The organism is Roseibium sp. AWQ4_254 (assembly GCF_056161025.1).
Genome location: NZ_JBSWYH010000012.1, coordinates 1 through 57,671, shown reverse-complemented (window position 1 = coordinate 57,671; position 57,671 = coordinate 1). Strand labels below are relative to the sequence as shown.

Genomic DNA, 57,671 nt, shown 5'->3' with positions numbered 1-57,671 from the left:
CTTTTGACGCCCATAGCTTTACCTTCGGTATTGCCCAAGGCGGTGGAGCTGGCAAAATCCTGTCCGAGTGGATAATGCATGGTTATACCGAATGGGATATGTGGTCCGTCGATCCGCGCCGCTATACGGGTTTTGCCGATGCTGACTACAGCCGGGCAAAGGCGAGCGAAACGTATGGCCACGAATACGCTATGCATTTCCCGCATCATGAATGGTCAGCCGGACGCAACAAGAAGCTCTCCCCAAACCATGAACGTTTGATCCGTGACGGTGCGCAAATGGGCGCCTATGGCGGCTGGGAACGTGCAAACTGGTTTGCAAGAGAAGGAGACGATACTTCTGAACGTGCGACGCAGACCTGGGATCGCAAGGGTCCCTGGGAGCCTCGGATCCGGGAAGAGGTTGAGGCGGTTCGGGACGGTGTCGGCGTCATCGATATTTGCGGTTTTTCGCGCTTTTCCGTGAGCGGTGCGGGAGCTGCGGACTGGTTGGCCGGCAAGACCGCCGGCGCCTTGCCCAAGATCGGACGAATGGCCCTTCTATACTTCTCTGATGCGCGCGGCCGTGTGCTGAGCGAAATGTCATGCCTGCGCCATGGGGAAGACGCCTTTACCCTTGTCACTGCGGCTGCGGCACTTTGGCATGATCAGGAACTCCTGGCCAAAGATCTGCCGGACACGGTGACCTTGAAAGATGTTTCCGAGGAGACTGTTGCCCTCTTGGTCACAGGGCCAAAATCACGGGATCTCTTGGCGCAATTAAGCGATGCAGATTTGTCCCTCGGCTGGTTGACCCATCAAACTGCGACCCTTGCTGACAAACCCGTCATGCTGGCACGTGTGTCCTTTGCCGGTGAGCTCGGCTGGGAAGTTCACGTGGCGACCTCCGAGACCCGGGAAGTCTATGCGGCTATACGTGAGGCGGGAGCCAGACCCTTTGGCATGTACGCTCTCAATTCCATGCGGATCGAGAAAGGATACCTGACCTGGAAGGGAGACCTGTCATCTGGCTACAGCCTTTTGGAGACCGGTCTGGCGCGGTTTGTACGTTTGGACAAGCCAGAAGATTTCCCGGGCAAAGCAGAACTTGCAGCCGAAGCGGAAAACGGCCCGGCAAGACGTCTTGTGACCCTGATCGTGGAAACGGGGTCACAGGATGCACCCTATATGGCGGCTGTTTTCTCAAACGGCAGGAGAGCTGGCGAAATCACCTCGGCTGCCTATGGGTATAGGGTGAATGCCGCCATTGCCCTTGCCATGCTGGACGCGGAGGTGGCAGAAGCCGGCGGCTTTGTTGAGATCGACGTCTACGGGAAGCGCCTCAGCGCCAAAATTCAGGCAACATCTTCCCTCTGGGATCCAGAAAATGCGCGTATTCGCGCCTGAGGCTCAAGAAGGACATGGAAATGGCAATTCCACCAAAGAGTGCCCGCGTCGTCATTGTTGGCGGCGGCGTGATCGGATGTTCGGTCGCGTATCATCTGACGAAACTGGGCTGGAAAGATGTTGTTCTTTTGGAGCGCAAGCAGCTTTGCTGCGGCACCACCTGGCATGCGGCGGGCCTGATCGCTCAGCTGCGCGCAACCCAGAACATGACCCGTCTGGCCAGATACAGCCAGGAGCTCTACGGCAATCTTGAAGCGGAAACCGGTCTGTCCACCGGCTTTAAACGCGTAGGCTCCATCACGGCCGCCCTGACGAACGAGCGTCAGGAAGAACTGATGCGTCAGGCCTCAATGGCGCGTGCTTTCGGGGTTGACGTTGAGGCGGTTTCCCCAGGTGAAATCAAAGCCAAATATGAGCATCTCAACTGTGAGGATGTTGTCGGCGGCGTCTATCTTCCTCTCGATGGCCAAGGTGACCCGTCCAATATCGCGCTTGCATTGGCAAAAGGGGCAAAGCTGCGCGGCGCCAGAGTGCTGGAGCGCACAAAGGTCACGGGCTTTGTCAAAGACGGCCGCCGGATTGTCGGCGTTGAATGGGAAAACCAGGAGGGTGAAGGTACCCTTACGTGTGAGCACGTGGTGAATTGCGCTGGCATGTGGGCGCATGACGTCGGCAGGCAGATGGGCACCAATGTCCCGCTTCACGCCTGTGAACACTTCTATATCGTGTCCGAAAAAATTCCGGGTCTGACACAATTACCGGTGCTGCGCGTGCCGGATGAATGTGCCTATTACAAGGAAGATGCGGGCAGCATCATGCTCGGTGCATTCGAACCGGAAGCAAAGCCCTGGGCGATGAAGGGAATTCCGGAGGATTTCGAATTCGATCAGTTGCCTGAAGACTTTGACCATTTCGAGCCAATCCTGGAAAAGGCGGTGAACCGGCTTCCGCTATTGGCAGAAACGGGTATCCAGACGTTCTTCAACGGACCGGAAAGCTTTACGCCGGATGACGCTTACCATCTGGGACTTGCACCTGAGATGGACAATGTCTGGGTGGCCGCCGGTTTCAATTCCGTCGGCATCCAGTCTGCAGGTGGCGCCGGCATGGCCCTTGCGCATTGGATGGACAGCGGCGAGAAACCGTTCGACCTGGGTGATGTCGACATCATGCGCATGCAACCGTTTCAGGGCAACAAGACCTACCTTTTCGAAAGATCAAAGGAAACCCTGGGCCTGCTCTATGCAGATCACTTCCCTTATCGCCAGAAAGCGACGGCACGCGGCATCCGCCGGTCTCCCTTGCATGAGGCGCTCAAGGCTGAAGGCGCCGTCATGGGGGAAGTTGCAGGTTGGGAGCGTGCGAACTGGTTTGCAAATGCAGGTCAGTCGCCGGAATATGCATATTCCTGGAAGCGGCAGAACTGGTTTGAAAACTCCGCTTTGGAACACAGGGCGGTCCGGGAAAACATCGGGATCTACGATATGTCTTCCTTCGGCAAGATCCGTGTCGAAGGGCCCGATGCTGAAGCATTTTTGAACCGTGTTGCAGCCAGCAATTTGTCCGTACCGGTCGGTAAGATCGTTTACAGCCAGTTTTTGAACGCCGGTGGTGGTATTGAGGCGGATGTCACGGTCACTCGGCTGTCTGAAACCGCCTATATCGTGGTGACACCTGCGGCGACACGCCTTGCCGATCAGACCTGGATGCTGCGCCAGATCAAGGACGACCGGGTGTTCCTGACCGACATGACCGCAGCAGAAGCTGTGATATGCGTCATGGGCCCCAATTCCCGGCAATTGCTGCAAACAGTCTCGCCAAACAACTTCACCAATGATGTGAACCCCTTTGGAACCTGTCAGGAGATTGAAATCGGCATGGGGCTCGCCAGGACTCATCGTGTGACGTATGTCGGAGAACTTGGGTGGGAGATCTACGTATCGTCAGACATGGCCGCCCATGTTTTTGAAGTTCTGTGGAATGCCGGCCGGGATTTGGAGGCCAAGCTGTGCGGGCTGCACATGATGGACAGCTGCCGGATTGAGAAGGGCTTTCGTCATTTCGGCCACGATATTTCAAGCGAAGACCATATTTTGGAGGCTGGTCTCGGGTTTGCCGTCAAGAAATCAGATATCCACTATATCGGCCGGGACGCGGTCTTGCGCAAACGCGAGCAAGGTTTGCAAAAACGAATGGTGCAGTTCCTGTTGAGCGATCCAGAACCACTCTTGTATCACGCCGAACCCATCATCCGGGACGGCTCAATCGTGGGTTATTTGAGCTCAGGGAACTATGGCCATACGCTCGGCGCTGCTGTCGGAATGGGCTATGTGCCGTGTGTGGGCGAAACGGCAGACGATCTTCTGGCTTCGCGTTTTGACATCGAGATCGCCGGCCAGCGGGTATCGGCCAAGCCGTCTCTCGCTCCCCTGTATGACCCGAATTCGGCACGGGTGAAGATCTGAAGCGAAGTTTGCCATCCTGTTAAATGGACGCACACTTTCTGGCTGCTCTGTGGCGGTACTCAAAAGATCGGATTGAGACTGATTTTTCAGATGGCTTCGTGTGGAAGTGGCCGCGTTGGCTTTCAAGCTGCGGACAGGGTCGTTTGCACAGTTGAAGTCGTCGAGATTGGCTTCGGCCTCCCGGTTCAGCATTGACATCGTGCGTTTGACCGATGCCGTGACACTGCAAGCATTGGTGCTGCGAGGAATTGGGCAGATGGCGGATTTTGAATAGAGGGAGAAAGGTCATCGCCTGGAGGCGGGAGCGTGTGGCGGCGGAATGCAATGTCCATCGTCAGCGGATCGCTTCTTTCGTTCTGGCACTGCCTTGCCGCACCCTGTTCCATCCTGAAACCTTCCATTCGGGAAAAGAGATCGCTTCATCCGCAAAATGAACACTTTGCGAAAGTTGATTGCAGTCCTTAAACCGTTTTTGAACGCTGCCGGCACCGGCAGAGCGCGTCTATATACCAAGCGCGGTTGAACTTGGGCTAATTGATGCCCCAATTCCGTTCAACGGCTAGGGGCATCGCGCGACCCGGTCTGGTTGACCGGGTAAGTGGAGCATCTTGCCGCCGCCTGTCCCGGACACGGAAAAGTGGACAGGCACTGCCAGAGAAACCGCCTTCAACGGTCTATCTTTCAGAACAGATAACCTGTCTGATCATAAAATAAATGATCAGTCCGCCAACTGCAGACAGGCCAGAGACTGAAAAACCTAACAGGATGTCCACAAACTTAAAGGTCTGCCGCAGAATGGGCTTGAATCTGGGTCAGTAATTTTGACGTGGCCGTTTTCAACTTGTGTTGGTGTTTCAAGCCAACTCCAAAACACGCGATTTGACATGTTTCGTACCGAGTTTCAGTTTGTTAAATTTGCTCCCGTCCGTTTGGCTGTCCGCTCTGTGGCCTCCTGCATGTATGCTCTGTTACGCCCAGACCGTCTTGATTGGCAGGGCCCGTGGCAGATACGGGCCGACAATGACCGCCTTGCGCTGCGTATGGAGCGGCCTGACAGCCGCACCACTCCGGTTCACCTGACCACCTGCACCTTCAACGGGTATCAGGTTGTTGCCATGGGGCTGCCGGTGGACGGCGCAAGGGCGGGATTGGCCAGCTACGTCTATGGTTTTGTTCCCGATCCCATGGGCGCCGATCAGCTGAGTGAGGTCAGTGCAAGTGTCCAGCATACCAAATTCAATGGATAGAGACCCATCTGAGCGGTTTTGGAGGTTTTGCGGCTCGGCAAAGATCGCAGCGCGACAGGATCGCGGGCAAGATCTGCAACAAGACCGGCAGGTCCTCATCCGCGAGTGGCACAGCAGCGGAAACCGGATCGCTTTTTCAACAGGGGCGTTTTGGGGCGGTTTAAAACCGAACAATGCTCATGCTGAAAGGGCTCCAAAAGCGATCAGATCGGTTTCTTCTAAACGAGAATGGGGTGAGCTGCCCGCAAAGGCTGCGGTTCCGTCACAGGCTGGCCCCGCTGTGTGTTCTGGACTGCGCTCCGCCTAGATCTGCGCTTTGCTCTGGGCCGGCAGGCTGCCCTCTTGCATCCTTGGGACTGGCACGAGAAGGCAGGGAGACTGGTGGCGTCTGGCGTTTGGGGCGGAGGCTCCAGGCGATCCCGAGCACGCTGAACAGCAGCAGGGCGGGCAGAAGCGCAAGCGGGTTGCCCGCCGCAATCAGGGCGGTGCCGGCCGCGCAGGCCAGGGAGGCGGCGGCCTCCGCGAGGGTCGAGGCCTTGGAGGCGACCTGCCGTCGCCGGAAGGTGGTGCGTTTGGCCTGCGCCCGGAACCAGAGCTGAACCAGGATCGCGCTTGCGGCCGCCATCATGGCGCCGGTGAAGGTGACGCCTGCGCCCCAGAGCGAGAGGAATGCCAGAGCGAGGGTGATCGGCAGCAAGAGCGCGGCGACAAGCAACAAGACCGCTGCGACCTTCGCCCAGAGGCGGATAAAGGCCGTGACCGGTGCGGTTGCAATCAGATCGGGGGCATCCTCGCCGGAAATGGTCAACCAGGCCAGCCCGCCGGCAAGCTGGCCGACGGCCATGACGATCACCGGGGCGATGATCACGGAAACCTCCGTGTTTTTGCCAAAACTGACCCAGAGCATAAGGGCGGGCGGGATGAGATAAAGAACCTGCATCAAGGTCTGGGACACCAGCCAGGGATCGCGGGCGATGAGAGTCAGCTCTTTGTGAACCAGGGCGCCGAGCGGCGTATAGCCGCGAAAGGCCCGCCTGGAGCGGCGCCTGCGCGCGGCCTGTTCCGTGACCCCGAGGGCCTTCACGACAATGCAGCGGAACTGGACCGCACCGCGCCAGGCGGCCAGCGCGAAAAAGACCGCAGAGACCACAAAGACCAGAGCCACGGTAGGCAGCTGCCCGGCCACCGCGTGGGCGGGGAACCACCAGAGCGAGGCCGCATCTGGCGCATGGGCGGCCAGAAAGGCGGGATCAAAAAGCGTGAACCGGGACAGGGAGCCGAAGGACAGGACCGCAACCACCTGCATCCCGATCAGGAAGGCGGCCCCGACGATGGCGGCCAGAATTTGCGCGCACAGGCGCGTGCGCTGCGGGCCAACCGTGCGGAACAGCGCAAGCGTGATCAGCACCCCGGCACCGGTCGCTGTCAGCGCGGCGGCCAGCAGCACCACATATCCCGCAAGCCAGTGCGCCCCGTGAAGCCCCACCGCTATGTTGAGAAAGGGCGAAATGACCAGTGCCGACATGCCCCAGCTTGTCAGCGCCATCAGGACGATGCGTACCAGAAACAAATCGCGGGACGGGGCGGGGGAGGACAGGATCAGGTCAAGGTCATCGCGGGCATAAAAGGCGCGCGTGACCGACTCCATTGCCTGGGACAGCATCATGGTGAGGCTGAGCAGGACGGTGACGGAGAGCATGGCCAGCTCGGTCTGGGTCAGCGTGAAGGCGGCAGTCAGCCGGGGGGCAAGCACCGCATAGGCGATGAGATGCATCACCGCATAAAACACCCCCATGCCCAGAAGCGCGCGCCGAAGGCTCGTGTTGCGCCAGCCGGAAAACATCCAGGCCCAGTCGCGCCAGGCGAGCCGGACTTCATGGTTTGCAAACCGTCTGAGGGCGGACGGGGCCGTGCTTGCGCTCATGCGACTTTCCCGCAGGCGGAGGCGTCCACGTCTCGCCCGGGAGCTTTTGGATGGGGAATACCAGAATCGAGAATGCCAGAATCGGGAGCGCCTGAATCGGGAGAGCCTGGTTCGGCGCCGCCGACAATCTCCAGGAAAATGTCCTCAAGCGACTGGCCGCCGGCTTTTGCCTGGCCGCGCAGCTCCTCAAGCGTGCCTTCGGCGACCAGCTGTCCGCGCGCGATAATGCCGATCCGGTCCGCCATGCGCTCCGCGACCTCCAGAATATGGGTGGTCATGATGATGGACACCCCCTGGTCCACAAGGCCGGTCAGCACTGTCTTGACCTGCCGGGCGGACCCGGCATCCAGCCCGGTGAGCGGCTCATCCAAAATGATCAGGCGCGGCTCATGGATCAGGGCTCCGGCCAGCGCCACTTTCTGGCGCATGCCTTTGGAAAAGCCGCCGCAGCGCTCATGGGCATGGGGAGCAAGGCCGAAGGAGTCCAGCAGCGCGTCGGCCTTGAACCGTGCAAGGTCCGGCTCCATGCTCCAGAGACCGGCCACGAATTCCAGATATTCAAGCGGCGTCAGCTTGTCATAGACCATGGGGTCGTCCGGAACCCAGGCGAGCACCTGCTTGGCGGCAACAGGGTCCGCGAAGGCGTCGATGCCGCAGATCGCAACCGCTCCCGCATCGGCCTCAAGCAGTCCGGCCACCATCCGCAGCGTTGTCGTCTTGCCCGCCCCGTTCGGCCCCAGCAGGGCATAAAACTCACCGCCCCGCACGCTCAGGGACAGGCCATCCACCGCAGGCGCGCTGAAGCGCTTGTGAAGACCGGAAATGTCAAGGGCAGGGGCATTGGACGGGGATCTGGAGGACGGCATCGGTTTCTCGCCTGACAACATTTTCAGCCAGTTTACCGAGGGGACCTTTCACGAGGGTAAAGTCTTGGAGGGGGCAAAAAAGCGCGACAGGTCCACCTCCTGAGACAGCGCTACAAAACGATACAAATACAACGATGTGTGCATGAAGAAGCTGTGATAGGAAATTTCGATTGCGCGTTAAGTCAATAGGAGTGCCCCATGAGATTAGCTCTCTTCGCGATAACCTTCCTTTCATTTTCCTCAAACGCTGTGATGGCGGACAGTTTTTCAGCCGATGTCTGGGCGGACAACTGGTTTGAAATGCGGGTCAACGGTCAGAAAGTCGCAGAAGACAGTGTCCCGATAACAACCGAGCGCTCGTTCAATGCTGAAAGCTTTTCCTTCGAAGCAGAGCGTCCCTTTGTAATTGGTTTGATTGCCAAGGACTTCAAAGAAAATGATACCGGGCTTGAATACATTGGCACCTGGAGTCAGCAGATAGGCGACGGCGGTGTGATCGTCCAGATCAAGGATGCGGCAGGAAAGGACGTTTCTGTCAGCGATGCCGCATGGCAATGCCTTACCATCCACAAGGCTCCATTGGACAAATCTTGCGCGGGAGAAGACAATCCGATCGCGGGGAAAGGGGCCTGCTCCTTTGAGGCAATGGAAGAACCGGAGGGCTGGGACACAGCTGAATTTGATGCATCGCACTGGCCCCAGGCGAGCATCTACACAGAACGTGAGGTAAGTCCAAAGGGGGGCTATGATCGCATTCGCTGGTCGCCGGATGCGCGGTTGATTTGGGGAGCGGATCTGGAGCAGAGCAACACTGTTTTATGTCGTGTGACAGTCAACTGAGTGTGATGTCGCGGTTTGGATCAACGGTCCGCTTTATTTTTGCATAAACAACCCGCCCGATCGTCTCCGATGGGCGGGTTTTTGTGTTTCAGGGCGGTTTGAGCCATTTATTGGCCTAAATAGTCCATCCTATGCCGTCACGGACAACAACAGAATACCAGCTCTTAACTACACCCGCTTGTCGAGCCGCAAGTGTCGCATTTCAGGCAGGTGCCGTTCCGGACCATGGTGAAGTTGCCGCATTCAGAGCAGCTTTCGCCTTCATAGCCCTTCATGCGGGCCTGGGCGATCTGCTGGGCGGCGCTGGCCGTTTGGGGCGCAGAGGCCGGGGCGATCTCCACGGCGGCGGTTTCGGCCCCGCGGGCAAAGGCGGTTGCGACCGCCGTCACCTGGGCCGAGGGGCTGCTGGCAGTCTGGACGGAAATCGCCTCGGTGGTTTCCCCCGCCGGGTCGGAGCCGGAGACCAGGCGGAAGCGCTCGGTCTGGCCGCGCACCAGGCCGTGGGAGACCACCTGTCCGCTCTTGGCCGCGCCTTCGCTTGCGGCCGGGCTCGATCCGTTTGAGCCGAAGACTTCCGGTGGCACATGGGCCAGATCGTGGCGGCCAAGATAGGAGACGGCGAGCTCGCGGAACACATAGTCGAGGATCGAGGTCGCGTTCTTGATCGCGTCATTGCCCTGAACCATGCCGGCCGGCTCGAATTTGGTGAAGGTGAAGGCGTCGACATATTCCTCCAGCGGCACCCCGTATTGCAGGCCGAGGGAGACGGAAATGGCGAAGTTGTTGATGAAGGCGCGCAGGGCCGAACCTTCCTTGTTCATATCCAGGAAGATCTCGCCAAGGCGGCCGTCATCATATTCGCCGGTGCGCAGGAACACCGTATGGCCGCCGATCTTGGCCTTCTGGGTGTAGCCCTTGCGGCGGGCGGGCAGCTTTTCCTGCTCGCGCACCACCCGTTCCACGATCCGCTCCACAATCCGTTCCGCCACCACTTCGGCGTGGGCGGCCTGGGGCTTGGCGGCGATCTCTTCCACAGCGTCTTCCGCTTCGTCCTCATCCTCCGACAAAAGCTGGGAATTGAGCGGCTGGGACAGTTTGGAGCCGTCCCGGTAGAGCGCATTGGCCTTCAGGGCGAGTTTCCAGGACAGCATGTAGGCTTCCATGCAATCCTCGACCGTCGCGTCATTGGGCATGTTGATCGTCTTGGAAATCGCGCCGGAGATGAACGGCTGGGCCGCCGCCATCATGCGGATATGGCTTTCCACGGACAGGAAGCGTTTGCCGATGCGCCCGCACGGATTGGCGCAGTCAAACACCGGATAGTGCTCTTCCTTCAGGAAGGGCGCGCCTTCCAGGGTCATGGCGCCGCACACATGGGTGTTGGCGGCTTCCATGTCGGCTTTGGTGAAGCCAAGGAAAGTCAGGAGGTCGAATTCCGGATCGTCCAGCTGCTCGTCGGTGACCCCAAGCGCCTTCATCTGCTCATCCCCAAGGGTCCAGCGGTTGAACACGAACTTGATGTCAAAGGCCGATTTCAGGCCGTCCTTCAGCTTGGCCAGGGTCTCGGCAGTAAAGCCTTTGGCGGTGAGGCTCGCCGGATTGATGCCGGGGGCCTGATCAAGGGAGCCATGGCCAACCGCATAGGCCTCGATCTCGCCGATCTCGGCTTCCGAATAGCCGAGCTTGCGCAGGGCTTCGGGCACGGCCCGGTTGATGATCTTGAAATAGCCGCCCCCGGCCAGTTTCTTGAACTTCACCAGGGCAAAGTCGGGCTCAATGCCGGTCGTGTCGCAATCCATGACCAGGCCAATGGTGCCGGTCGGGGCAATCACCGTCGATTGGGCGTTGCGGAAGCCGTTCTGTTCGCCGAGTTCGAGCGCCCTGTCCCAGGCCTTTTTCGCCCGTTCCACCAGAAGGGGCTCGGGGCAGGAGGCATGGTCGAGGGCAACAGGATTGGTGTTCAGACCTTCATAGCCTTCCGTTTCGCCATGGGCGGCGCGGCGGTGGTTGCGGATGACGCGCAGCATGTGCCTGGCGTTTTTCTTGTATCCTGGAAAGGCCCCCAGTTCTCCGGCCATTTCCGCAGAGGTGGCATAGGCCACACCGGTCATAACGGCGGTCAGCGCGCCGCAGAGCGCGCGGCCTTCCTGCGAATCGTAGGGGATGCCGGAGGTCATCAGGAGGCCGCCAATATTGGCATAGCCGAGGCCGAGCGTGCGGAACTTGTAGGAGAGTTCGGCGATTTCCCTGGACGGGAACTGGGCCATCAGCACCGAGATTTCAAGAACCACGGTCCACAGGCGCACGCCATGTTCATAATTGTCGATGGCGAAGGAACCGTCTTCGTTGCGGAACTGCATCAGGTTCAGCGAGGCAAGGTTGCAGGCCGTGTCATCCAGGAACATGTATTCCGAGCACGGGTTGGACGCGCGGATTTCGCCATCGCCGATGCAGGTGTGCCAGTCATTGATGGTGGTATGGTATTGCAGGCCCGGATCGGCAGAGGCCCAGGCGGCATAGCCGATCTGTTCCCAAAGCTCCTTGGCCTTGACGGTTTTCAAGGTGTCGCCGGTGCGCCGGGCGGTCAGATCCCAGGTGCCGTCTTCGGTGACCGCCTTCAGGAAGCCATCGGTGACCCTGACAGAATTGTTGGAATTCTGGCCGGCGACCGTCAGATAGGCTTCCGAATCCCAGTCGGTGTTGTAGGTCGGGAATTCGATCTTGGTGAAGCCCTGGCGGGCGAACTGGATGACACGCTGGATGTAGTTTTCCGGCACCATCATCTTCTTGGCGGCGCGGATTTCCCGTTTCAAGGCCGGGTTCTTGGCCGGGTCGAAACAATCGCCATTGTCCGCCTCGCAATTGATGCAGGCGCGCATGATGGCGCTGAGGTGCTTCTGGCAGATCTTGGAGCCGGTGACGAGGGCGGCCACCTTCTGCTCTTCCTTGACCTTCCAGTTGATATATTCCTCGATATCCGGGTGATCGACATCGACCACCACCATCTTGGCCGCGCGGCGGGTGGTGCCGCCGGACTTAATGGCACCGGCCGCCCGGTCGCCGATTTTCAGGAAGCTCATCAGGCCGGAGGACTTGCCGCCGCCGGAGAGTTTTTCGCCTTCTGAGCGAACATGGGAGAAGTTGGAGCCGGTGCCGGAGCCGTATTTGAACAGGCGCGCTTCGCGCACCCACAGATCCATGATGCCGCCGTCATTGACCAGATCATCCTGAACCGACTGGATGAAGCAGGCATGGGGCTGGGGATGCTCGTAGGCGGTCTTGGACTTGGTCAGCTTGCCGGACTGGAAGTCGACATAGAAATGGCCCTGGCTCGGCCCGTCAATGCCATAGGCCCAGTGCAGGCCCGTGTTGAACCATTGCGGGGAGTTCGGGGCAACCTTCTGGGTGGCGAGCATGTAGCGCAGCTCGTCGTAAAAGGCCTGGGCATCCGATTCCTGATCGAAATAGCCGCCTTTCCAGCCCCAATAGGTCCAGGTGCCGGCCAGCCGGTCGAAGACCTGACGGCCATCGGTTTCCGAACCATAGCGGGTGTCTTCGTCAAGTGCTTCAAGAGCGGCCTCGTCGGCCTCGTGGCGCCACAGCCAGGAGGGAACCGAGTTTTCTTCCACCGCCTTCAGCCGGGCCGGAACTCCGGCCTTGCGGAAATATTTCTGGGCGAGAATGTCGGAGGCGACCTGAGAAAACTGGGCAGGGACCTGAATGTCCTCCAGCCGGAACACAATGGACCCGTCCGGGTTGCGGATCTCACTTGTGGCAGTCCGAAATTCGATGCCGGCGTAGGGCGATTGCCCTTCCTTGGTGTAGCGCCGCTCAATCCGCATTCTCTCAGTCCCCTTCGTATCCCCGCCGGCTCTTTCTGGAGCCGGTGCAATTCCGATATGTGCCCGGTGTGGCGAAATCGCCTGCCTCGTCACTGGACACGGCCGGCCAAGAGCCGGTGTTGATCCTGTATGTAGCGTTTCCTGCGGCTGGGTCTACTATATATAGTGCCTATCAACAGGTTTGTCACGATATGCACACCGACAAGAGCGCACAAAAAGCCGTCTTCCGGTATTGGAGGAAAACGCGGAAACGGATACGCTGATACTTACGTGGTCTGGATGACTGGGGCGCCGTCAGGAGCCCCTGTTACGCACATCGCAATAGTAGGGAAAATAAAGTAAACGAAATCTTAAGGTCAAGCGGCGAGTGACAACAGCTTGTGCCCATCCTGTGGGCAAACGCAAAATATTGTGGGTGCATGTGGATTGCGGGGAGCGCCGTGGAGAGCGGGGCCTGGCCCGGAAATCCGCGCTTGTTTTTCTTCGCCGGGGGTGGGCCAGTGCCGGTTCGAGCCGGTCACGTGTGAATATAGCCCAAGTTTTATGAAAATTTGACGAAAATGGCATCTGCCAGCTTCAACCCGGTTTAAGCGGCGGGTGCTTAAATGGCCCAAATCGGGTGACAGAGGGCCGCATTTTATGAAGCACCACGCAGCGTTTGGGCTGTCAATGGAAGACATAGACGCGGTTGTCGTGGAAGACAGTAAACCCATGCAGACTATCCTGCGGTCGATCCTGCTCAGTTTCAAGGTGGCCCGGGTGCGGGTGTTTGATTCGGCTGATGAGGCTCTGGAGGCGAGTCTCGCCGAGCCGCCCAACGTGATTCTGACCGACTGGCGGATGGAGCCGACCTCCGGCTATCAGTTTTTGCGCCTTGTGCGCCACCGCCACATGGAGCCGCTCTGCTACGTGCCGATTCTGTTCATCACAGCCCATGGCACGCGGCCGCTGGTGGACAAGGCGCTCAGGGCAGGGGCTCATCATGTGCTGGTCAAGCCGCTGTCCCCCTCCACCTTGTTCAAACGGCTGAAGTGGCTGTTGACCGATGACCGGCCGATCATTCTGGAACAATCGGGCTTTTACAACATCTATGGCATTCAGCGGTCCATGGATGAACAGGCGGAAAAGCTGCAGTCTCTTGCCGGAGCACGCCTTTATCACCGGGTTGCCGTCCAGAAACGGGCGAAGGTGGAAGAGGTGGTTGAAGAGGCCTTCGACAACAAGCCAAAGAAAGACCCTGTGTTTGCCGGCGTGAAAAAGGGCGGCGTGGAAAAAGCGCCATCGGCCGCCGCCAAACACATTCGCAATGCGGGCTATGTGAAATCGAAAGACCTCAAGATTCATTGAGGTTGGTGCCGGGTCTTAAGGCACCCGGCAGCACTGGACAGATGGGCCTCTTGGCGCCATAACTTAGCGGGAACCGCCGCGCGGCCTGTGCTGCGCCGGGGCTTTGTCTTTGGCAATCAGGGGACCTGTGACAGGCCATGAAAACGCTGCTGCTGGAAATTTTCACCTGGTGGAACAGCCAGACGATGGGCACCCGGTTCTTCACCTGGCGCAAGGGCGTATTTGTCGGTGAGGATGCGGCCGGTAACAAATATTATAAAGAGCGCAGCGGCAAGAGACGCTGGGTGATTTATAACGGTCTTGCGGAGGCCTCCACCATTCCACCAGGCTGGCACGGCTGGATGCATCACCGGGTCGACACGCCGCCGACGGAAGAAACCTATCACGCCAAGTTGTGGCAGAAGGGCCATGAGGCCAACAAGACCGGTACGCCGGAGGCGTACCGCCCCAGCGGTTCCATCCTGACCCCGGAAAAACGCCCCGATGTGACCGGCGATTATGAGGCCTGGACCCCGGGGAACTGAGCCGCGGGAGCCGCGTCTGAGGGAGTGGTTCAGTTCGCCTCAATGTCAGAGCGTGCAACCTTCAGGCCCCGGCGATCTGCCCGTCATCTTGCTGCGATCACATCCCGCGCGGTTGTGTGTGCGGCCAGTCTGACCTCCGTGGCTAGGGCTGAGTCTGGCAAGGTCCGCGCGAGGATCATTCCGCCAACGCAAAGCGCTGCAAGGGAAAGCGCCTTTGTGCGGGTGGCGGTGTTTTCTTCTGCCAGATTGTTCTCAAACAGCCAGACCATCGCCGTCAGCAGTTGCTGATAAGAGTTCTGAACCTGCGGGCTGCCACGGGCCACATCAGAAGGCAGGGCAATCATTGGGCATTGCCCATCCAAGTCGCCCAGATGATCCGCAGACAGGTAGCTGTCGACCATGTGTTCGACCATCTCCGGGCACAGCGTACTGGGATCGATCCCGGCATCCTCCCGCCATTTTGCGCCCCGTCCCATAAGAAAACAGGAAACGGCTTCCGCAAAGAGCTCCTCCTTGCTGGCAAAGTGATTGTAGAATCCGCCCCGTGTGAACCCTGCTTCTTTCATGATGGCGTCAATCGACACATCCTGAAACCCGTGACGATTGAAGAGAATCCGCGCCGCTTCAACGATTTTCGCGCGTGATTTTTGCTTGTGGCTTTCCGAATAGGGCATCGCATCTCTCCTTCAACGCAAAGGCATACCGCAAACACAAAATATGTTCTTGAACATAATAAGACATCTGGAACCATGGCGGACAGGTTCAAAAAGGAGACGGTCCATGCCCAGATTTATCTTCGCCTATCATGGCGCGCCCAACGTTCAGACCAGGGAAAACTGCCAGGCCCATATGCAGGACTGGTTGGCCTGGCGTGGCCGGCTTGGAGCAGCCGTTGTCGATCCGGGATACCCGGTCGGCCCGTCTAAATCCGTCAGCGCAACCGGTGTTCAAGACTATGACGGGCCGGCCGCTTTGCAGGGCGTGACCATTGTCGAGGCCAGCACGATGGAGGAGGCGCTCGCCATGGCCGCGTCCTGCCCGCATGTCACCAGCGGTGGCACGCTGGAAGTCGCCGAGGCGGTCGATATGCCCATGTAAGTGGCCGTTCCGGCAAATTTGGGGCTCACCTTCGAGGGGGGGCGCCAACCCAATCTGAAATATTAAAAAGGTTTTCCGATGCCCTCTCTCTTGGACGTTGTTCCCGGTCTTGCCGCCTATAAGCCATCGATGCTGGTTCTGGGCATTCTTGTTCTGACCCAGCTTGTGCAGTCGTTTCTGACGGCGCCGCTGGCCTATGCCAGCGGAGAACAGGTGCCGGGCATGCCGCTCCGGCATGATTTTTCCAAGTTCAGTTTCCGGAGCGTGCGGACCTATCAGAACACCACCGAGAACACACCGGCCTTTGCATTGGCTGTTCTGGTGGCCATCGTTCTGGGCGTTCCGGCGTCACTGACCAACGGGCTATCATGGCTTTATCTTTCTTTCCGGCTCGCGTTCTGGGCCGTCTATTATGCAGGCATTGGCAAGCAGGCCGGAGGACCGCGCACGCTGGCTTATGTGGGCGGGCTCCTCACCAACATTGTGCTGGGAGGGGCTGCGGTTCTCGCCGGGCTTTTTGCCTGATTTTCCTCGAAGACAGAAGCGGCCGCAGTCTCCGTGCGGCCCCTGGCAGGGAGACGGCGCTGAAAGGCTGGCGTTACGGCCCTTTGACTGGGGCTTTTGCCTTGGCGGCAGTCTCATCGGCGCCGAACAGGGTGCTGGCTGAGGAAATCATCCTGTTCAGAATCAATATGACCAGAGACGTGCTGTAGCCCAGCACAAAGGGCATGATCAGCAGCATCGACTGGTTGGTGAAGGCCAAATCCGATTGGGTTGGCACGGTGGTCCGGTTCAGGGCCGATGTGCTAAGGCTCTTGGCAAAGCTCAGGAATTCGTGAAAGCCAAAGGGCAGGGTGAAGAACAGGGCGAACAGAGCCCCAAGCACAATCCGCTGGATGATGAAGCGGCTGTCGGAAATGTCGAAGGTAATGTCGCTGCTGACCGAGATGGCATTGAAGCCGATAAAGGCGGCCGCTCCGATGGCCCCGAGGGACATCAGCCAGAGCAGAAAAAACAGCACCATCAGCGCCCCGTTGATCCCCGGGCTGAACAACGGCTGCTCGGCCATGACCACAGACAGGATCATGGACCCGATCGAGACAGCCACCAGCCAGACGGCGATCCGGGGCAGGAAATTCGGCATCTGGGAGGCGAGAAACCGTTTGCGGTCCGCGTCGGTCAGCTGGGCAAAGAGGATCTGGGTCTTCTTCTCAATTGCCTGCCATTCCTCGGCCGTGGGCGCCCGGCCGGTCTGGCCGGGGGAGGCGGCTTTTAGCGGGTTCAGCAGCCCAAGGGAAAACTCTTCCGGAAGGGTCTTGGCTTCCCGGATCAGGAAGGAATGCAGACTGCGCAGCGTCTCCAGATCCTTGTTGAATTTGGTGTCGACAATGGTCTTGTCCGGATCGCTTGGCCGCACCGGCTGGGTGATATAGTCCCGCACCGACCGTGTCGCCTTTTTCAATTCGGATGTCAGATTGTTTTGAGACATGTGTGCGGCGGCGGGGCCGCAGCCCACAGGCTCTCCCGGCTGCGCTGTGGCGGGCGGCCGTGCGGGTCCGTTGCTGTTTCCGGCGTCCTTGACCTCTCCAACCATGCGGTTCCCCAACGCCTATAGACGAGCCCGGGAAAGGACCCGTCAAGGGTCCTGCCTTTAGGGAATGCTAGCAGGGATCGCCTTTGGTAACAACTGCAACCCGGTCCGCACATTGTGATGGGTGTGAGGCTGTTGGTGTGTATAGCGCTCCAGAGCTGTTGCCTTTGCCTGCCTATAAAGCCAGGATTTCAGCGCACAGGACTCGGATTGAACTGGAAAAACGCAGCATTTCCTAGGCGCTTTTCCAGCTGTCCAGTACCGTCAGGATTTCCTGTCCGCTGGACTGGGGGGAGAGTGCATAGAAGTCGGTTTCCAGTTTCAGGGCCTCCGAGAGACGCTGATTGTAGTCGGCCTGGGAGATTTCGCAGGTGCCGAAGCGGCTCAGGTGATCGGTCACGAACTGGGTGTCGAGCAGGGAATAGCCGCCGACGATCAGCCGGGCGACCAGATGGGCCAGGCACACTTTGGATGCATCCGTGCGGAAGGTGAACATGCTTTCGCCGAAGAATGCGCCGTTGAGGCTGACCCCATAAAGGCCGCCGACAATCTGTCCGTCCTGCCAGGCTTCAATCGTGTGGCAATAACCCATGTCGAAGAGTTCACCGTAGAGGCGGCGGATCTCCCGGTTGATCCAGGTCTTTTGACGGCCGGGCATGGGTTCGGCGCAGCCGTCAATGATGCCGTTAAAATCCGTGCTGACCCGGATGTCAAACGTGTCGCTGCGGATGGTACGCCGCAGGCGGCGCGGAAGGTGGAACGCGTCAAGAGGAAGAATGCCCCGCTGCTCCGGTTCCAGCCAGAACAGGCCGGGATCATCAGCGGATTCGGCCATGGGAAACAGGCCGCAGGCATAGGCCTTGAGCAGAACCTGCGGCGTGATTTCCATGACGATGTCGTCTTTGTAGCCAGCCATAAGGCCTCACTTCCCAGGGGCGCGGGGCAGGCCCCGCGCGCATCAAACCCGGTCAGCTGGACTTGTCAGCCAGATATTTCTCCAGCCAGTGGATGTCATACTGACCGTTTGCGATGTCCTGATTGTCCACCAAATCGCGGAAAAGAGGAATAGTGGACTTGATCTCGTCAACCACAAATTCATCCAGGCACCGGCGCAGGCGCATCATGCACTCTACCCGGTTGCGCCCGTGAACGATGAGCTTGCCGATCAGGCTGTCGTAATAGGGCGGGATCTTGTAGCCCTGATAAACACCGGAGTCGACGCGCACGCCCAAACCACCGGGCGGATGGTAATAGGTGATCGTGCCGGGAGACGGGGTGAAGGTCACCGGGTCTTCCGCATTGATGCGGCATTCGATGGCATGGCCCTCGAAGCTGATATCGGCCTGAGTGGTCTCCAGATCGCCGCCAGCGGCGATGCGGATCTGTTCGTTGACCAGATCAATACCGGTGATCATTTCGGTCACCGGATGCTCCACCTGCAGGCGGGTGTTCATTTCGATGAAATAGAACTCGCCATTCTCATAGAGGAACTCGACCGTGCCGACGCCGCGGTATTTCAGCTTGCGCATCGCGGAGGCAACAATTTCGCCGATTTCATCACGCTGTTGTGCGTTGAGGCACGGCGAGGGGGCTTCTTCCAGAACTTTTTGGTGGCGTCGCTGCAGCGAACAGTCGCGTTCGCCCAGATGGATGGCATTGCCCTTGCCGTCGCCCAGAACCTGGATTTCGATATGGCGCGGCTTGCCGAGATATTTCTCCATATAGAGAGCGTCATCACCGAAGGCGGCTTTGGCCTCGGAGCGTGCCGTGGAGAGGGCCGTGTCCAGATCAGCCTCGGTCAGGGCCACTTTCATGCCGCGTCCGCCACCCCCTGCAGCGGCCTTGACGAGCACCGGAAAGCCGATGCCGCGGGCAATCGCGTGGGCATCGTCTCCGGTCTTGACCTCGCCATCAGAGCCGGGAACGACCGGAATACCAAGATCCCGGGCCGTTTGCTTGGCCTGGATCTTGTCGCCCATGATGCGGATATGCTCGGCCGTCGGACCGATGAATTCAATGTTGTGGGCTTCCAGAATTTCGGCAAAGCGGGCGTTTTCCGACAGAAAGCCGTAGCCGGGATGCACTGCATCTGCGCCGGTGATCTCACAGGCAGCCAGCAGTTGCGGGATGTTCAGATAGCTGTCCCGGGCGGCCGGAGGGCCGATACACACGCTTTCGTCGGCCAGACGCACATGCATGGCATTGGCATCTGCGGTGGAATGGACCGCCACCGTTGGAATTCCCAGCTCTTTACAGGCGCGCAGGATACGCAGCGCGATCTCGCCCCTGTTGGCGATGAGGATCTTGGAGAACATGGCCTGGCGGCTCCTTATTCGACGACAATAAGCGGTTCGCCGAATTCCACCGGCTGGGCGTCGTCCACGAGGATCTGCTTGACGGTGCCGGATTTGGTGGACGGAATGTTGTTCATGGTCTTCATGGCTTCCACGATGAGGATCGTCTGGCCTTCAGACACCTTGTCACCCACCTGGACAAAAGCGGCTGCGCCCGGTTCGGGGGCCAGATACGCGGTGCCCACCATCGGGGAGGTAACGGTTGTTCCGGAGGCCGGTGCTGGCGCTGCAGCCGGTTCGGCGGCAGCCGCAACGGGCTGTGGTGCAACAGGGGCTGCGGCCGGAGCCGGGGCCATATTGACCGGAGCGGTGATCGACACCTGCCGCGCGACGCGGATACGGGTGTCTCCCTTTTCCAGTTCGATTTCCGTCAGATTGGTTTCGTCCAGCAGGATCGCGAGATCGCGGATCAGGGCCGTTTCTGTGTTCTTTTTTTCTTCAGACATTCTACTCGGCTCTCGTCAACTGCCGCGGGTCCGTCCAGTCCAGTTGTTGTAAGGGCTGGCCGGTGATCCTTCTCGGGAAGGGCCGGCTCTGGTCGGTCCGTCGGCTGAAATCCCTTCGTCTGTCCCGCAAGAGGCCAGCTGTGAGGATTGAAGCATGATTACTGTTCGGCTCTGAGTACCAAGAGCCAATGCAGTGGTTCTTATAGGGATACATTCCGGCAAGGAAAAGCCCAGACTGCCGGAAATCGCCCCGGGTGGATCAGTTCGCACTGTTTCCGCCTGTCCGGGCCATCGGAACGGCCCGGCATTGCGTGTGGTGCGCTTTGAGGGTCTAAGGCCGTAACCGGGTGGGAAAAACCTCATGCGCAGCGATGTCTGGCAATCGTCTAGAGAACGGTCACCTTGACACGGAAGTTCCGGATCTGGGCATCGCCCGGATAGGTTCCGATCAGCTCATGCGGTCCGTCTTCCTGGATCTGGAACAGTTTGAGTGTGCAGCCGCCGATTTTTTTGGAGCCCGGCAGCCGGGTGGTTGTGAACTCCGCCAGATAGGAGGCATCCATGTTAAACTCCGTGTCCAGGACAAGGCCGCACGTGCCGTCAAATGCGGCACCGCCCTGCGAGATCGTGAAGCCGAGGGCAAGAGCTTTGCCTGCCGGGACCTGGAACGTCTTGTCCTTGATCGTGTTGGCGCTGCCAAAGAGTTCTCCCTTCCAGGAGCCGTCAAGGGATTTGAAGTTATAATACAGGTTCTGCACGTCCATGGACAAAAGAGAGGAGGACGAGTTGGGGCTGACTACGTGAAGGGAGGCGACCGGCCCGCTTTCGGGCGCCGTGATCGGCGTTGCGCATGCGGCCAAAAGGAGTGCCAGGAGAACGGCGCTGAATTTCTGCATCTTGTGACGGACCTACCTTCGTTGTTAAAAAGCAGATGCAAGTAGGTCAGGATTGTGAAAAATAGCAATATCTCCACATTGAGAAATGCGCGCAGGCAGGGTCTTGGGGCGTGGATGTGGCCCAAAAGACGCAAAATGCTTCTGGGAGGCTCGCTGGAGGGCTTCTCTGCCAGGCTCCGCCGTTTTCAAACGGCGGGTCCTTGACACTGTCCTGAATCCAGGGTTTCAGCACAGGAGAAAACGCTGGCTGAGCTGGATGAAACGGGGCCTGTTCGAAAACAAGGCAGTGTGGTGTGCTTGACTTCCGGGCCTGGATCAGCAGGACGTCTGACCGCAATTGTGCAGGGCCTTCAGCTTCTTGCTGAGCTGCTCATAGCCGACAGCGCCCATGACCACGTCATTGCCCACCACATAGGAGGGCGTGCCGGTCAGGCCAAGACGGTTTGCCAGAGAATAGACTTCCTCGATGGTCTGGCTGGCTTCGTCGGTTGCCATTGCCGCCTTTAGATCGTCGTCTGACAGGCCGGCCCCTCTTGCGGCAGCAAGCGCGCTGGCCATATTGGCCTGGCCCCGGCTGAGCAGCAGCGCCTCATGAAACGCGCCATATTTTTCCGGGGCAACCGAATTGACCGCGATGGCCACCTGGGCTGCTTCCACCGAGCCTTGGCCGAGAACCGGGAATTCCTTCAGCACGATGCGCAGGTCCGGATCTTCTTCCATCAGCTTGACCATGTCGCCATGGGCCCGTTTGCAATAGCCGCAGTTGTAGTCGAAGAACTCCACCAGGGTGACAGAGCCTTCCGGATTTCCGAGCACAACCTGGCGGGTGGAGTTGAACAGAATGTCGGCACTGTCTGTCAGAGCCTGGAGACGTGCGGCTTCTTCAGCTGCCTGTTCCCGCCGCTCCAGTTCTTTCAAAGCGTCGGCAATCACTTCCGGATTTTCCAGAAGATAGTCGCGGACGATCTTTTCCACGTCCCCTTTGGACAGGTCCTGGGCGGACACGGAGCCCGCCATCAGGGCCAGAAGGAGCGCGGCCGCAGACAGAAGGCGCAAAACGGCGCCCGGAACGAGGCGGACGGGGGAAGGGCTGAGATGGGGCATTCAAATCTCCTTGGGAGGCGGCCTTTGGCTCAAGGCGCCTCCATGCGCGTGGCGTGTCCTTAGAGGCCGTAGCCTAGCGGCGATTCATCAGTTTAGGAGGTTTGTACGCTACAATGTCGTCCGCTTGAACCCATGCAGGGGATCCGTGCTTCAAACTTTTTTGAGCGCGGGCCGCATAGCGGCGGGCCGCTTCGTAGTCGCCCCGCACCATCAGGCCCTTTGCGGTGGCCAGATCCGCCTCGGCCCGTTCGCCCTGGCGGCCATGGGCAATGGCAAGCTGGCTGTAGGCCACACCGGAATTCTTGTCCAGGTGAATGGCGCGTTTCAAAACCCGCTCGGCCTCCGGCAGATAGGACGGGGTGTTGGCCCCCACCAGCGCATAGCCCAGCCAGACCAGGAATTGCGGCTCTTCCGGCTTGAAGGACAGGGCCTTGCGGAAGGGGGCGATGGCGCCCTTCGGGTCCCCGCCTTCGATCAGGGCCTGGCCCTTCAACTCATAATAATATGGGTTGTTGGGCTGGGAGCGGATCAGGGCATCGATTTCCTTGACCGCCCCCTTGCCCCGGCTTTTCATGGCGGCAATGGCCCGGGCATATTGGGCTGGCGGGCTTTTGTCGCTGCGCGGATAGGCGCGCAAGGTCGCTGAGGGATGGCTGGTGAAGGCAAACAGCTTCGCGCGCGCCATGTCATGCCGGTATTGCAGCACGTAATCTTCCGGTGCGTTGAAATATTTCGATTTCTGTGCAGCGTTCAAAAGACTGGTGTAGCGGTCCTGGGCCATCGGGTGGCTCTGGGCATAAGGATCTGCGAACTTCTTCGAGAACATCTGCTGTTCCGACATGCGCTTGAAGGTCTTCAGCATGCCGCGCGCGCTCTGGCCGGTGGCGTCGAGATATTTCAGGGCGGCCCGGTCGGCGGAGGCTTCCTCGCCGCGCTGATAGGCCAGCAGAGACCTCTGGCCGAGAGACCCGGCCCCGACAGCCGCTGCCGCTCCGCCCGAGGCTGCCTGGCCGGAGCCGGACGCCGCCCCTGCAGCGGCAGCGCCCGCCCCCAGGATGGTGCCGAGCACGGCAATGATCTGGGCATTGGCAGCGGCCGAGCGCAGCCGCACCAGATGGCGGCCTGCAATATGCCCGGTTTCATGGGCAATCACGCCGATCACTTCGCTCGGCGCTTCGGCTTCCATGATCACGCCGATATTGATGAACATGCGCCGGGAATCCGGCACGAACGCGTTGAACCTCTTGTCATTGACCAGGATGATCTGCGGCTCGGAATGGGCAATGCCCGCCGCCTTGAAGATCGGCTTTGCGTAATCTCTCATGAGAGATTCGATTTCCGCATCCCGGATCAGGGGAAGTCTGCCGCGTTGCGCTGCGACCGGAGCCGTGAAGGCGGGCAGGGCGATGGCGGCTGCGCACAGTACGGAAAGCGCAGCGCGCGCGCGCATCAACTGCAATTTGGGAAAACGGATGACGGGCACGAGACGCGGCAAGCTTGAATTCCTGACCTTTTGGATACCGATCACGAAAATGAGTGTCTGCGAAATTATGAAGCTGTGACCAGGCGGTCAAGAATAGCTGCATGACAAATTTGAAAGATGACGCAGCGGCGATAGCTGTGTGACTGGGCCTGCCTCGTGTGTCCCTGTTGCACCGGGGCCGAAAATCCGCGATAGGGTCGCCTGACCTGTTATCCCTAACGTATGTGATAGTGGCCGGCCGGACGGGTCTTTCCCAACTGTGATCGGCATTTTGCTGCAAGCGCGGAAGTTTCATGACCGAAAATCTGTTCAAACCCTCAAGAAGAAGTGATGTGGCGCCGTTCATTGCCATGGATGTGCTTGCTGAGGCGGCCCGGCTGGAGGCTGAGGGCCGGTCCATCATTCACATGGAGGTGGGGCAACCCTGCGCGCCCGCGCCCAAAGCGGCGCTTGCGGCCGCGCAAACGGCTTTGACCCACGGGCGGCTTGGATACACGGAGGCCATGGGCATCCGGCCGTTGCGCACGGCCTTGGCCGATCTCTATCAGCGGGACTACGGGGTCAGCGTTTCCCCTGACCAGATCATGGTAACCACCGGGTCGTCGGCCGGGTTCAATCTGGCCTTTCTGGCCGCCTTTGACCCCGGCGACCGGATCGTTCTGACCGCGCCGGGCTATCCCGCTTACCGCAACATTCTCAAAGCCCTTGGTCTTGTCCCGGTGGAGGTCGAGGTTGGCGAAGACACACGCTGGTGCCTGACACCGGAGCATTTGCGGATGGCGCAGCAGGAGGGGCCGGTCAAAGGCGTTCTGGTTGCCAGTCCCGCCAATCCGACCGGCACGATGATGAGCGCGCAGGCGCTCAGTGATCTGATCCGGTTCTGTGAGGCTGAGACCATCCTGTTCCTCTCGGACGAGATCTATCACGGCCTGCACTATACCGGTGAGCAGAAGACTGCTCTGGAGACGAGCCGCAATGTGATCGTCATCAACAGCTTCTCAAAATATTACTGCATGACCGGCTGGCGGATCGGCTGGATGGTGCTGCCCGAACATCTGGTCCGTCCTGCGGAGCGGCTCGCCCAGAGCCTTTATATTTCCGCGCCTGAAGTCTCCCAGATTGCAGCAACCGCCGCGCTTGGCGCGCAGGAAGAGCTGGAAACGGTCAAAGCAGGCTATGCGGCCAGCAGGGCCCTGCTGCTTGAGGGGTTGCCCAAGGCCGGTCTGGACCGGCTGCTGCCGGTGGATGGCGCGTTTTACATCTATGCCGATATCAGCCGGCACAGCCGGGACAGTCTGGCCTTTGCCAGGCAGATGCTGGAGGGAGCCGGGATCGCTGCTACACCGGGGGTCGATTTTGATCCGGTGCACGGATCTGACTTCATCCGCTTTTCTTTTGCTGGCGCACAAGCGGACATGAAAACGGCACTCTCCCGGCTTGGAGAATTTCTTGCCTGACGGTTTGGAGCGCGGGCTTTGGGCAGAAAGGCTGGCGGGAAAATCCAGCGTGATTGAAGACTTAAAAAAAGGCGGCCTGTGGCCGCCTTTTGTGTGATTGATTGATCTGAGCAAGCGTCTCAGAAGAAGGACCGGCCGCGTTGCCACCAGCCGACGCGCTTTTCCTTGCCATCCTTGTCATCGCCCGAGGTTTCACTCGTCACGACAGGTTCGGCCGGAGCGCTCGGGGTGACCGCAGCCTCACCTTCTTCCGTAGCGGTTTCTGTCGGAACCGGCTGTTCAGATGTCGGGGTGTCAACCACGATGTCTTCCTGGGGCTCTTCAGTCGCCTCAACGGTGTCCGGTGCGTGTTCAGCGGAGGGCTCAACAGCGGTGCTGTCCGCAACGTCTTCTTGAACCACAGCGTCCTGAGTATCCGCATCGCCGCTGTCTGCCGCGGCCTCTGTGTCTGCTTCAGGCGCCGCGCTCACCAATTCTGCAGCGGTGTCCCCGGTGTCTTCAGCGTCCGCTTCCTGCGCAGAGCTTTCTTCGCTTGCGTCCTCGGAGGAAACAGCTCCTGCTTCTGCGCCCTCTGCTGCCTCATCGGCTTGCAGCTCGCTGCCATCCCCGTTCCGGCGTCCGCGGCGGCCGCCCCGGCGCCCGCGGCGGCGCTTGCGGCGCGGCTCATCACTACCATCGTCTTCAGAGGCCTGACGGTCTTCGGAAGACCCTTCGTCGCCATCTGCACTGTTGCCCTCGGAGGCAGCCTGTGCGCCATCCTCGGTCTCCGAACCGGTGTCCAGTGCCCCGTCAGCACCGCCCCTGCGGCGCTTGCGGCGGCGTCTGCGGCGGCGGTCACCGCCATCCTCGTCCCTGGCCTCGTCCTGGGCTTCGTCTTCGATCACCGGCTGTTCGGTGTCTTCATCGATGATCTCGATGGTGTCCGGCTGGACGATGGGTGAAGGCACCGGAATGCGGTCCCGGTCGACCGGGGCGCCCCGCTCCAGCACATAGAGCTGGCCGTTGACCATTTCATCCGCGCTGACTTCGATCTCAACGGCAAAGCGGGTCTCCAGATCAAACAGATTGGAGCGCTTGTGGTTGAGAATATAAAGCGCGACCTGGGTGGTCGTGCGGATGATCAGATTGTGGCTCGCGCCTTTCAGAAGATTGTCTTCGATGGAGCGCAGCACATGCAGGGCAACGGATTCCACGGAACGGATCATGCCGGTGCCCTGGCAATGCGGGCAGGGGGTCGTGGAGCTTTCCAGAACCCCTGTGCGGATGCGCTGGCGCGACATTTCCAGCAGGCCGAAATGGGAGATCCGGCCAACCTGAATACGGGCCCGGTCGTTCTTCAGACAGTCCTTCAGCTTGCGCTCGACGGCCCGGTTGTTCTTCGACTCTTCCATGTCGATAAAGTCGATGACGACCAGACCAGCCAGATCGCGCAGGCGCAGCTGGCGGGTGACCTCTTCGGCCGCCTCCAGGTTCGTCTGAAGCGCGGTGTCTTCGATATTGTGCTCGCGGGTTGATTTGCCCGAGTTCACATCAATGGAAACCAGCGCTTCCGTCTGGTTGATGACGATATACCCGCCTGATTTCAGCGTGACTTGCGGCGAGAACATCGCATCCAGCTGCGGTTCGACCCCGTAACGGATGAACAGCGGCGAGGGATCCCGGTAAGGCTGCACATTCTTGGCATGGCTCGGCATGAGCATGCGCATGAAGTCTTTGGCCTCGCGGTAGCCTTCATCGCCGGAGACAAGAACCTCGTTGATGTCCTTATTGTAGAGATCGCGAATGGATCTCTTTACCAGACTGCCTTCCTCATAAACGAGGCTGGGGGCGCTGGACTTCAGCGTGAGCTCGCGCACATTTTCCCAAAGCCGCATAAGATACTCGAAATCACGCTTGATTTCGGCTTTTGTGCGGCTGGCTCCTGCAGTGCGCAGGATCACGCCCATGCCCTCCGGCACATCCAGTTCGGAGGCGATCTTTTTCAGGCGCTTGCGGTCGGTCGGCTGGGTGATCTTGCGGGAAATGCCACCGCCCCGGGCGGTGTTCGGCATCAGCACGGAATAGCGCCCGGCCAGAGACAGATACGTGGTCAGAGCCGCGCCCTTGTTGCCGCGTTCTTCCTTGACGACCTGGACAAGAATGATCTGGCGGCGTTTGATGACTTCCTGGATTTTGTAATGCTTGCGCGGCGGAACAACGCGTTCCGGCACCTCTTCCATGGCGTCTTCGGCGCCAACGGATTCAACGCTGTCCTCGTCATTGTCCGCATCTTCCTCGTCATCAGAGGATCTGCTGCGGCGCCGACGGCGGCTGCGGGCCCGGGAAGGACGCTCGTCCTCTTCATCCGATACGTCGTTTTCAGCTTCGTCCGCTTCGCCGCCGGTCTCGTCGTCTTCTTCATCGTCAGAAGAGATGTCGTCATCTTCGGAGATTTCAGACGGCGCGTCGTCGTCCTGGTCCTCAGGCCGGGAACCATCAGCTTCAGTTTCGTCAACAGGGGCTTTGGCCGCCAGCTCGCCGGTTTCGGCAGCGCCGTCTTGTGCATCTGCGTCAGAGCCGGTTGCAGTCTCGGCGGCCTGATCCGAATCAGCCTCGTCCTCTTCAACCTTGTCACTGGCGACAGTCTCAGCCGAATCGTTGCGGGCGGCACGTGATCTGCGACGGCGCTTCGGCTTTTCCTCCGCTTCGTCGTCCTTCTGGCGTTCGGTGGCTTCGGCGGCCAGAAGCGCTTCCCGGTCGGCGACGGGGATCTGATAATAGTCCGGATGGATTTCGCTGAAGGCGAGGAAGCCGTGTCGGTTGCCGCCATATTCCACGAAGGCGGCCTGAAGAGAAGGTTCGACCCGGGTTACTTTCGCCAGATAGATGTTACCGCGCAGCTGCTTCCGGTTCGCAGCCTCAAAGTCAAATTCTTCAACCCGATTGCCACGTACGACGACGACCCGGGTCTCTTCCGGGTGGCCCGCGTCGATCAGCATTTTGTTTGCCATTCTTGAAAGTCTCCACGGCAGCGTTGCTTGGCGCGTGTCGTAAACGCGCACCGCCCGAAAGGAGAGGAGCTGCCGTATTTGTTTTGCTATGTTTGAAAAGGGCGTCTGCGCCCGGCGCGGTCGTGTGATCAACACAAGCGGCCGCTTGAGCGGAGCCTTGCTGGTTGTTGATCACTATTTGCATCGCGCGGGTCCTTCGGGGCAACGCAGGCCCTTGAGTTAAGTCGTTGTACAATTCCGGGGTCACAGGGAGGGGCTCGCCGCTGCATCTGCTTCCGGTCCGGACCGGTTCGCCTTTGCCTTCCGCCTGAGCGCCCCGTGGATAACTCTGTTTTTTAACAGACCGGCCGAAACGGGGCGGTGCGGTTCCAAAGAAGGTCCGATACAGTCTCCGGACGCATTCTGGCGCTCTTGATAAAGGAGGATAGAACGGCCTCTGTCCCATCGCTCAAGCGCCCGGGAATGCCATGACGCTGTGGATAGTCTCCTGACTTCGTCACCCGGGAAGGTATCGGTCTTGAACCGAAATCCGTAAGGTACTTTTACGATCCGCAGATCCGCTTTGCAAGCAATGTGAAACGTATAAGACATTTTCCTCAGGTCCAAGATGTCTTAGGACAGGCAGTCAGGGGCGTAAAACCTGCAAAATGCGGGTGCAGCAACCGGTGAGATTGTGAAGAAAGACGGGACAAAACCTCAGGCCGGATGCCTGATCGATTCAAAAGACCTCCTCAGGGCCGTCTTCGCTGCCCTGGTCCTTGGCCTTTGTTTTGCTTTTTCTGCTGTCTCTGCCGGAGCGGCCGGTAAAAGCGGTGACACACCGGAAGTGATCGGCGTCCGGGTCGCTGGGGACGAGGACAGGACGCGATTCGTTTTGGATATGGACCGGCAGATCACACCGGTTGTCTCAGGCCTCACCGATCCCGAGCGGTTGATCCTGGATCTTCCGGAAGTCACGTTTTCTCTGCCCGAAGGTGCGGTCAAGCCGGGGCGGGGACTGGTCCAGGACTGGCGCTACGGGCTGTTTGCGGCCGGAAAGTCGCGAATAGTCATGGACCTGACCGGACCGGTGCGGGTCGACAAGACGTTCTTTCTGCCGCCGGTGGACGACCAGCCCGCCCGGTTTGTGATGGATCTGGTGAAAGCGTCGCCTGATGAATTCAAAACCTTTGTGCAGAAATCGCGCAAATTGGCAACTGGCGGAAAGGCGGCCAAGGCCAAGAGTTCCAAATCTGACCGGTTGACCGCCTCGCGCCACAACACCAAGCCTGTGATCGTGCTGGATCCCGGCCATGGAGGCATCGACAATGGTGCAACCGGGGTCGGCGGCACATTGGAAAAAGCGGTGGTTCTTGAATTTTCCAAGCTGTTGCGGGCCAAGCTGGAGGAAACGGGCCTTTATGAAGTGCATCTGACGCGGGACGACGATACGTTCATTCCACTTGGGCGGCGGGTTGAGATCGGACACGAGCTTGCAGCGGATCTGTTCATCTCCATTCACGCCGATTCGGTGCGCCGGGGGCAGAAATTTGCGCGCGGCTCGACCGTCTACACCTTGTCGGACAAGGCATCGGACCAGTTGTCCGCCGAACTGGCCGAACGGGAAAACATGTCGGATGTTATCGCCGGTGTGGATCTGGCTGAGGAGCCGACCGATGTGACTGACATCCTGCTGGATCTGGCGCGCCGGGAAACGCGCACCTTTTCAAGCTATTTTGCCAAGACCCTGGTGGACGAGCTGAAAAGCGCGGTCCGATTGATCAACAACCCGCACCGGTCCGCAGGGTTCCGTGTCCTGAAAGCGCCGGATGTGCCCTCGGTTCTGGTGGAATTGGGCTATCTGTCCAACGAATATGATGAAAAGCTGCTGGTAACGGATGAATGGCAGGAGCGCATGGCCAAGGCCATGACAGAGGCGATTTACGGTTTTTTCCGGCCGAGACTGGCGCGTCAGGGGCTGGCGCCGTCCCAGTAGCAGGGACGGAAACAACACCAGAGTTGAAGATCCTGACTGGAAATTGCCTCAGCATCGCCATATTGGTGCACGAGGTAGCTGACAGGATATTGGGATAAACGGTGCCGGAGGGTGCCGTCTTAAGCTTTCCGTGTTAGAAACCGGAAACGGCAAGGACGGGAAAAGACGAGCCCGCAGCATGAAATTTTTGGTGAAGTTCTTCGGCTATCTCTTCGGGATTGGTGCGGCCCTTGGCCTGCTGGTGGCAGCAGGCCTGTGGATGTACCTGATGCATCTCGATCAGGACCTGCCTGACTATACGGCTCTCAAAAACTACGAGCCGCCCGTAATGACGCGCGTGCATGCGTCCGACGGCAGCCTGATGGCAGAATATGCCACGGAACGGCGCATGTTCCTGCCGATTCAGGCCATTCCGGACCGGGTGAAACAGGCCTTTGTTGCCGCCGAGGACAAGAACTTCTACACCCATATCGGCGTTGATCCGGAAGGTATCGCCCGTGCGGCGGTCCGCTTTATCCAGAATTACGGGTCCGGCCGCCGTCCGGAAGGGGCGTCCACGATCACGCAGCAGGTCGCCAAGAACTTCCTTCTGACCAATGACCTGTCGATTGTGCGCAAGATCAAGGAAGCGATTCTCGCGCTCCGGATTGAGCAGGCCTATACGAAAGACGAGATTCTCGAACTTTATGTCAACGAGATCTATCTTGGCCTTGGTGCGCATGGCATTGCTGCGGCCGCGCTGATCTATTTCGACAAATCCGTGAACGAGTTGACCCTTGAAGAGGCGGCCTATCTGGCAGCCTTGCCGAAGGCGCCGAACAACTATCATCCGTTCCGGCACAAGAAACGGGCAGTTGCCCGGCGCAACTACGTGATCGACCGCATGGTGGCCGATGGCTATGTCACGCCCGAAGAGGGCGCGGAAGCCAAAGCCAAGCCGCTTGTGGTCAAACCGCGCAAATCCGGCACACGCCTGTTCGCTGCCGAGTATTTTACTGAGGAAGTGCGCCGCGAAGTCGCGTCCATTTATGGGGACAAGCGTCTTTATGAAGGCGGTCTGTCCGTCCGTTCGACCCTTGATCCTAAAATGCAGAAGATCGCGCGCAAGGCGCTGATGGATGGTCTGATCAAATTCGACCATCAGCGCGGCAGCTGGAACGGGCCGATTGACCGGATTTCGCTTGGCGCCGACTGGGGCGTGGACCTTGCCAAGATCGAAGCGCTCAGCGATCTGCCCGAGTGGCAACTGGCGGTCGTGCTGGAAAGCGGCACCGACGAGGCAACGGTTGGCATTCAGCCGAAAAAACTCGTCAGCGGCAAACTGTCTGACGAGCGCACCACGGGCAAACTTTCTCTCGACACCATGAAATGGGCGCGGGTTGACAGGCGCACTCCGAAGGCGGTGTCGGATGTGCTGGCCCCTGGCGATGTGGTTTATGTGCAGGAAAGCCCGGTGGTGCCCGGCACCTATGAATTGCGTCAGATTCCGAAAGTGTCCGGTGCGCTGGTGGCCATGGACCCCTATACGGGCCGTGTTCTGGCCATGGTCGGTGGTTTCAGCTTTGCGCAGAGCGAATTCAACCGGGCGACGCAGGCCTACCGCCAGCCGGGATCTTCCTTCAAGCCGTTCCTCTATGCGGCCGCGCTTGACAATGGCTACACCCCGTCATCGGTGATCATGGATGCGCCCCTGGAAATCAGCCAGGGACCGGGTCTGGGCACGTGGCGGCCGCAAAACTATGGCGGCAAGTTCTATGGCCCGTCGACCCTGCGCACCGGTATCGAGCTGTCGCGGAACGTTATGACCGTGCGTCTGGCGCAGGATATGGGCATGCCGCTGGTCGCCGAATATGCCAAGCGCTTCGGCATTTATGACAATATGCTGCCGGTGCTCTCCATGTCGCTGGGGGCAGGGGAAACGACCGTTCTGCGCATGACAACGGCCTATGCGACCATCGCCAATGGGGGCAAGAAGGTCCGCCCGACCCTGATCGACCGTATTCAGGACCGCTATGGCCGCACCATTTACAAACATGACAGCCGGATCTGTGATGGCTGCACCCAGGATGTCTGGGAAGGCCAGGACGAGCCGACTCTGATCGACAACCGCGAACAGGTGCTTGATCCGATGACCGCCTATCAGATCACCTCCATGATGGAAGGGGTGGTTCAGCGGGGCACGGCAACCTCAGTGCGCGCGGTCGGCCGGCCAGTCGCTGGCAAGACCGGCACCACCAATGACGAGAAGGATGCCTGGTTCATGGGCTTCACGCCCGACCTCGCCGTTGGGGTTTTTGTCGGCTATGACACGCCCAAACCCATGGGGCGCGGGGCAACCGGCGGTCAGGTGGCTGCGCCGATCTTCACAGAATTCGTCAAGGAAGCCCTGGCTGGCAAGCCGCCGGTGGAATTCCGCGTGCCACGCGGGTTGCAGCTGATTGCCATCAACCGCAGAACGGGGCTCCGGGCCGCGCCGGGCTCCCCCGGGGCCATTCTGGAGGCCTTCAAACCCGGTATGGCGCCCAATGACAGCTATGCGGTGATCGACTTTCAGGACTCCATGGGGGTGTCCCATGTTGTGTCCCCGGAAGCCCAGGAAGCGGTGACAGACGGTACCGGCGGGCTTTACTGAGCCCCCTTATTAGCCCCTTGGACCCGGCCCCTCGGGCCGCCAAGGGCCTGAGGTTGCCGGGCAGGCTATTTACCTGGTTTACACCGCCAACCGGCCCGGCTAAATTCCCGCTCCAATTTACGGCCCGGTGCTTCTTGAGGAAGCCGGGCCGCTTCACTTGAAACAAGCGAGGTATCCGATGCGCGCCGAGATGGAAGCCATCGTCGATGAAATCAAGCAGGCCATAAGCCTGCTGAGGAGGCATCTTTGACTGGGATCAGGCTTTGGTCCGTTTGGACGAACTGAACGCGCTTTCCGAAGATCCCGAACTTTGGAACGATCCCTCCAAGGCCCAGAAGCTGATGCGCGAGCGCCAGCAGCTCGATGACGGCATTTCCGGCGTCAAGGAATTGGAACAGGATCTTGCGGATAATATAGAGCTGATCGAACTGGGCGAGATGGAAGATGATGCCTCGGTGATCGGCGAGGCGGAAGAGGCGCTGCGCGGCCTGAAGGACAAGGTCAACACGCTGCAGCTCAATTCGCTTCTGTCCGGGGAAGCAGATGGCAACGACACCTATCTGGAAATCAATTCCGGGGCTGGTGGTACGGAAAGCCAGGACTGGGCGTCCATGTTGCTGCGCATGTACCGCCGTTGGGCCGAACAGCATGGCTTTAAGGTCGAGTTGCTGGAATATAATGACGGCGAAGAAGCAGGCATCAAGTCGGCGACCCTCCTGATCAAGGGCGAAAATGCCTATGGCTGGCTGAAAACCGAATCCGGCGTGCACCGCCTTGTGCGCATTTCGCCTTATGACAGCAACGCCCGGCGGCATACGAGTTTCTCAAGCGCCTGGGTCTATCCGGTGATCGATGATTCCATCGAGATCGATGTCAATGAAAGCGACTGCCGGATCGATACCTACCGGGCCTCCGGCGCCGGTGGGCAGCACGTCAACACGACCGATTCTGCCGTCCGCATCACGCACCAGCCGACGGGTATTGTTGTTCAGTGCCAGTCCGAACGTTCTCAGCACAAGAACCGTGCAACCGCCTGGGGCATGCTGAAGGCACGGCTCTATGAGGCCGAGCTGAAAAAGCGGGAAGAGGCAGCCAACGCTGAAGCCGCGTCCAAGACCGATATTGGCTGGGGCCACCAGATCCGCTCCTACGTGTTGCAGCCCTATCAGCTTGTGAAGGATCTGCGCACGGGGGTGGAAAGCACGTCTCCGGGCGATGTTCTGGATGGGGATCTCGACAAGTTCATGGAAGCAGCCTTGGCTCAGCGGGTCTTTGGCGGCGATGAGGTTGAGGTAAGTGATATCGATTGATAATGATTTTATTTCATGGGCTTCTATGGACTTCTGAAATCAATTTATCAAAAAAGAGAGCGGGGCCGGACGGCCCCGTTTTCACAAAGACATCTCGGACAGTTTCTCGCCTGCTTTCAGGAAATTCGCCGGATCAACCGGCTTTTCGCCGCGGCGGATTTCATAGTGAAGATGCGGGCCGGTGGAACGGCCGGTTGAGCCGACATTGCCAATCAGGTCCCCGGCCAGAACATGGTCGCCTTCCTTCACCTGAAATTTGCTCAGGTGGGCATAGCGGGTGATGAAGCCGTTGGCATGACGGATCTCGATCAAACGGCCATAGCCTCCGTGCCAGCGGGCACTTTTGACGGTGCCGGGTGCCGTCGCATAGATGCGGGCACCATAAGGAGCCTTGAAATCGATCCCCGTGTGCATGGCCAGACGTTTAAGGAACGGATCTACCCTTGGGCCGAACGTGCTGGAAACGGAACTGTTGCGTACAGGGCGTTTGACCGGCAGCCGGAGGGCCGTGAATTTTACCCTGCGAAATGTCTTCAGGGCTTTGTCGGCGCGCTCCAGGCGATTGGGAAAGGTATTCGGGGTTATTGGGGCAAAGGGCCCGCCAATGGCGCTGTCTTTGCGCAACGCCGCGTTCACAGCTGGGCTTATGCTGGCTGTGACGGCCAGAATGTCTTCAATACGGGTTTCCGTGGCAAGGGCAATGGCGTCGACAGCGGCGGTGCTTTCCGCGTCCATCTCGGAAATATTGACCTTCAGGGCGTCAAGCGCAGCCTGTTTTTCAGAGTTTTTTTTTGAGCCCTTTCCAGTTGCCGTCGTCTTGGCTGAGGAACTGCCTGATGTCTGCTGTAAAATGGCAAGTGGATCAGGAGTGCCCGAAGAGCTTTCCCTGAGACCCAGAGCCTTTACCGGCTCAGCTATCAGCTCGCTTTCCCCGCCAATGGCCGAACTGTCGTCCCGGGCGGCGGTCGTGAGACCGCGCGCATCCAGGGACGGCTTGGGAGGCGGCAAGGGGTTGCCGGAACTCAGGTAAATGCCCGCATGCTCGGCGCGGGCCACCAGATCTGCCACGATTGCGTGGCGCTGGTTCAGATCCTGTTGCCGCCGCAGCACATCCATGACCTGGATCTCGACCGTTTCCCGGTCGACCATCTGGCGGCTGGTCAATTTTTCGATCTCGGTTCTTAGCCGGTCGATATGATCCTGATACTCATGAACCAGCTCCGTGCGCTGTGCCGAGGCATCGGCCATCACGTCAGACCGGACGAGGGAATACCCGATCGACCCTGTCACGGCCAGAGTGGCGCTCACACAGGCCAGGGCCCCGCAAATCAGATGCACCGGACGCAGATGATAGGTGGTCCGGGCCGGAGACGGTTTTTCTGCCGCTGGTCTGCCCGCTTGATAAGGTCGCGTCTGTTTCTGCCGCTGGATCATCTTCACTCAGTCACTGGCTGCATTCTGCAAAAAGAACTGAGGATGATTAGAGTTTGGTAAGGTTAATAAATCGTCTGCAACCGCATTAAAATTATCCCGCGAGTGGTGCAAGAGGCTTGTAAAATCCGGAGGTTAGCCCTGCCTCGGAACGGGCGCGGTCATTAAATGGTGGTTTCAGGGCGCCTCTGAAGTGCTTGCGCACGAAACCGTGGAAGGCCGGTTCCGGTCTGATTCCCTGCCGGTCACACAAAAAGCGGAACCATTTGGCGCCAAAGGCAACGTGGTTTTTCTCATCCCTGTAAATGATATCCAGGCACTTGGCGGTGTCTTCATCCCCGATCGCCCGGGCCTTTTCAATCATGGGCGGGGTGATGTCGAGCCCCCGGGCTTCGAGGACCAGCGGGATGATGGCAAGGCGGGCGGCAAGATCATGGCCGGTGTCCTGCGCGGCCTGCCAGAGCCCGTCATGGGCCGGCATGTCCCCATAGGCGGCCTCAAGCTTTGCGAGCCGGTCTTCCAGCATGGAAAAATGTTTGGCTTCTTCCAGCCCGACCCGCACCCAGTCGTCATAATAGGACCGGGGCAGGCGGATATGGGGAAAGCGGCCGATCAGATCCCAGGTCAGGTCGACCGCGTTCAGCTCGATATGTGCCAAAGAATGGATCAGGGCAAGGCGGCCGGCCTTGCCCGTCAGGCTGCGTTTGGGCATGTCACGGGGCGCAAGCAGCTCCGGTTTTGCGGGCCGTCCCGGACGGTCCGGCATGGCGCCGTCTGTTGCCTGTGTTCCCAAAGCGATCTCCCGCTGAAACCAGGCTTTGGAGACTGTATAGGCCAAACGGACCTTTTCGGACGTGTCGGCGGCAGCAACAATGGCGCGGGCGCCCGCCACCAGGGTTGTGGGCGCGGGATCAGGTGAAGACTGGCTCATGGAGGATATTCAGGGCGAGAGGGAGGTGGGATCAGAGGGCGCGGGCGGCGTCAAGAACGGCCTCGGCATGGCCGGGCACCTTCACCTTCCGCCAGATCTTGGCAATGGTGCCATCCTTGTTGACCAGAAAGGTCGAACGCTCCACACCCATATATTTTTTGCCATACATGGATTTTTCGACCCAGACGCCATAGGCCTCAGCCGTTTTGGTGTCCGTATCGGCGCCAAGGCGGATGGTCAGATTGTGCTTGGCAACAAAATTGTCGTGTTTTTTGGCCGAATCCGGGGAAATTCCGATGATAGTGACGCCGAGTTGGCGGAACTCTTCCATCAGTTCGGAGAACGCAATCGCTTCCTTGGTGCAGCCGGGGGTGTTGTCCTTTGGATAGAAATAGACAACAGCCGGTCTGCCTTTCAGGGCGCTCAGGCTCACATTTCCGCCACCTTCGCTCTCCAGATCGAAATCCGGGGCAGGGCTGCCCTCTGCCAATTCGCTCATCTTGCCATCCTTCTGTCAAAGTTTGTGCGTTTTTGCCGGGACCGGCCTCAACTGGGGAGGAGCGGTCGCTTTTGTGACCGCTTTTGACGTATCATAGGACACGCGGCGACTCGTTCAATGCGTGAACACCAAGTACTTGAAAAAGTGCACATCCGAAGCGCCTGACAGACACCGTGTCAGACGGAACTATGGAGCCGATTTGTTTCGACGGTCTGGCAGCAGCAAAAAGTTGAAGAAGCCGCGCAAGGCTTTGCTTCGGCGCAAGAGCGTCTGGCTGGTTACAGCCACGCTGCTGCTCTGCTGCTTTGCCGGTCTTTATAGTCTGTTTTCCTCCGGACCTGTGCGGATTCCGTTTCTGGGAAGTCTGATCGCATCTCAGGGAACCCGAGGACCTGTCACGCTGGCAGTAGATGAGGCACGGGTCGATTTTACTGAACCCGGCGGCATTCAAATCAGTCTTGAGAATGCGGATCTTGAGATTGGCGGGCCGGCCCCTGTCACCATCTCGCTGCCGCAGCTGCTGGTGCAACTGGACCGGGATGCGCTTTTTTCCGGAAAGATCAGGTTTACGACTCTGGTTCTTGATCAGCCGCAAGTCCAGGTAACCTTAAAGGGCGGGCCAGCGAAAGTCCCCAAAATCGGACCGCTTCTGGAAGCGGTGGACCGGACCAGCGATGTGGTGGATGATCAGTTTGCCCGGCGGGGACTGAAATATGTCAGCATCCGCAACGGGTCTTTCGAGCTGAAAGGCGCCATGCCGCGCAGGTTCCCCGGCATCAATGCCAACATCCTAAGAAGCGACAACCGGGTGATCCGCGCCAGCGCCCGTGTGGCCGGGGCCGTTTCGACTTGGCGCTTGCAACTGGTCCGAAGCGCACCGCAAGGCAGCGCGCAAAAGAATATCGGTGTGGTGGTCAATGGCATTACCCTGGCCGAGCTTCTGGGGCCGGACGCGTTGAAGAAACAGGGCAAGGGGCTTGGCCTGCCTGCATCTGCGAAATTGGAAGCGAAACTGGATGGCGAGGGCCATTTCATTTCGGCCAATGCGGTGGCGCGCGTGCGCGACGGCTGGTTTCAATTGGGCCGAACCATTGTTGCTTTTGATGACGCTGCGCTTTCTGTGTTGTTCAGGGCCGGACGGGACGCCATTGAGATCACCCGGTCACATGTCATACGCGGCAAAAGCCGGATTTTCTTCACCGGCCGGGTTGCTCCGGACACGGAGGAGGTCGGCCATTGGAAGATCTCACTGGATTCTGAATTTCCGCAATTCGGGTCGGCCGATATTCCAGAGCCCCCGCAAATGCTGGATGGTGTCAAGGTTGAGGCGCGGTTCGATCCCGTTGAACGGCTTCTGTCTGTCGACCGGTTCGTCATGAAAGCGGGCAAGGCGGTTGCCCAGGGCGTTGCAAGCCTGCAAATTTCGTCTGACGGTCCCTATCTTGCGCTGGCTGCGGAAGGGGAGAATATTCCCGTCGCGCTAGCCAAGCAGGTCTGGCCGATCACGCTGGTGCCGCCTGCGCGCCGATGGATCATCGACAACATCAAGGCGGGTTTCATCAACAAGGTGTCTTATACCGGAGCGATCCGGCCACCAGCCTTCAATCACCGGGACCCGGATGCGGGCTGGTCGGGAAACGACATGCGCATGGACATGACGTTTGAAGGCGGGGCGGTGACACCCTTTGGCAATTTGCCGGAAGTCAGGGGTCTTGCAGGCACCTTGACCGTGAAGGATGAGATCCTGACCGTGGCCGCCAGGGATGGCGTTGCGACCGCCTCAACGGGGGGCGAGGTCACGGTTCCAAAAGGCGTGTTTGAGATTTTTCACCTGCCGCTTCGAGATGGGAAGACCGCGAAGGTCTCCGCCCTGATCAGCGGGACGGCCAATGAACTGGCTGCCGTTGCCGATAGCGATCCGCTGGATGTCCTGGAGCGGGCGGGCTTGAAGCGCGGTGGGGCCACCGGAACCGGCAGCATGGATGTCACGGCAGAATTCCCGCTGGCTCCCGGCATTGCGGTTGAGGATATCGACTGGTCTGTTGCAGGCGAACTCAACGGTTTCACCGATTCCAACCCGATCATGGGCCACACGATTGAAAAGGCTGATGTGAAGATTTCTGCGAATCCCGACCAGGTGGCGATCACCGGAAAAGGCATTCTGGACGGGCTTCAGGCGGATATCGACCTGATCGAACCTTTGGGGAATTCCGGAGTTGCGGGCAAACAGGATGTGGTCGTGTCCGTCACAGCCGATCAGCTGAAAGAAAAGGGTATTGACCTGACGGCCTTCGTCAAGGGGCCTCTGGTGCTGAGCGTCAGCGGCGGCGGGGACGGTCAGCAATTCTCCGTGGACATGAAGCAGAGCGAACTGCGTCTGGAGGCGCTCGGCTGGCTGAAGGCCAAAGGTGTTCCGGCGAAGGCTGTTTTCAAGCTGATTGAGACGAATAAAGGTCAGATGGTGCGCGACTTCCGGCTGACGTCGGAAGGCACGGATGTTGCCGGAAGCTTGCGGTTGTCTGAAAGCGGCGAGCTGGTGGACGCTTCTTTCAGCACATTCCGTTTGCGGGCGGGCGACGACGCTGAAGTGGAACTGCAGCGCACCGGCAGCGGGCGGTACGATATCGTTTTTACCGGCACCTCTTTTGACGGGCGAGGCCTGATCCAGAGCCTGCGCAGTCCGGGGGGCAGCAAGGGCGAGGGCGATTTTTCCGATGGTGCGCGCATCGCGGCGGATATCGACCGGGTCACCGGCTTCAACAATCAGACCATTCAAGGGTTCTCCGGGCGGGTGGAAACCGGACGCAAGGGCTTGCGCACAGCTGATGTCAGCGGGCAGGTCAACGGCCGGTCCAGCTTTGAGTTCAAGGTGACGGAAGAGGGCGACAGCCAGCTGGCCAGCGGCCGGTTTGCCGATACCGGGGCGACGCTAAAATTCCTTGACCTCTATGAGCGCATGGAGGGCGGGAGCGGCGTCTTGAGTGTCGCCATGGCTGATGAGGACAGCTGGGCCGGGGATTTCAAGGTGCGTTCGCTGCGCATCACCGAAGATCCGGCCATCCAGCGCATCCGGCAGCGGGAAAAAGACAACCTGAATCCGGATAGCAGCATCCAGTCCGCGCGCAGCCCGGACGGGTCCGCCAGTTTTGACACAATGGATATCAATTTTTCCCGGGAAGGCGATGTGCTGACGATCATTCGCGGCGCCCTTCAGGGCAATGTGCTGGGCGGCACGGTCAGCGGAACGGTGGATCTCAACAGCCAGACCCTGGCCTTGAGTGGCACCTTTGTACCGATTTATGCGCTCAATAACTTCTTCACCAAGATCCCGCTTCTGGGCTTTGCGCTTGGCGGCAATACGGGTGAAGGGCTGATCGGGGTGACTTACCGCCTGTCCGGCGCGGTCTCCGATCCGGTGCTGACGGTCAATCCGATCTCGGCCATTGCACCGGGGATTTTCCGGCGCATGTTTGAATTTCAGCCGAACGCCAAAAACCGGGGCTGACCCCCAGCCCCTAACCTAAATGTGGCCGCATAGCAAAAGATTGAGCCGACCCCCTTGGTCCAGTGGGGCTTTCGGGGTTCGGACATGTTTCAGAAATCTGAAACAGTTAAGAAACTGCCGCTAGCTGCACGGGAACCGGGCATTCGCCGCGACGTGAACAAACGGCAGCAAAGCGGACGTTGTTGCCGTTCTGCTCAGAGCGTCGGATTACTGCTCTCAGCCCTAAGCGGTCATTTGGTTTCAGCGCAGCCAATCACCGCTCCGAGCCCACTTTGACAGGTGCTGCACCAGGCCTCTGTGACAGCAATGTGCAGAAAGCGGAATTTGCAAAGTTGGATGGCGAACTGCTTGAGTGTGGGACATGCTTGCCTTTCACAGCGGCTGCGCCAAAGTCGGCTTTGACTGAAGGGGCTCTGTTACCAACGGTCGTTTCCCCGCGCTTCGCGGAAAGGCTCTTTTGAGAAGTCATGCTTCCGCTCTTTAGCGATAGGTGTATTTCTGTTATACTGCAACCTTGATCAATAAAAATATTAACGTTCTAATTTTTAGTTTTTGGAGGAAAAAAGTTGAATAGGATTAGCCGACGTAACGTGTTGATCGGTGGTGCTGCAATGGCTTCAGCGCCTTATCTGATGAATGTCGGAGCAAAACAAGCTTCCGCTCAAGGAGTTTCTCGTATTCGGCGCGAGATACATGGTCTTGTTGCGGCAGATGGTACGCCTGCCCCTGATCTCGTTGTCTACATGGATGCAATCACCGAAACTAAGAAAACGTCGCCGCTGCTTTGGGACAAAGTCACCAACTTTCATGATGCTTTTTGCGCTACGGGAGCCGGAAGCAAAGAGGTACATTGGAACTGGCGCTTCATAATGTGGCACCGAGCTTATCTAGCAACCTACGAGCGGATTTTACAGGAGCATTCAGACAAGATCGTGTCACTGCCTTATTGGAATTGGTTCAACTCAGACGGTTTGCCCTCGGCATTTACTATGGGTCCGCTCAATCACCCGGGCAGAAAATTTGGTGAAGGGTCGGAAGGCCCCGGTAGCCCACAAAGACCGATAGTAAATGGCGACCGGGGACGCAATGGAGAGATTAGTAACTACGACACACGAAACGCGTATCATCCAGGTCAGAGCTTTTTTGGTGGAGATTACGATCCATTGAACCGAAGAGCTGGTATGCCTGAGGGTCAGGGACATGCCGGGATTCATAATTGGGTTGGGGGAGATATGGCGAGCCTGAATACCTCCTCGCTCGATCCATGTTTTTATTCGCATCACTCAAATGTTGATCGTATGTTGGAGCTTTGGAAGATAAATAGAGCGCCCGAGGATTGGTTCGTTAGTGCCCCAACGGCATGGAAGGATCAGATTTTTGAGTTTGCATTCGACAATGACCGCATCTATCGATATCGCGCCGCTGACATGGTGGATACTTCAAGAATTGTGGATGTTGATGGTGAAGAGCTTGGTTTCATTTATGACGAAGTTCCGGAGATTGAAACTGATGATCCGTTTTCCGGTCTAGTTGCACTTTCTCAATCAAGCATTGCTGATTCCGCGCTCACACGCATCGAGATGCAAGTATCACCACCATCACAGTCCTTCTCACTCGGTGGACTAGAAGTGTCCAGCGGTCAAGGCGCCACCTCTGCGTTTGAGCTGAGTGAAACAGCGCGCAATATTACTGACAGCTTTATTGCAGATAGCTCGGGTGACAAGCTGAGTGATTTTCAAAGCTTCTCATTCAGCAGAACCGCGCCTCCGACCGCGAGATTAGTGCTGCGTGACATAGTGCTGCCTGGCAAAAATTCACAGGTGAACTTTTTCATAAACGTAGAAGAGCCAGACTTCGATACTTTGAGAGAAGGAAGCCGCTACCTTGGCACCATCAACACAATTCCTACGGACGCGGAAACCGTCACTTATGAGGAATATTCGTTTGAAGCCTCGAATGAGATATTAGATGTCCTTCGGTCGGAAGATAGGATTTTTGTTTCGAGCTTTACCCGGTACCTAGATGACGGGGACGTGGTTCAGATTGGGGAAGTGGAACTTGTTATCGAGTAACCCTTAAGAAGACCAGCGGTTGTTTAAAAACTCTAATGGTGGATTTTGAGCAAAAGAGCTGGTCCAGCCGGGTTGGTTGGTTCTAGCGGCGTGGTTTTTAAGCACGGAGAGGAATTTTACTTTAAAATCCAGCCGCGGAACTTCCCTCTCCACTGCTTGAACTTGAGAATCTGAAAGCTCTTCAGGTCTCGGGCCAACTACATCTTGTCGAGCCCCATGCATTACGAATTCTATGTCTGGACCGCGATCACGTGCTCTGCCCGCATGTAACAATATAGCTTGGTAGACATTTTCTGCACGACGATCCGAAAGGCCTGCTGCTCGGGCAAAAGCAGCGGCAAACTCAGCAGAATTTTCTTCGAAAGTCCTGTCAGGATTTCCGGGATAGGTTGGTGTTAGACAAAGATCGTGGAGTATCGATGCATGAAAAACGACATCAACATCGACATCCAACCCTCTTCTTTGTGCGTCCATCATCCCCAAAACAAAGGTTCTAAGACAGTGATTAAACACTGTTCGGGGAGCGGCTTCGAACATGATATGCGCTGCGTCTCGTGCAAGATGAGTGCTTGGCAGATTAATCTCTAAAATGCTGTCAGGTAGAGTAAAATCACGACTGCGAGTTGACTCAGAAAAGGATAGCGAACCAGATGCCAAAAAAGCAGGAGCCGCCATCATAAATGAGCGTCGGGTTAGACTGCATCTGTGAAGTAAGCACAAAGATTTTAACCTCTCTCTTGACCTGTTTGGCTTCCCGGAAAGTTATCGTCCATTCCTTGTTTTGCGTCGATCAGACTATAGCAAATTTTCCATCAGATGTTTGATCTCATCTTCTCTAAGCACACTGTCCCAAATTTGGACGTCGTCGATTTGCCCCTTCCAAAACGACATAGTCTCGTAGGCCCCAATGCGGTCCGGATTTACATGGTTTCCAACGTCACCTGCCGGGAACGCCTCCGATATCAAGTTCGCGTTTTCATAAATCTTTAAGCTTTTCGTATCGCTGTCTAAAGTGACTGCCCAGTGAGTCCATGTGTCTGTCTCTATCGGTTCGCCGGTGTCAGTCCAACGGCCATCCGCCCCCGATTTTCCATGTATAACTCGGACTGTGCCAACCCACACAAGAAGGCCATGTCCTCCTCCCGTATCGCCAGCAGTCATGATGTTGGCCCCACCAACATTGTCTTCGTCAAACCGAGCCCAGGCCAACTTCGAATATGAACCGTTTTCTGGCATTGGGTTTCCGACCGTGACGTAGTCGCCAGATCCATCGAGCTAGAGGTAACCACCACCATTCTCTCTTTTGATGTCAGCGGAATGTCCAATTTTCGCCTCACCCATTGGCGTTCCATTGAAGTAGTCGGCTTCATCCGTAAAATCTTCGTCAAAAGTCCAGCGAGCAATTTGCTCGGCATGGACAGGTATGGGCATCACAATCGATACAAGAATGCCGTAAAAAGGGTACCGGTGCGTGTAATACCTCCAATTCCTTAGATTTTAAATCAGATGCCTATGCGCAACTAGGGCCTTAAGATGGAAAGAATGGCACTATAAAAGTATCGCCATCATATGTGATCGTGATGCCGTAAGGGCATTCATCAAAATCACTATCCTCATAGACCACCGGCGTAAGCATGAGGACTTGATTGACGTTCCCAGCCGGCGGAGTTGCTTCCATGTTCATGGAAAATGAAGTTGGTGCATTAGGTTGATCTGAAGCCTCGACCAAAGTTATTTGGTAACCTGGCGTTGGTGCTAAGAAGTGACCAGTTATGAGAAGCCCACTGCATCCGGTTCCATCAGAAACATAGGTCGCTTTGAAGCTTTCATGTACTGGACCAATCTCTTGAGAAATTGCTGGGCTTGCAACCACTGCTGCAAAAATACCTATTGCGAGTCTAAATCTCATCATTTTTATACTCCTGAAAAATGTGATACTAGACTAACACTTATCTAGCGTTGTGTCACTCTTTCGCACGTCAATAGTACTCGGCTCAAGCCGATGTGGGTATAAACGGTCGTTTTCGTCACTGGCGGAAAGGCCAAGGCAAGTATTGAAGAGTTTTGCGCCACAAGCCCTTGGTGAAACTCGGTTTGATTTTGGCACTTTTTTGGCCACAGCACGAGAAACCGACATTGCTCCACGGTGCAGCATCCAGTAATTTGGGCTCAAAGCTGACCTTAACCGCAGACTGATCGCACGTCCCGTTGGGCCGGAAGCGGCTGCGGGCCTAGCTGGCGTGAATGTCTGCCTCGCTAAACGCCGGAGCCGATTTACTTGCAACCACACTTAGGTTAGGGGCCGACCCCGGCTATGTCTTTTCTACATTAAGGTTTTTTGCGGTTGCCCGTTTGCGTCAGGCTTATTCGGGTTTCAGCAAGACATGCTTTTTCTTGCCAAGGGACAGCTTGACCACGCCGTCGCTGCCGATATCGGCAAGGGTAAGCAGGCGTTTGTCATTCTGTTCGCCCTTGTCGTTGATCCGCACAGCACCGCCCTTGATATTGCGGCGGACATCCCCGTTGGAGGCACACAGGCCAGCGGTCACAAAGGCGGACAAGACACCCAGACCGGCTTCCAGATCCGCCCGGGCAACCGTGACGGTCGGCAGGCCTTCTGCGGACTGACCTTCCTCAAAGGCCTTGCGGGCGGTTTCAGCCGCCTCGTCTGCCTTGGCGCGGCCATGGATCATGGCGGTGGCTTCGGTTGCCAGGATCTTCTTGGCGTCGTTGATTTCAGAGCCTTCAAGGGCGGCAAGGCGGGCGATCTCGTCCATGGGCAGAACGGTGAAGAGTTTCAGGAAACGCTCGATATCGGCGTCTTCCGTGTTGCGCCAGAACTGCCAGTAGTCATAGGCGGAGAGCTGATCCTCGTTCAGCCAGACGGCCCCGGCTGCGGTCTTGCCCATCTTGGCCCCGGACGCGGTGGTCAGAAGGGGTGAGGTCAGGGCATAGGCGTCCTTTTCCTCCAGGCGGCGCACCAGATCGGTACCGGACAGGATGTTGCCCCACTGGTCGGAGCCGCCCATCTGCAGCCGGCAGCCCGTGCGCCGGTAGAGTTCCAGATAATCATAGCCCTGCAGCAGCATGTAGTTGAATTCCAGGAAGGACAGGTGCTGCTCCCGCTCCAGGCGCAGACGGACCGCATCGCGCTGGATCATCTGGTTGACGGAAAAGTGGCGGCCGATGTCCCTCAGGAAGTCCACATAGTTGAGCTGCATGAGCCAGTCCGCATTGTCGACCATAAGGGCATCGCCCGGACCGTCGCCGAAGGTCAGCAGTTTTTCGAACACCTTGAAGATGCCTGCCTTGTTCTCCTCAATGGCCTCTTCGCTGAGGATCTTGCGGCTTTCATCCTTGCCGGTCGGGTCGCCGACCCTTGTGGTGCCACCGCCCATGAGCGCAATCGGCCGGTGTCCGGTCTTCTGGAACCAGTGCAGCATCATGATCTGGACAAGTGAGCCTGCATGAAGGCTCGGGGCGGTGCAGTCAAAACCGATATAGGCGGTCACGGTTTCCTTCGCGCAAAGCGCATCCAGTCCTTTGAGGTCGGAAATCTGATGAATGAACCCGCGCTCCGAGAGAATGTTCAGGAAATCCGATTTGAACTCACGCATAGTGTCTGCCCGTGCCTGTTGTCTTGTATCTTGCCTGCCCGGCCTGTCTGCGGACGTGCTCTCCAGCCTCTTTTTCAAGGCGATCTTCCCATGGAAGGCTGCCCGCAACCCGGGAGCATCGGCTGATCTAGCCTGTGTCCGGGGCGTTGTAAATTGCGGAAGCTGCGAAAAGTGGCAGGAGAGCCGCCGCCAGAGCAGGTTGCTTGAGGGTGGTCGCGTTCCGGGCAGGGGGGCGCCCGGGCTTTTCCCCGCAATCTGACCAAGCGTGATTGCAATCACAGCCCGCGTTGCCGCTGCGGCTTAGGGTTCTCTCATCAGCAAGGAACTGCTGACACCCACTTTGAGAGGACCAGTCATGTTTCGTAAATTTGCTATCGCCGCCGTGACCGTGGCCACCGTTGCAACCGCCGCCGTCAGCCTCGCACCGGCCGAGGCCCATGCCAAGAACCGCGCTGGTGCAGTTGCCGCCGGTGCCATTATCGGCCTTGCCGCCGGTGCCATCATTGCCTCCCAGGCCCGTCAGCCGCGCTATTACCAGCCGGTCCGCTGCCACAACAAACCGGTGCGCCGCTGGGATCCCTACTACCGTCAGTATGTGGTCGTTGGCTACCGTCGGGTCTGTTACTAAGATCAAGCGGAAGTCCAAGTCTCCCGAACGAAGGCCCTCCCAAGCGAGGGCCTTTCGTTTTGATTAGGAAAATTGACGAGGAATTGGGCCTCAAAGACCCCTCTTTTGCAAGTTTTTCGGCTGCGATGTCGGGTTTCGTCATTCTGACACATATCCTTCATCTCTCCAGATCCCGAATTTGTTACCAAGCTGCCCAGTTGGAGGCAGCCATGAACGCAATTTCCGTCAGCAAGCTTTCAAAGACCTTTGGCGCTGGAAACCGTGCGCTGGACGATGTCTGTCTGGAGGTTGCCGAAGGCGAATTCGTCGCCCTTATCGGAGCGTCCGGCTCCGGCAAATCCACGCTTATCCGCCACGTCTCCGGCCTGATCGCAGGCGACCGGGAGCCCGGCTGCTGCACGGTCACCGTGTCTGGTGCCAAGGTTCAGGATGCGGGCAAAGTCTCCGGCAATATTGCATCGACGCGCACCTCTGTCGGCGTCGTGTTCCAGCAGTTCAATCTTGTTCCGCGTCTCAGTGTTCTCACGAATGTCCTTGCCGGGTTTTTGGGCAAGGTGCCCACCTGGCGGGGAATGCTCGGCTTGTTTACCGCGGCTGAAAAGCAGCAGGCCATGCGCGCCCTGCACCGGGTAGGGATTGCCCACGCGGCGCGCCAGCGCGCCGTGACACTGTCCGGCGGTCAGCAGCAGCGCGCCGCGATTGCACGCACGCTGGTCCAGGGCGCAAAGATCATCCTGGCCGACGAGCCGATTGCCTCTCTGGATCCGGCGTCCGCAAAGCGGGTCATGGGTATTCTGGCGCGCATCAACGAAGAAGACGGGACAACTATTCTCGTTTCCCTGCATCAGGTCGAATATGCTCGCAGATACTGCAAGCGCACCATCGCGATGCGGGCGGGCAAGATCGTCTATGACGGCCCCAGCCATGCGCTGACGACACAATTTCTCCGTGAGATTTACGGCGAGGCGAGCGAGGAACTTGTTCTGCCCGATGCCGACGACTTCGGGACCACGCCACTGTCGGCAACGGCCTGATACACCCCGTGGGAGACACGACATGAAACTGATTGCGCGTATCGCTGCGTCTGCAGCCCTTCTGGCGAGCCTTGCCGCTCCGGCTCTGGCCGACCGTGAAAACCCGAAAGAACTCCACTTTGGCATTCTGTCGACTGAATCCAGCTCGGCCCAGCGGGAAAAGTGGGGTCCCTTCCTGAAGGCGATGGAAGATTCCATCGGCATGCCGGTGAAGCCGTTTTTTGCCGCCGACTATGCCGGTGTCATCGAAGGCATGCGCTTCGACAAGGTCGACGTTGTCTGGTACGGCAACAAATCCGCTATGGTCGCAGTCGACCGCGCGGGCGCTGAAATCTTCGCGCAGACCACCGAAGCGACCGGTGACCGGGGCTACTGGTCCGTCATGGTGACGCACAAGGATTCCGGTCTGACCTATGAAGATGTCATGAAATGCGGCAAGGATCTGAATTTCGGCATCGGGGATCCGAATTCCACCTCCGGCTTTCTGGTTCCGTCCACCTTCATCTTCGCCAAGGAAGGCGTAAACCCGAAGGATTGTTTCAAGACCGTACGCAATGCCAATCACGAAACCAATTTGATTTCGGTGGCCACGAAACAGGTGGATGCGGCCGTTGCTTCTTCCACCGGCATGTATTCGCGCCTGAAGAACGCCAAGCCGGAACTGTTTGCCGAGCTGAAGGAAATCTGGCGGTCGCCGCTGATCGCCTCCGACCCGATGGCCTGGCGTCCGGAGCTGGACGAAAAGATCAAGGCGCAGATCATGTATTTCTTCATGACCTATGGCCGTCAGGGAACGGATGAAGAAGTGGCGAAAGCCCGCGAAAATCTGGCCATGATCGACATGGGCCCGTTCATTCCCTCTTCCAATGCGCAGCTGTGGCCTTTCTACGAGATGGACCAGATCCGTCAGCGCATGTCCATCGAAGGTGATGACACCTATTCCGACGACGAGCGCACCAAAAAGGTCATGGAAATCAACACCAGGATCGAAGAAATCCGCGCCGCTGCCACCGCCCGTCCGCGCAAGTAAGACTGTTTGACACCCGGCCGGCGCGAGGGGGTTCCCTCGCGCCGGTGGGGTCCTCCAACGGAAGCCAAGCCCATGTCCTCTACTGCCGATCTGGTTCCCAAAGCCGAGCCTGAGTTGCGTGTGCCGGGCCGCGACACCCAGGAAAAGATCTTCGATCTTCTGATCTGGGGCGGCCTGATCGTTATGCTTGTCTGGAGCTTCAAGCCAGCGGACATGCACCGGCTGGGCGAGATTCTGACCGGCGGTGGCAACATGGCCTTGCTGCTGGAAGATTTTCTGGAGCCCAATTTCCGCTACTGGCACAGTTATTTTGATCTGATGCTCGAGACAGTCCAGATGGCTGTCTGGGGCTCGTTCCTGTCCGTGCTTCTTGCCATTCCATTCGGCCTGTTGTCGTCGTCCAACATCGCTCCGGTCTGGATCGTGTTTCCGGTCAGGCGGCTTATGGATGCCTTCCGTGCAATCAATGAGCTGGTGTTTGCGCTGATTTTTGTTGCCGCTGTCGGTCTGGGGCCGCTTGCCGGTGTGCTGGCGCTCACGATCCACACGACAGGAACCTTGGCAAAACTTTTTTCCGAGGCGGTCGAGGCGATTGATCCCCGGCCCGTGGAAGGCATCAAGGCGACCGGCGCTCCGGTCATTCAGGAGGTTGTCTATGGGGTCGTTCCGCAGGTTCTGCCACTCTGGATTTCCTATTCGCTCTACCGGTTTGAAGCCAATGTCCGCTCCGCAACGGTTCTCGGCATTGTCGGGGCCGGCGGGATCGGAATGTCCCTGTCCGAGGCGCTGCGGGGGTTCGACTATTCGGCTGGGGCGGCGATCCTGCTGATCATTCTCGTCACGGTTTCAATCCTCGACATTTTCGGATCCTTGTTGCGCAAGGTGGTGATTGACGGCACGGATCACGGGCGCTTTGCGGGCTACTTTCTGTTTCTGGTGCTGGCCGTCATCGCGTTGGAGCTGCTCTTGGCCCGCACATGAGGCCTGGCGGGCTTGCTCTTGGTGCCTCGCTTTCCGGTCCGGCTTTCAAGCTTGTGTGCATCTGAGCAATAGACTTTCATGAGGCCCGTTCGAATCTCTTTCAACGGGTTATCTCATGCCGACAGCACCACAGTCTCCCGCCCGCGCCCATGACCTTTTATGTGGTGATCTTCAACCGGGCCCGCGCAACGCGCTGAGCGATGTTGCCGGGGTTACTGTTGGGCACAGGACGGTGGTGGAGGGGGCTCTCAGAACCGGGGTTACGGCCATTCTGCCCCATTCCGGCAATCTCTTTTTGGAAAAAGTGCCCGCCGCCGTGGATGTCATCAACGGCTTTGGCAAAAGTGCCGGACTGGTTCAGGTGGAGGAGCTCGGCACGCTGGAAACGCCGATCCTGCTGACAAATACGTTTGGGGTCGGAACCGGCATCAATGCGCTTGTGCGCCGGGAGCTGGCCATAAACCCGGAAATCGACCGCTCGGGGGGCACCGTCAATCCGGTGGTGATGGAATGCAATGACGGCTATTTGAGCGATATTTGCGCGCTCGCCCTGACAGAAGACGATGCCAATGCCGCGCTTGAGGCTGCGGGCCCCGATTTTGAGCAGGGCAGTGTCGGGGCCGGAACCGGCATGAGCGCCTTCGGCTTCAAGGGCGGCATTGGCTCGGCCTCGCGGGTGTTAAAGCTGGACGGGCGCGCTTTCACGCTTGGCACGTTGGTGCAGGCCAATTTTGGCCGGCCCGGAGACCTGATCCTTCCCGATGGACGCAACCCCCATCCCAAATCGCCAGGCCAGACGGAGGAGCGTGGCTCCGTGATTGTCGTGATGGCAACGGATGTGCCTTTGGAAAGCCGGCAGCTGAAACGTGTCGCCCGGCGGGCGGCTGCGGGGCTGGGGCGCCTCGGCGCGTTTTATGGCCATGGCAGCGGCGATATCTCGCTTGCCTTTTCGACGGCGGACCGGCTGCCACATCATTGCGAAAGCGCTTTTATGGCGCGTGAGATCCTGCAGGAAGACCGGATCGACACGCTTTTCAAGGCTGCAGCAGAAACGACCCAGGAAGCGGTGCTCAACGCCATGATTGCCTCCCCGCCCATGCGCGGCCACAAACGCCGCAAACGGCCGTCTCTGGCGGACTGGCTGACGCAATGAGGCGCTCAAACTGCGGCGGAAGGGCTGGAAGGAAACCTTTCAGGCCCAGCCGCCTCTCAACAGTCTTTGCAATCTATGATATAATAGTTGTTATTTTTAACTTTTGGTCGTGGGTTGTCTTTTTAGACGCTTTTGCTGTTTCGGCCGTTTATTCTTGAGGAATGCGCGATGGCGAAAAAAGGGTCCATAGTTTTTGAAACTGTTTTTTCAGATGAGCTCAAAGACGTGGTTGAACGTCGGAAGAATCAAAGTTTGCCTTTTGACGCTGTCTGGAGACCAGGAAAGAACTCTGATGCCGGCAGCGAGGAGGTGCTTCCCTCGGTTGCGCGTGGACTGATCGGCCTGTCTCTTTCTGGCGGTGGGATTCGGTCTGCGGCCTTTTGCCTTGGCGTTCTGCAGGCGCTTGAGGCAAAATGGCAGATCATCAAGCGTTTGGATTACCTTTCAACGGTTTCGGGTGGGGGCTATTTGGGCAGCTCTGTTGCTGTGGGAATGAGTGAGGGCGAAGGAAAGTTTCCGTTTCCAAGTGATTTGGGAGGTGAGGAGGATCCACGCGTTGGGCATTTGAGAGACTATTCAAACTATTTGGTTGCGGGAAAATTTCGCAATATTCTGGAAGCGATTGGTGCGGTTTTTATTGGTTTGATTGCAAATGCTATGCTGGTGCTTCCCTGCTTGCTGATGTTTGCAGCTCTTACTATAGCGCTCAATCCAACTCAGAGGTCTCTTTCTGAACCGTCAGTTGATCTGGGCAGCTGGAACATTTTTGGTCTCTCCGGAAATTTCGTCCTGACGGTCTATGTCGCACTTGCCGCAGCAGTTGCGGCAATCCTGCTGATTGTACTTTGGGCTCTGAATGACAAGGAAAGTGCGGTTTCCAGAGGACAGCGGCGGAAATGGTCTGGAGCGCTCCTGCTGCTGCCGGTCTTTGTCTTTTCCTTTCAGGCGCAGCCGGTGGTGCTCGACTGGTACTGGCAACAGACATCCGATGGCACCCTTGGACTGGCTTGGATGAAGTCAAATCTGACGGCTGCGCTTGGGGCGCTCAGTGCTGTGTTTGCAGCCGGCGGGAGCTGGATCAGCAAACTTGTAAAAGCGGGAGAAGACGGCAGCGGTCGAGGTGCTTTGATTGCCAAGGTGCTTGGAAAGACACTTTATGTTGCAGCCGGGCTTATCGTTCCCGTGTTCTTGTGGCTGGTCTATTTGAACTTGTCAAACTGGGGCATTTTGGATGATCAAGGGCACTACTCTGCGGCGCCTGCATGGCTACAGAGCCTATATTCTCAAATCGCAGAGACGGCCGTTGCACCTGCCTGTTGTGTATCTTTAGCCAATCTTGGCGTCTGGATAAGCTACGGTCTTCTGGCGATTGTCCTGATCCCTGTTGCCTTCCTGATCCCACCCAATGCGTATACCCTCTACTTTCTGTATCGGGACCGGTTGGCGAAAGGCTTTATCGGGGCCCATGACGGTGCGGGGGCAGGCGGTGCAAGTCGGCGGAAATTCGCGCTGAGTGCGCTCAGGCACGAGTATTGTCCTGCGCTTCTGATCAACACAGCCCTCAACATTCAGGGCGACAGAAAGCTCAATCAGAGGAGGCGGCATGCGGATTTTTTTACATTCAGCCGAGGGTATTGCGGCAGCACTTCCACTGGATATTGCGAGACCAGCCAGTTGGAACGTTTGGATCGGGAGTTAGATGTTGCCACAGCGATGGCGATATCTGGTGCTGCGGCGTCTGCCAACATGGGCAACAAGACAAAGTGGTATCTGGTTTTCAGCCTTGCAATTCTCAACATCCGTCTTGGGTATTGGCTGCCGAACCCCATGTGGGTGCAAGACATTTTTGAGGCCTCCTTCTGGCAGCGGTTGCTTCTGAAAATACCGGGAAGCTTTGTTTGGTTTTATATTGAGGTGCTGGGTTTGCTGAAAGCAAATTATGCCCGCGTCTATCTGAGTGACGGCGGCCATATTGAGAATCTTGGTGTCTACGAGCTGATCAAGCGCAAGTGCAAGATCATCATTGTAGTTGACGGTGAGGCCGATGGCGCGATGAACATGTCGTCCTTCGTGAAACTCCAGCAATATATTCGGATCGATATGGGCGTTCGCATCGAGATGGATTGGGATCAAATTCGCACGGCTACACTGTCCTACGACGATCGAAAGCCACAGGATGTGGTCCCGCATTGTGCCATTGGCATCATTCATTACTCCGGCGGCGATGAAGACGGTTGTGAGCCCGAGCAAGGCATTCTGATTTATGTAAAATCATCGGTAACCGGCGACGAAAACGATTATATTCGCGACTACAGACGGCGCCATCCCGATTTTCCGCATCAGTCCACTGGCGATCAGTTCTTTTCAGAAGAGCAGTTTGAGGTTTACCGGGCCTTGGGATTTCATGCCGCAGGTGGATTGTTTAACGGCGAGGGCGCTGTCCAAGGACTGAGGAATGGAAACGGGGGGTTCCATACATTCGTGGAGGACGGGTTGAGATCTAGCCTCGGGATAGATCCAAAGATCAATTGGGTATGATGCATTCTTGCGTCTTGAGCGCGATTGGATTGCAGCAAAGCCGGTTGCCGTGGCAGCTTCGCTGATTGCACGGAGGTTTTTGGCGATTCCAGTGCTCTTTGGCAACTATTGAGAACCCAAACAAAAACCCCGGCCGGTTGGCCGGGGTTTCGGTTCGCCTAGGAGCGGAGGCTCTTAGACGGAGTAGTACATGTCGAATTCGACCGGATGCGGGGTCATTTCGTAGCGCTCGACTTCTTCCATTTTCAGCTCGATGTAAGCGTCGATCTGGTCGTCGTCGAAGACACCGCCGGATTTCAGGAACTCGCGGTCCGCATCCAGGCTTTCAAGGGCTTCGCGCAGGGAGCCGCAAACCGTCGGGATCTCGGCCAGCTCTTCCGCCGGCAGATCGTAGAGGTTCTTGTCCATGGCATCGCCCGGATGGATCTTGTTCTTGATACCGTCAAGTCCAGCCATCAGGAGCGCGGAGAAGCACAGATACGGGTTGGCGGTCGGATCCGGGAAGCGGACCTCGATACGCTTCGCCTTCGGAGACGACGTGAACGGAATGCGGCAGGATGCAGACCGGTTGCGCGAGGAATAGGCCAGAAGGACCGGAGCCTCATAGCCCGGCACCAGACGCTTGTAGGAGTTGGTGGACGGGTTGGTGAAGGCGTTCAGGGCCTTGGCGTGCTTCAGGATACCGCCGATATAGTGGAGGCAGGTCTCGGAGAGGTCTGCATACTGGTTGCCGGCAAAGGTCGGCTCACCGTCTTTCCAGATCGACTGGTGGCAGTGCATGCCGGTGCCGTTGTCACCGAAGACCGGCTTCGGCATGAAGGTGGAGGTTTTGCCGTAGGCGTGGGCCACCTGGTGAACGACGTATTTGTAGACCTGCATATTGTCAGCGCAGCGGGTCAGGGTGTCGAACTTCATGCCAAGCTCGTGCTGGGCAGCTGCCACTTCGTGGTGGTGCTTTTCGGTCGGTACGCCCATTTCGCCCATCACGGACAGCATTTCGGAGCGGATATCCTGCGCGCTGTCGACCGGCGGAACCGGGAAGTAGCCGCCCTTGGTGCGCGGACGGTGACCGAGGTTGCCGGTTTCATATTCGGAGCCCATGTTGGACGGCAGTTCGGAGCTGTCCAGGATGAAGCCGGTGTTGTACGGATCTGCGGTGAAACGCACGTCGTCGAACATGAAGAATTCGGCTTCCGGGCCGAAATAGATGGTGTCGCCGAAGCCGCCGGATTTCACATAGGCTTCCGCTTTCTTCGCGGTCATGCGCGGGTCGCGGTTGTAGCCTTCGCCGGTGATCGGGTCGACGATGTCACAGAAGATTGCCATGGTGGACTGGGCGAAGAACGGATCCATATGGGCCGTTTCCGGGTCCAGGATCAGCATCATGTCGGACTCGTTGATCGCTTTCCAGCCGGCAATGGACGAGCCGTCGAAAGCAACGCCTTCGGCGAACATGTCTTCGTCTACAAGTGCAGAATCCATGGTGACGTGCTGCATCTTGCCGCGCGGGTCAGTAAAGCGCAGGTCGACGAATTTAACGTCCTTTTCCTGAATTTCCTTCAGGACGTCAGCGGCAGTGGTCATTATGTCCATCCCTTTGATTATCTTGTGAACGGTTGGGTTTCAGTCCGGGCCTTCACAGACCAGATCTTTGCTCAGTGATCAAGCCCGGGGTTCTGGTCACCGGCGGATGCCGGAATTGGGTGGGTCAGATTGCGTCGATGCCGGATTCACCGGTCCGGATGCGGACGGCTTCTTCAATGTTTGACACAAAGATCTTGCCGTCGCCAATGCGACCTGTTTGCGCGGCGGAGCGGATGGCGTCAACTGCTTTTTCGACCATCTCGTCACCAAGCACGATTTCGACTTTCACCTTCGGCAGAAAGTCGACGACATATTCAGCGCCGCGATAGAGTTCCGTGTGGCCCTTCTGACGGCCAAAGCCCTTGGCTTCGGTCACGGTGATGCCCTGAAGGCCGACTTCCTGCAAAGCCTCTTTGACCTCATCCAGTTTGAAGGGCTTGATGATCGCTTCGATCTTTTTCATCACCTTGTGTCTCTCTCCACGTAACAGGCCGGAAATCTCGGCAGGCTCTTTTTATGCCGCGGTGCCAGGGTGCACAGACCAGGTCACATGCGGGAATAGATGCTGCCTTATTTGCATGATGCATGCCAAATAGCTGGCGCGGCTTAAAAAATCTCCCGAGGCCGGGAAAGCAGCCAATAAAAGCGGCAGGCGCCGCAGGCTGCTTCGAGCCCGCGCCTCTCCAAATCGAAAATATTGATTAATAAATAAGCATACTGCCTAAAAAATGGACATAATTGATGGCCGCCTTGCCGGTGCATGTCCACTGGGCCTAAAACCGTGAAGACATTAGCTGATGGGAAAAGAGGCGGGGTGCGCGCATAAATGGCAAGTGGGGCTGACAAGACGCAAGCGGTTCTTTTGACGCCGGCTGAGATGGGGGAGGCGGACCGGTTGACGATTGCCCGCGGCATTCCCGGCATCGATCTGATGGAGCGGGCGGGCGAAGCTGTCGCGTGCGTGGCGCAGGCGATGGTGCCGGACAAAGGCGCGGTTCTGGTTCTGTGTGGTCCTGGCAACAATGGTGGCGACGGCTTCGTGGCGGCCCGCCTTTTGGCGTCTGCCGGCCATCGGGTAGCGCTTACCCTTTTAAAGGACCCGGCCGGGCTGACAGGCGATGCGCGTTCCGCTTTTGAGCGCATGGGCGCGGATCTGTGCACCCGCAGCTTGCTTGCCCTTTCTGAGGGGGTGGCTCCAGGAGAGGCTGGCGCAGCAGTCGAGGGCGATCTTGTCGCGCGCGCGTGTCATGCAAGCCTGAAGTCGGTAGATCTCGTGATCGACGCCCTGTTTGGTGCCGGGCTCGACCGGCCCCTGGCCGGACCGGTGCGCGCGCTTGCTGAAGCGGTGAATGCGGCCGGTAAGCCGGTTCTGGCGGTCGATTTGCCGTCAGGTCTTCATGGGCAAACCGGTGCGATCCTCGGGGAGGCGGTCAAAGCGTGCGCGACTGTTACCTTTTTCCGGAAAAAACCGGGACATGTGCTTTTCCCGGGACGAAGGCTGTGCGGGACGGTGGAGGTCGCGCAGATCGGAATTCAGCCGGACGTGCTCGATCAGATCGCGCCCGACCAGTTTGAAAATGGTCCGGAGCTTTGGGGGGCGGCCTGGCCGCAACCGGCTGAGGAGGGCCATAAATATCAAAAAGGCCATGCGGTGGTCTTCGGAGGCCCGATGGCCTCTACCGGCGCGGCACGGCTTGCGGCCGGTGCGGCCTTGCGGGCGGGGGCTGGGTTGGTGAGCCTGGCATCGCCGCCGGGCGCTATGATGGTCAATGCCTGTCACCTGACCGCCATCATGCTGAAAAAGGTCGCGGGCGTGGACGGGATCAGAGACCTTCTTGCTGACCGGCGGCTGAATGCGGTGCTGATTGGGCCTGGTTATGGTGTGGGACCGGACACCTGCGCGGCTGTCCATGCGCTCCTCACGGCCGGGCGGGCCTGTGTCCTGGATGCGGATGCGCTCACGAGTTTTGAGGTGGCGCCGGAGGATCTGTTCTGCCAGATCAAGGCCGCCGCTGCGTCGGTGCTGTTAACGCCCCATGAAGGGGAGTTCGCCCGGCTTTTCCCGGACCTCGGCGCCTCCTGCCATGGCGGGTCCAAGCTGGAAAGGGCCAGGCTTGCTGCAGACCGTTCAGGTGCCTGCGTTGTCTTGAAAGGGCCGGATACGGTGATCGCAGCCCCGGACGGGCGCGCGGCCATCAACACCAATGCGCCGCCCTTTTTGGCAACGGCGGGGTCTGGCGACGTGCTTGCAGGCCTTGCCACGGGGCTGCTTGCCCAGGACGTGCCAGGCTTTGAGGCGGCCTGTCAGGCGGTCTGGCTCCATGGAGAGGCGGGCCGGGAAGCCGGACCGGGCCTGATTGCAGAAGATCTGGCGGAGGCGCTCAGGTCAGTTGTGCGCGCGCTTGTCCGGGCGCTTGTGGACAAGGATGCCGGGGCAGGGTGCTGACGCCGCTTTTTCCTTTGACGGGAAAATCAGCAATGCTATAGAGGCCCCGCTTTGACCGCAGGCTGTTCGGCCTGTGTGATGCGGATGTGGTGAAATTGGCAGACACGCCAGATTTAGGTTCTGGTGCCGCAAGGCGTGGGGGTTCAAGTCCCTCCATCCGCACCATTTTTGATTTCAGCCCCATGTATCCCTGCTTAGGTTTTGAACGGCAGGAATATTTGGGGTGTTCTAGCCCCCTCAAATCGGTGGTATGTGAAGCGCTCTGAGAAGGCCAGTCTGAGGACGGTTCTCTTGAGGGTAATGTTGCCGGTTTCCCATATATTATAAGGGTTTGCGAGGAACTTGAGCGAGAGTTCTAGAGCATTTCCCAAAAAGTCTGAATCGTCTTGGGTTCCCTTTTGTGGTGAATAGTGATTCAAGCTGAGGGCTGGACAAGGAGGCCAGCC

41 protein-coding genes, 1 tRNA gene and 2 pseudogenes (1 of these 44 running past the window's edge) are annotated in these 57,671 nt (G+C 58.3%); 22 read left to right on the top strand and 22 right to left on the bottom strand.

Translation table 11 applies throughout. The annotated features are described in order from the left end of the window. The 3 genes from ACXAIC_RS11005 to ACXAIC_RS10995 form a co-directional block, all read left to right on the top strand. Positions 1–1,385, top strand: partial view of a GcvT family protein gene (locus ACXAIC_RS11005; protein WP_475177891.1) — the 3' portion only. The gene continues 1,057 nt to the left of window position 1, outside the view; only the last 1,385 of its 2,442 coding nucleotides appear in the window; the start codon falls outside the window, past its left edge; the stop codon is at positions 1,383–1,385. 20 nt (positions 1,386–1,405) lie between these two features. Next, on the top strand, positions 1,406–3,850 hold the full coding sequence (locus ACXAIC_RS11000; RefSeq protein ID WP_475177887.1) for a GcvT family protein: 2,445 nt from the start codon (positions 1,406–1,408) through the stop codon (positions 3,848–3,850). Positions 3,851–4,806: 956 nt separating this feature from the next. Beyond that, entirely contained in the window at positions 4,807–5,097 is a 291-nt protein-coding gene (locus ACXAIC_RS10995; protein ID WP_475177883.1) for a hypothetical protein, read from the top strand. A gap of 262 nt (positions 5,098–5,359) precedes the next feature. Here the strand turns inward: ACXAIC_RS10995 and ACXAIC_RS10990 are convergent, their stop codons facing one another. Together ACXAIC_RS10990 and ACXAIC_RS10985 are read right to left on the bottom strand one after the other, a co-directional pair. Continuing rightward, positions 5,360–7,021: a permease gene (locus ACXAIC_RS10990; RefSeq protein WP_475177876.1), complete on the bottom strand. Its 1,662-nt coding sequence runs from the start codon at positions 7,019–7,021 to the stop codon at positions 5,360–5,362. Next, entirely contained in the window at positions 7,018–7,887 is an 870-nt protein-coding gene (locus ACXAIC_RS10985) for an ABC transporter ATP-binding protein (protein ID WP_475177870.1), read from the bottom strand. Before ACXAIC_RS10985 ends, ACXAIC_RS10990 begins: the two co-directional genes overlap by 4 nt. A 198-nt stretch (positions 7,888–8,085) precedes the next feature. On the opposite strand from ACXAIC_RS10985, the gene ACXAIC_RS10980 reads away from it, so the two are divergent. Next, the gene (locus ACXAIC_RS10980) at positions 8,086–8,727 is read left to right on the top strand and encodes a PEBP family protein (protein WP_475177866.1); all 642 of its coding nucleotides are present in this window, start codon (positions 8,086–8,088) and stop codon (positions 8,725–8,727) included. A gap of 164 nt (positions 8,728–8,891) precedes the next feature. On the opposite strand, the gene ACXAIC_RS10975 is transcribed toward ACXAIC_RS10980, so the two are convergent. Continuing rightward, complete coding sequence (locus tag ACXAIC_RS10975; protein ID WP_475177862.1) at positions 8,892–12,569, bottom strand: vitamin B12-dependent ribonucleotide reductase; 3,678 nt, start codon at positions 12,567–12,569, stop codon at positions 8,892–8,894. 669 nt (positions 12,570–13,238) lie between these two features. On the opposite strand from ACXAIC_RS10975, the gene ACXAIC_RS10970 reads away from it, so the two are divergent. Both ACXAIC_RS10970 and ACXAIC_RS10965 read left to right on the top strand, forming a co-directional pair. Continuing rightward, entirely contained in the window at positions 13,239–13,916 is a 678-nt protein-coding gene (locus tag ACXAIC_RS10970; RefSeq protein WP_475177859.1) for a response regulator, read from the top strand. Positions 13,917–14,053: 137 nt separating this feature from the next. Beyond that, a complete protein-coding gene (locus ACXAIC_RS10965) occupies positions 14,054–14,440 on the top strand; it encodes an NADH:ubiquinone oxidoreductase subunit NDUFA12 (protein ID WP_475177855.1) in 387 nt (128 codons plus the stop codon). Between the two features lie 83 nt (positions 14,441–14,523). Here the strand turns inward: ACXAIC_RS10965 and ACXAIC_RS10960 are convergent, their stop codons facing one another. Beyond that, a complete protein-coding gene (locus tag ACXAIC_RS10960; RefSeq protein ID WP_475177851.1) occupies positions 14,524–15,114 on the bottom strand; it encodes a TetR/AcrR family transcriptional regulator in 591 nt (196 codons plus the stop codon). A 106-nt stretch (positions 15,115–15,220) separates the two neighbouring features. Here ACXAIC_RS10960 and ACXAIC_RS10955 point away from each other — a divergent pair, with 106 nt between their 5' ends. Continuing rightward, on the top strand, positions 15,221–15,538 hold the full coding sequence (locus tag ACXAIC_RS10955) for a YciI family protein (RefSeq protein ID WP_475177845.1): 318 nt from the start codon (positions 15,221–15,223) through the stop codon (positions 15,536–15,538). 78 nt (positions 15,539–15,616) lie between these two features. Next, the gene (locus ACXAIC_RS10950; RefSeq protein WP_475177841.1) at positions 15,617–16,063 is read left to right on the top strand and encodes an MAPEG family protein; all 447 of its coding nucleotides are present in this window, start codon (positions 15,617–15,619) and stop codon (positions 16,061–16,063) included. Positions 16,064–16,136: 73 nt separating this feature from the next. Here the strand turns inward: ACXAIC_RS10950 and ACXAIC_RS10945 are convergent, their stop codons facing one another. The 7 genes from ACXAIC_RS10945 to ACXAIC_RS10915 all read right to left on the bottom strand — a co-directional run bounded on the left by ACXAIC_RS10945 (position 16,137) and on the right by ACXAIC_RS10915 (position 23,424). Next, positions 16,137–17,132 (bottom strand): hypothetical protein, encoded by a 996-nt coding sequence (locus tag ACXAIC_RS10945; RefSeq protein WP_475177836.1) that lies wholly within the window; start codon positions 17,130–17,132, stop codon positions 16,137–16,139. Positions 17,133–17,364: 232 nt separating this feature from the next. Further along, complete coding sequence (gene aat / locus ACXAIC_RS10940; RefSeq protein WP_475177832.1) at positions 17,365–18,045, bottom strand: leucyl/phenylalanyl-tRNA--protein transferase; 681 nt, start codon at positions 18,043–18,045, stop codon at positions 17,365–17,367. Positions 18,046–18,097: 52 nt separating this feature from the next. Next, entirely contained in the window at positions 18,098–19,444 is a 1,347-nt protein-coding gene (gene accC, locus ACXAIC_RS10935) for an acetyl-CoA carboxylase biotin carboxylase subunit (protein ID WP_475177829.1), read from the bottom strand. Between the two features lie 14 nt (positions 19,445–19,458). After that, positions 19,459–19,929 (bottom strand): acetyl-CoA carboxylase biotin carboxyl carrier protein, encoded by a 471-nt coding sequence (gene accB / locus ACXAIC_RS10930; RefSeq protein ID WP_475177824.1) that lies wholly within the window; start codon positions 19,927–19,929, stop codon positions 19,459–19,461. A gap of 386 nt (positions 19,930–20,315) precedes the next feature. Then, a complete protein-coding gene (locus tag ACXAIC_RS10925) occupies positions 20,316–20,825 on the bottom strand; it encodes a hypothetical protein (RefSeq protein WP_475177820.1) in 510 nt (169 codons plus the stop codon). Between the two features lie 315 nt (positions 20,826–21,140). Continuing rightward, positions 21,141–21,929, bottom strand: coding sequence for a DsbA family protein (locus tag ACXAIC_RS10920; RefSeq protein ID WP_475177816.1), 789 nt, complete (start codon positions 21,927–21,929; stop codon positions 21,141–21,143). Positions 21,930–22,002: 73 nt separating this feature from the next. Next, a complete protein-coding gene (locus ACXAIC_RS10915; protein WP_475177812.1) occupies positions 22,003–23,424 on the bottom strand; it encodes a M48 family metalloprotease in 1,422 nt (473 codons plus the stop codon). Between the two features lie 281 nt (positions 23,425–23,705). Here ACXAIC_RS10915 and ACXAIC_RS10910 point away from each other — a divergent pair, with 281 nt between their 5' ends. After that, on the top strand, positions 23,706–24,869 hold the full coding sequence (locus tag ACXAIC_RS10910) for a pyridoxal phosphate-dependent aminotransferase (RefSeq protein WP_475177809.1): 1,164 nt from the start codon (positions 23,706–23,708) through the stop codon (positions 24,867–24,869). Positions 24,870–24,988: 119 nt separating this feature from the next. Here the strand turns inward: ACXAIC_RS10910 and ACXAIC_RS10905 are convergent, their stop codons facing one another. Next, positions 24,989–27,859: an Rne/Rng family ribonuclease gene (locus tag ACXAIC_RS10905; RefSeq protein WP_475177805.1), complete on the bottom strand. Its 2,871-nt coding sequence runs from the start codon at positions 27,857–27,859 to the stop codon at positions 24,989–24,991. Positions 27,860–28,532: 673 nt separating this feature from the next. Here ACXAIC_RS10905 and ACXAIC_RS10900 point away from each other — a divergent pair. The 3 genes from ACXAIC_RS10900 to prfB all read left to right on the top strand — a co-directional run bounded on the left by ACXAIC_RS10900 (position 28,533) and on the right by prfB (position 33,776). Next, positions 28,533–29,834: an N-acetylmuramoyl-L-alanine amidase gene (locus ACXAIC_RS10900; RefSeq protein WP_475177802.1), complete on the top strand. Its 1,302-nt coding sequence runs from the start codon at positions 28,533–28,535 to the stop codon at positions 29,832–29,834. A 187-nt stretch (positions 29,835–30,021) separates the two neighbouring features. Further along, complete coding sequence (locus tag ACXAIC_RS10895) at positions 30,022–32,466, top strand: penicillin-binding protein 1A (protein WP_475178303.1); 2,445 nt, start codon at positions 30,022–30,024, stop codon at positions 32,464–32,466. Positions 32,467–32,644: 178 nt separating this feature from the next. Further along, positions 32,645–33,776 (top strand): peptide chain release factor 2 gene (prfB, locus tag ACXAIC_RS10890; protein ID WP_475178300.1). Its coding sequence is split into 2 segments (ribosomal slippage): positions 32,645–32,713 and positions 32,715–33,776, totalling 1,131 coding nucleotides; the frame shifts between segments, so codons are not numbered across the junction. Positions 33,777–33,857: 81 nt separating this feature from the next. Here prfB and ACXAIC_RS10885 read toward each other — a convergent pair. The 3 genes from ACXAIC_RS10885 to bcp all read right to left on the bottom strand — a co-directional run bounded on the left by ACXAIC_RS10885 (position 33,858) and on the right by bcp (position 36,637). Continuing rightward, positions 33,858–35,210, bottom strand: coding sequence for a M23 family metallopeptidase (locus ACXAIC_RS10885; RefSeq protein ID WP_475177799.1), 1,353 nt, complete (start codon positions 35,208–35,210; stop codon positions 33,858–33,860). Positions 35,211–35,301: 91 nt separating this feature from the next. Then, positions 35,302–36,138: a ferritin-like domain-containing protein gene (locus ACXAIC_RS10880; protein WP_475177796.1), complete on the bottom strand. Its 837-nt coding sequence runs from the start codon at positions 36,136–36,138 to the stop codon at positions 35,302–35,304. 31 nt (positions 36,139–36,169) lie between these two features. Beyond that, on the bottom strand, positions 36,170–36,637 hold the full coding sequence (gene bcp, locus ACXAIC_RS10875; protein WP_475177793.1) for a thioredoxin-dependent thiol peroxidase: 468 nt from the start codon (positions 36,635–36,637) through the stop codon (positions 36,170–36,172). 229 nt (positions 36,638–36,866) lie between these two features. On the opposite strand from bcp, the gene ACXAIC_RS10870 reads away from it, so the two are divergent. Next, a complete protein-coding gene (locus tag ACXAIC_RS10870) occupies positions 36,867–40,142 on the top strand; it encodes an AsmA-like C-terminal domain-containing protein (RefSeq protein ID WP_475177790.1) in 3,276 nt (1,091 codons plus the stop codon). A gap of 566 nt (positions 40,143–40,708) precedes the next feature. Next, the gene (locus ACXAIC_RS10865; RefSeq protein ID WP_475177788.1) at positions 40,709–42,214 is read left to right on the top strand and encodes a tyrosinase family protein; all 1,506 of its coding nucleotides are present in this window, start codon (positions 40,709–40,711) and stop codon (positions 42,212–42,214) included. Positions 42,215–42,217: 3 nt separating this feature from the next. Here the strand turns inward: ACXAIC_RS10865 and ACXAIC_RS10860 are convergent, their stop codons facing one another. The 4 genes and pseudogenes from ACXAIC_RS10860 to tyrS form a co-directional block, all read right to left on the bottom strand. Beyond that, entirely contained in the window at positions 42,218–42,892 is a 675-nt protein-coding gene (locus ACXAIC_RS10860; protein WP_475177785.1) for an HD domain-containing protein, read from the bottom strand. 117 nt (positions 42,893–43,009) lie between these two features. Beyond that, positions 43,010–43,474, bottom strand: a pseudogene (locus ACXAIC_RS10855) (LamG domain-containing protein); the annotation flags it as partial. 268 nt (positions 43,475–43,742) lie between these two features. Beyond that, positions 43,743–44,126: a hypothetical protein gene (locus ACXAIC_RS10850; protein ID WP_475177781.1), complete on the bottom strand. Its 384-nt coding sequence runs from the start codon at positions 44,124–44,126 to the stop codon at positions 43,743–43,745. Between the two features lie 451 nt (positions 44,127–44,577). After that, complete coding sequence (tyrS, locus tag ACXAIC_RS10845) at positions 44,578–45,831, bottom strand: tyrosine--tRNA ligase (RefSeq protein WP_475177777.1); 1,254 nt, start codon at positions 45,829–45,831, stop codon at positions 44,578–44,580. A gap of 355 nt (positions 45,832–46,186) precedes the next feature. Here tyrS and ACXAIC_RS10840 point away from each other — a divergent pair, with 355 nt between their 5' ends. From ACXAIC_RS10840 to ACXAIC_RS10815, 6 genes are all read left to right on the top strand, one after another. Then, positions 46,187–46,459, top strand: coding sequence for a tyrosyl-tRNA synthetase (locus ACXAIC_RS10840; protein ID WP_475177772.1), 273 nt, complete (start codon positions 46,187–46,189; stop codon positions 46,457–46,459). A 209-nt stretch (positions 46,460–46,668) separates the two neighbouring features. Then, a complete protein-coding gene (gene phnC / locus ACXAIC_RS10835) occupies positions 46,669–47,493 on the top strand; it encodes a phosphonate ABC transporter ATP-binding protein (RefSeq protein ID WP_475177767.1) in 825 nt (274 codons plus the stop codon). 22 nt (positions 47,494–47,515) lie between these two features. Further along, entirely contained in the window at positions 47,516–48,523 is a 1,008-nt protein-coding gene (phnD, locus tag ACXAIC_RS10830; RefSeq protein WP_475177763.1) for a phosphonate ABC transporter substrate-binding protein, read from the top strand. A 72-nt stretch (positions 48,524–48,595) separates the two neighbouring features. Then, positions 48,596–49,504: a phosphonate ABC transporter, permease protein PhnE gene (gene phnE, locus ACXAIC_RS10825; protein ID WP_475177760.1), complete on the top strand. Its 909-nt coding sequence runs from the start codon at positions 48,596–48,598 to the stop codon at positions 49,502–49,504. Between the two features lie 115 nt (positions 49,505–49,619). Next, entirely contained in the window at positions 49,620–50,657 is a 1,038-nt protein-coding gene (locus ACXAIC_RS10820; RefSeq protein WP_475177757.1) for a DmpA family aminopeptidase, read from the top strand. A 168-nt stretch (positions 50,658–50,825) separates the two neighbouring features. Continuing rightward, positions 50,826–53,195, top strand: a complete 2,370-nt coding sequence (locus ACXAIC_RS10815) for a patatin-like phospholipase family protein (RefSeq protein ID WP_475177753.1) — start codon at positions 50,826–50,828, stop codon at positions 53,193–53,195. A 174-nt stretch (positions 53,196–53,369) separates the two neighbouring features. Here ACXAIC_RS10815 and glnA read toward each other — a convergent pair whose 3' ends face one another. Together glnA and ACXAIC_RS10805 are read right to left on the bottom strand one after the other, a co-directional pair. Next, positions 53,370–54,779, bottom strand: coding sequence for a type I glutamate--ammonia ligase (gene glnA, locus ACXAIC_RS10810; RefSeq protein WP_475177750.1), 1,410 nt, complete (start codon positions 54,777–54,779; stop codon positions 53,370–53,372). 124 nt (positions 54,780–54,903) lie between these two features. After that, on the bottom strand, positions 54,904–55,242 hold the full coding sequence (locus ACXAIC_RS10805) for a P-II family nitrogen regulator (RefSeq protein ID WP_475177745.1): 339 nt from the start codon (positions 55,240–55,242) through the stop codon (positions 54,904–54,906). A 363-nt stretch (positions 55,243–55,605) separates the two neighbouring features. Between ACXAIC_RS10805 and ACXAIC_RS10800 the strand changes: the two genes are divergently transcribed. After that, the gene (locus tag ACXAIC_RS10800; protein WP_475177741.1) at positions 55,606–57,225 is read left to right on the top strand and encodes an NAD(P)H-hydrate dehydratase; all 1,620 of its coding nucleotides are present in this window, start codon (positions 55,606–55,608) and stop codon (positions 57,223–57,225) included. Positions 57,226–57,305: 80 nt separating this feature from the next. Then, positions 57,306–57,390 (top strand) — tRNA-Leu (locus ACXAIC_RS10795). Between the two features lie 29 nt (positions 57,391–57,419). Here the strand turns inward: ACXAIC_RS10795 and ACXAIC_RS10790 are convergent. Continuing rightward, positions 57,420–57,671, bottom strand: a pseudogene (locus tag ACXAIC_RS10790) (hypothetical protein); the annotation flags it as partial.

Coding starts and splice junctions, on each gene's coding strand:
- ACXAIC_RS11000 (WP_475177887.1), top strand. CDS start 1,406: ATGGCAATTCCACCAAAGAGTGCCCGCGTCGTCATTGTTGGCGGCGGC.
- ACXAIC_RS10995 (WP_475177883.1), top strand. CDS start 4,807: ATGTATGCTCTGTTACGCCCAGACCGTCTTGATTGGCAGGGCCCGTGG.
- ACXAIC_RS10990 (WP_475177876.1), bottom strand. CDS start 7,021: ATGAGCGCAAGCACGGCCCCGTCCGCCCTCAGACGGTTTGCAAACCAT.
- ACXAIC_RS10985 (WP_475177870.1), bottom strand. CDS start 7,887: ATGCCGTCCTCCAGATCCCCGTCCAATGCCCCTGCCCTTGACATTTCC.
- ACXAIC_RS10980 (WP_475177866.1), top strand. CDS start 8,086: ATGAGATTAGCTCTCTTCGCGATAACCTTCCTTTCATTTTCCTCAAAC.
- ACXAIC_RS10975 (WP_475177862.1), bottom strand. CDS start 12,569: ATGCGGATTGAGCGGCGCTACACCAAGGAAGGGCAATCGCCCTACGCC.
- ACXAIC_RS10970 (WP_475177859.1), top strand. CDS start 13,239: ATGGAAGACATAGACGCGGTTGTCGTGGAAGACAGTAAACCCATGCAG.
- ACXAIC_RS10965 (WP_475177855.1), top strand. CDS start 14,054: ATGAAAACGCTGCTGCTGGAAATTTTCACCTGGTGGAACAGCCAGACG.
- ACXAIC_RS10960 (WP_475177851.1), bottom strand. CDS start 15,114: ATGCCCTATTCGGAAAGCCACAAGCAAAAATCACGCGCGAAAATCGTT.
- ACXAIC_RS10955 (WP_475177845.1), top strand. CDS start 15,221: ATGCCCAGATTTATCTTCGCCTATCATGGCGCGCCCAACGTTCAGACC.
- ACXAIC_RS10950 (WP_475177841.1), top strand. CDS start 15,617: ATGCCCTCTCTCTTGGACGTTGTTCCCGGTCTTGCCGCCTATAAGCCA.
- ACXAIC_RS10945 (WP_475177836.1), bottom strand. CDS start 17,132: ATGGTTGGAGAGGTCAAGGACGCCGGAAACAGCAACGGACCCGCACGG.
- aat (WP_475177832.1), bottom strand. CDS start 18,045: ATGGCTGGCTACAAAGACGACATCGTCATGGAAATCACGCCGCAGGTT.
- accC (WP_475177829.1), bottom strand. CDS start 19,444: ATGTTCTCCAAGATCCTCATCGCCAACAGGGGCGAGATCGCGCTGCGT.
- accB (WP_475177824.1), bottom strand. CDS start 19,929: ATGTCTGAAGAAAAAAAGAACACAGAAACGGCCCTGATCCGCGATCTC.
- ACXAIC_RS10925 (WP_475177820.1), bottom strand. CDS start 20,825: ATGCAGAAATTCAGCGCCGTTCTCCTGGCACTCCTTTTGGCCGCATGC.
- ACXAIC_RS10920 (WP_475177816.1), bottom strand. CDS start 21,929: ATGCCCCATCTCAGCCCTTCCCCCGTCCGCCTCGTTCCGGGCGCCGTT.
- ACXAIC_RS10910 (WP_475177809.1), top strand. CDS start 23,706: ATGACCGAAAATCTGTTCAAACCCTCAAGAAGAAGTGATGTGGCGCCG.
- ACXAIC_RS10905 (WP_475177805.1), bottom strand. CDS start 27,859: ATGGCAAACAAAATGCTGATCGACGCGGGCCACCCGGAAGAGACCCGG.
- ACXAIC_RS10885 (WP_475177799.1), bottom strand. CDS start 35,210: ATGATCCAGCGGCAGAAACAGACGCGACCTTATCAAGCGGGCAGACCA.
- ACXAIC_RS10880 (WP_475177796.1), bottom strand. CDS start 36,138: ATGAGCCAGTCTTCACCTGATCCCGCGCCCACAACCCTGGTGGCGGGC.
- bcp (WP_475177793.1), bottom strand. CDS start 36,637: ATGAGCGAATTGGCAGAGGGCAGCCCTGCCCCGGATTTCGATCTGGAG.
- ACXAIC_RS10860 (WP_475177785.1), bottom strand. CDS start 42,892: ATGATGGCGGCTCCTGCTTTTTTGGCATCTGGTTCGCTATCCTTTTCT.
- ACXAIC_RS10850 (WP_475177781.1), bottom strand. CDS start 44,126: ATGATGAGATTTAGACTCGCAATAGGTATTTTTGCAGCAGTGGTTGCA.
- tyrS (WP_475177777.1), bottom strand. CDS start 45,831: ATGCGTGAGTTCAAATCGGATTTCCTGAACATTCTCTCGGAGCGCGGG.
- ACXAIC_RS10840 (WP_475177772.1), top strand. CDS start 46,187: ATGTTTCGTAAATTTGCTATCGCCGCCGTGACCGTGGCCACCGTTGCA.
- phnC (WP_475177767.1), top strand. CDS start 46,669: ATGAACGCAATTTCCGTCAGCAAGCTTTCAAAGACCTTTGGCGCTGGA.
- phnD (WP_475177763.1), top strand. CDS start 47,516: ATGAAACTGATTGCGCGTATCGCTGCGTCTGCAGCCCTTCTGGCGAGC.
- phnE (WP_475177760.1), top strand. CDS start 48,596: ATGTCCTCTACTGCCGATCTGGTTCCCAAAGCCGAGCCTGAGTTGCGT.
- ACXAIC_RS10820 (WP_475177757.1), top strand. CDS start 49,620: ATGCCGACAGCACCACAGTCTCCCGCCCGCGCCCATGACCTTTTATGT.
- ACXAIC_RS10815 (WP_475177753.1), top strand. CDS start 50,826: ATGGCGAAAAAAGGGTCCATAGTTTTTGAAACTGTTTTTTCAGATGAG.
- glnA (WP_475177750.1), bottom strand. CDS start 54,779: ATGACCACTGCCGCTGACGTCCTGAAGGAAATTCAGGAAAAGGACGTT.
- ACXAIC_RS10805 (WP_475177745.1), bottom strand. CDS start 55,242: ATGAAAAAGATCGAAGCGATCATCAAGCCCTTCAAACTGGATGAGGTC.
- ACXAIC_RS10800 (WP_475177741.1), top strand. CDS start 55,606: ATGGCAAGTGGGGCTGACAAGACGCAAGCGGTTCTTTTGACGCCGGCT.